General features: G+C 57.8%; 49 protein-coding genes and 1 pseudogene (1 of these 50 running past the window's edge). 12 read left to right on the top strand and 38 right to left on the bottom strand.

The genetic code is table 11. The annotated features are described in order from the left end of the window. The 7 genes from HNQ72_RS27445 to HNQ72_RS27415 form a co-directional block, all read right to left on the bottom strand. On the bottom strand, nt 1-1282 hold the 5' end (the start) of the coding sequence (locus HNQ72_RS27445) for an autotransporter domain-containing protein (protein ID WP_244654604.1). It extends 2006 nt beyond the left edge of the window; only the first 1282 of its 3288 coding nucleotides appear in the window; its start codon is at nt 1280-1282; its stop codon lies off the left edge, out of view. A 541-nt stretch (nt 1283-1823) separates the two neighbouring features. Further along, a complete protein-coding gene (locus HNQ72_RS27440) occupies nt 1824-3347 on the bottom strand; it encodes a metallophosphoesterase family protein (RefSeq protein WP_183997349.1) in 1524 nt (507 codons plus the stop codon). Further along, nucleotides 3347-4069 (bottom strand): glycerophosphodiester phosphodiesterase, encoded by a 723-nt coding sequence (ugpQ, locus tag HNQ72_RS27435; RefSeq protein ID WP_183997347.1) that lies wholly within the window; start codon nt 4067-4069, stop codon nt 3347-3349. The genes HNQ72_RS27440 and ugpQ overlap by 1 nt, the downstream gene beginning before the upstream one ends. A 12-nt stretch (nt 4070-4081) precedes the next feature. Further along, a complete protein-coding gene (locus HNQ72_RS27430) occupies nt 4082-5194 on the bottom strand; it encodes an ABC transporter ATP-binding protein (RefSeq protein WP_183997345.1) in 1113 nt (370 codons plus the stop codon). Nucleotides 5195-5199: 5 nt separating this feature from the next. Further along, complete coding sequence (locus HNQ72_RS27425) at nt 5200-6285, bottom strand: carbohydrate ABC transporter permease (protein ID WP_183997343.1); 1086 nt, start codon at nt 6283-6285, stop codon at nt 5200-5202. Beyond that, nucleotides 6285-7196, bottom strand: coding sequence for a carbohydrate ABC transporter permease (locus HNQ72_RS27420; RefSeq protein WP_183997341.1), 912 nt, complete (start codon nt 7194-7196; stop codon nt 6285-6287). The genes HNQ72_RS27425 and HNQ72_RS27420 overlap by 1 nt, the downstream gene beginning before the upstream one ends. Before the next feature lie 67 nt (nt 7197-7263). Continuing rightward, complete coding sequence (locus tag HNQ72_RS27415; RefSeq protein ID WP_183997339.1) at nt 7264-8637, bottom strand: ABC transporter substrate-binding protein; 1374 nt, start codon at nt 8635-8637, stop codon at nt 7264-7266. A gap of 93 nt (nt 8638-8730) precedes the next feature. Here HNQ72_RS27415 and HNQ72_RS27410 point away from each other — a divergent pair, with 93 nt between their 5' ends. Together HNQ72_RS27410 and HNQ72_RS27405 are read left to right on the top strand one after the other, a co-directional pair. Continuing rightward, a complete protein-coding gene (locus HNQ72_RS27410) occupies nt 8731-9870 on the top strand; it encodes an ROK family transcriptional regulator (RefSeq protein WP_183997328.1) in 1140 nt (379 codons plus the stop codon). A gap of 597 nt (nt 9871-10467) precedes the next feature. Continuing rightward, nucleotides 10468-12447, top strand: coding sequence for a phospholipase D-like domain-containing protein (locus HNQ72_RS27405; RefSeq protein ID WP_183997326.1), 1980 nt, complete (start codon nt 10468-10470; stop codon nt 12445-12447). Nucleotides 12448-13589: 1142 nt separating this feature from the next. Here HNQ72_RS27405 and HNQ72_RS27400 read toward each other — a convergent pair. Beyond that, on the bottom strand, nt 13590-14333 hold the full coding sequence (locus HNQ72_RS27400; protein ID WP_244654603.1) for a helix-turn-helix transcriptional regulator: 744 nt from the start codon (nt 14331-14333) through the stop codon (nt 13590-13592). Nucleotides 14334-14650: 317 nt separating this feature from the next. Continuing rightward, nucleotides 14651-15082, bottom strand: a complete 432-nt coding sequence (locus tag HNQ72_RS27395) for a hypothetical protein (protein ID WP_183997322.1) — start codon at nt 15080-15082, stop codon at nt 14651-14653. Nucleotides 15083-15381: 299 nt separating this feature from the next. Here HNQ72_RS27395 and HNQ72_RS27390 point away from each other — a divergent pair, with 299 nt between their 5' ends. Continuing rightward, nucleotides 15382-15816, top strand: a complete 435-nt coding sequence (locus HNQ72_RS27390) for a response regulator transcription factor (RefSeq protein WP_183997320.1) — start codon at nt 15382-15384, stop codon at nt 15814-15816. A 98-nt stretch (nt 15817-15914) separates the two neighbouring features. Here the strand turns inward: HNQ72_RS27390 and HNQ72_RS27385 are convergent, their stop codons facing one another. The 5 genes from HNQ72_RS27385 to HNQ72_RS31185 all read right to left on the bottom strand — a co-directional run bounded on the left by HNQ72_RS27385 (nt 15915) and on the right by HNQ72_RS31185 (nt 24635). Beyond that, entirely contained in the window at nt 15915-17264 is a 1350-nt protein-coding gene (locus tag HNQ72_RS27385; protein ID WP_183997318.1) for an HlyD family type I secretion periplasmic adaptor subunit, read from the bottom strand. Nucleotides 17265-17307: 43 nt separating this feature from the next. Further along, on the bottom strand, nt 17308-19101 hold the full coding sequence (locus tag HNQ72_RS27380) for a type I secretion system permease/ATPase (RefSeq protein WP_183997316.1): 1794 nt from the start codon (nt 19099-19101) through the stop codon (nt 17308-17310). Nucleotides 19102-19113: 12 nt separating this feature from the next. Then, nucleotides 19114-22446, bottom strand: a complete 3333-nt coding sequence (locus HNQ72_RS27375; protein WP_183997314.1) for a beta strand repeat-containing protein — start codon at nt 22444-22446, stop codon at nt 19114-19116. Nucleotides 22447-22635: 189 nt separating this feature from the next. After that, nucleotides 22636-22917 carry a hypothetical protein gene (locus HNQ72_RS27370; protein WP_183997312.1) on the bottom strand — a complete coding sequence of 94 codons (282 nt, stop codon included), beginning with the start codon at nt 22915-22917 and terminating at the stop codon, nt 22636-22638. Nucleotides 22918-23309: 392 nt separating this feature from the next. Then, a complete protein-coding gene (locus HNQ72_RS31185; RefSeq protein WP_183997310.1) occupies nt 23310-24635 on the bottom strand; it encodes a calcium-binding protein in 1326 nt (441 codons plus the stop codon). Between the two features lie 399 nt (nt 24636-25034). Here HNQ72_RS31185 and HNQ72_RS27360 point away from each other — a divergent pair, with 399 nt between their 5' ends. Beyond that, nucleotides 25035-25520, top strand: a complete 486-nt coding sequence (locus tag HNQ72_RS27360) for a hypothetical protein (RefSeq protein ID WP_183997308.1) — start codon at nt 25035-25037, stop codon at nt 25518-25520. Between the two features lie 105 nt (nt 25521-25625). Here the strand turns inward: HNQ72_RS27360 and gfa are convergent, their stop codons facing one another. The 5 genes from gfa to HNQ72_RS27335 form a co-directional block, all read right to left on the bottom strand. Next, nucleotides 25626-26207 carry an S-(hydroxymethyl)glutathione synthase gene (gfa, locus tag HNQ72_RS27355; RefSeq protein WP_183997306.1) on the bottom strand — a complete coding sequence of 194 codons (582 nt, stop codon included), beginning with the start codon at nt 26205-26207 and terminating at the stop codon, nt 25626-25628. Nucleotides 26208-26290: 83 nt separating this feature from the next. Continuing rightward, nucleotides 26291-27418 carry an S-(hydroxymethyl)glutathione dehydrogenase/class III alcohol dehydrogenase gene (locus tag HNQ72_RS27350; RefSeq protein WP_183997304.1) on the bottom strand — a complete coding sequence of 376 codons (1128 nt, stop codon included), beginning with the start codon at nt 27416-27418 and terminating at the stop codon, nt 26291-26293. Between the two features lie 71 nt (nt 27419-27489). Then, nucleotides 27490-28320 (bottom strand): substrate-binding domain-containing protein, encoded by an 831-nt coding sequence (locus HNQ72_RS27345; protein WP_183997470.1) that lies wholly within the window; start codon nt 28318-28320, stop codon nt 27490-27492. 67 nt (nt 28321-28387) lie between these two features. Beyond that, on the bottom strand, nt 28388-28915 hold the full coding sequence (locus HNQ72_RS27340; protein ID WP_183997302.1) for a c-type cytochrome, methanol metabolism-related: 528 nt from the start codon (nt 28913-28915) through the stop codon (nt 28388-28390). 169 nt (nt 28916-29084) lie between these two features. After that, on the bottom strand, nt 29085-31007 hold the full coding sequence (locus tag HNQ72_RS27335; RefSeq protein ID WP_183997300.1) for a methanol/ethanol family PQQ-dependent dehydrogenase: 1923 nt from the start codon (nt 31005-31007) through the stop codon (nt 29085-29087). Nucleotides 31008-31423: 416 nt separating this feature from the next. On the opposite strand from HNQ72_RS27335, the gene HNQ72_RS27330 reads away from it, so the two are divergent. Next, nucleotides 31424-31768, top strand: a complete 345-nt coding sequence (locus HNQ72_RS27330) for a hypothetical protein (protein ID WP_244654602.1) — start codon at nt 31424-31426, stop codon at nt 31766-31768. Between the two features lie 31 nt (nt 31769-31799). Here the strand turns inward: HNQ72_RS27330 and HNQ72_RS27325 are convergent, their stop codons facing one another. Then, on the bottom strand, nt 31800-32009 hold the full coding sequence (locus tag HNQ72_RS27325) for a hypothetical protein (RefSeq protein ID WP_183997298.1): 210 nt from the start codon (nt 32007-32009) through the stop codon (nt 31800-31802). Between the two features lie 258 nt (nt 32010-32267). Here HNQ72_RS27325 and HNQ72_RS27320 point away from each other — a divergent pair, with 258 nt between their 5' ends. Further along, the gene (locus tag HNQ72_RS27320) at nt 32268-32648 is read left to right on the top strand and encodes a c-type cytochrome (RefSeq protein ID WP_183997296.1); all 381 of its coding nucleotides are present in this window, start codon (nt 32268-32270) and stop codon (nt 32646-32648) included. A 27-nt stretch (nt 32649-32675) separates the two neighbouring features. Here the strand turns inward: HNQ72_RS27320 and HNQ72_RS27315 are convergent, their stop codons facing one another. From HNQ72_RS27315 to HNQ72_RS27290, 6 genes are read right to left on the bottom strand one after another with little or no spacing between them, the layout of a single operon-like run. Further along, the gene (locus HNQ72_RS27315; protein ID WP_183997294.1) at nt 32676-33305 is read right to left on the bottom strand and encodes a hypothetical protein; all 630 of its coding nucleotides are present in this window, start codon (nt 33303-33305) and stop codon (nt 32676-32678) included. After that, complete coding sequence (locus tag HNQ72_RS27310) at nt 33305-34171, bottom strand: ABC transporter permease (RefSeq protein WP_183997292.1); 867 nt, start codon at nt 34169-34171, stop codon at nt 33305-33307. Before HNQ72_RS27310 ends, HNQ72_RS27315 begins: the two co-directional genes overlap by 1 nt. After that, nucleotides 34168-35037, bottom strand: a complete 870-nt coding sequence (locus HNQ72_RS27305) for an ABC transporter ATP-binding protein (protein ID WP_244654601.1) — start codon at nt 35035-35037, stop codon at nt 34168-34170. Before HNQ72_RS27305 ends, HNQ72_RS27310 begins: the two co-directional genes overlap by 4 nt. 58 nt (nt 35038-35095) lie before the next feature. Next, on the bottom strand, nt 35096-35584 hold the full coding sequence (locus HNQ72_RS27300; RefSeq protein ID WP_183997290.1) for a cupredoxin domain-containing protein: 489 nt from the start codon (nt 35582-35584) through the stop codon (nt 35096-35098). Between the two features lie 34 nt (nt 35585-35618). Continuing rightward, nucleotides 35619-36608 carry a YVTN family beta-propeller repeat protein gene (locus tag HNQ72_RS27295; protein WP_183997288.1) on the bottom strand — a complete coding sequence of 330 codons (990 nt, stop codon included), beginning with the start codon at nt 36606-36608 and terminating at the stop codon, nt 35619-35621. A 34-nt stretch (nt 36609-36642) separates the two neighbouring features. Then, a complete protein-coding gene (locus HNQ72_RS27290; protein ID WP_373289511.1) occupies nt 36643-37881 on the bottom strand; it encodes an ABC transporter substrate-binding protein in 1239 nt (412 codons plus the stop codon). A 397-nt stretch (nt 37882-38278) separates the two neighbouring features. Between HNQ72_RS27290 and pqqB the strand changes: the two genes are divergently transcribed. The 4 genes from pqqB to pqqE are packed head-to-tail and all read left to right on the top strand — an operon-like array spanning nt 38279 to nt 41407. Further along, nucleotides 38279-39226 carry a pyrroloquinoline quinone biosynthesis protein PqqB gene (pqqB, locus tag HNQ72_RS27285; RefSeq protein WP_308422377.1) on the top strand — a complete coding sequence of 316 codons (948 nt, stop codon included), beginning with the start codon at nt 38279-38281 and terminating at the stop codon, nt 39224-39226. Next, complete coding sequence (gene pqqC, locus HNQ72_RS27280) at nt 39223-39978, top strand: pyrroloquinoline-quinone synthase PqqC (protein WP_183997284.1); 756 nt, start codon at nt 39223-39225, stop codon at nt 39976-39978. Before pqqB ends, pqqC begins: the two co-directional genes overlap by 4 nt. After that, entirely contained in the window at nt 39975-40274 is a 300-nt protein-coding gene (gene pqqD / locus HNQ72_RS27275; RefSeq protein WP_244654600.1) for a pyrroloquinoline quinone biosynthesis peptide chaperone PqqD, read from the top strand. The genes pqqC and pqqD overlap by 4 nt, the downstream gene beginning before the upstream one ends. After that, entirely contained in the window at nt 40271-41407 is a 1137-nt protein-coding gene (gene pqqE / locus HNQ72_RS27270) for a pyrroloquinoline quinone biosynthesis protein PqqE (RefSeq protein WP_183997282.1), read from the top strand. The genes pqqD and pqqE overlap by 4 nt, the downstream gene beginning before the upstream one ends. A gap of 306 nt (nt 41408-41713) precedes the next feature. Here pqqE and HNQ72_RS27265 read toward each other — a convergent pair whose 3' ends face one another. The 12 genes from HNQ72_RS27265 to HNQ72_RS27210 form a co-directional block, all read right to left on the bottom strand. Beyond that, nucleotides 41714-42205: an RrF2 family transcriptional regulator gene (locus HNQ72_RS27265; RefSeq protein ID WP_183997280.1), complete on the bottom strand. Its 492-nt coding sequence runs from the start codon at nt 42203-42205 to the stop codon at nt 41714-41716. 74 nt (nt 42206-42279) lie between these two features. Continuing rightward, complete coding sequence (locus HNQ72_RS27260) at nt 42280-44016, bottom strand: ABC transporter ATP-binding protein (RefSeq protein ID WP_183997278.1); 1737 nt, start codon at nt 44014-44016, stop codon at nt 42280-42282. Then, complete coding sequence (locus tag HNQ72_RS27255) at nt 44009-44884, bottom strand: ABC transporter ATP-binding protein (RefSeq protein ID WP_183997276.1); 876 nt, start codon at nt 44882-44884, stop codon at nt 44009-44011. Before HNQ72_RS27255 ends, HNQ72_RS27260 begins: the two co-directional genes overlap by 8 nt. After that, nucleotides 44881-45942: a FecCD family ABC transporter permease gene (locus HNQ72_RS27250; RefSeq protein ID WP_183997274.1), complete on the bottom strand. Its 1062-nt coding sequence runs from the start codon at nt 45940-45942 to the stop codon at nt 44881-44883. Before HNQ72_RS27250 ends, HNQ72_RS27255 begins: the two co-directional genes overlap by 4 nt. Continuing rightward, complete coding sequence (locus HNQ72_RS27245; RefSeq protein WP_183997272.1) at nt 45939-46988, bottom strand: FecCD family ABC transporter permease; 1050 nt, start codon at nt 46986-46988, stop codon at nt 45939-45941. The genes HNQ72_RS27250 and HNQ72_RS27245 overlap by 4 nt, the downstream gene beginning before the upstream one ends. Next, nucleotides 46985-47731: a siderophore-interacting protein gene (locus HNQ72_RS27240; protein WP_183997270.1), complete on the bottom strand. Its 747-nt coding sequence runs from the start codon at nt 47729-47731 to the stop codon at nt 46985-46987. Before HNQ72_RS27240 ends, HNQ72_RS27245 begins: the two co-directional genes overlap by 4 nt. A gap of 2 nt (nt 47732-47733) precedes the next feature. Next, complete coding sequence (locus HNQ72_RS27235; protein ID WP_183997268.1) at nt 47734-48708, bottom strand: iron-siderophore ABC transporter substrate-binding protein; 975 nt, start codon at nt 48706-48708, stop codon at nt 47734-47736. Between the two features lie 64 nt (nt 48709-48772). After that, nucleotides 48773-51295, bottom strand: a complete 2523-nt coding sequence (locus tag HNQ72_RS27230; RefSeq protein WP_183997266.1) for a TonB-dependent siderophore receptor — start codon at nt 51293-51295, stop codon at nt 48773-48775. 139 nt (nt 51296-51434) lie between these two features. Continuing rightward, a complete protein-coding gene (locus tag HNQ72_RS27225) occupies nt 51435-52469 on the bottom strand; it encodes a FecR family protein (RefSeq protein WP_183997264.1) in 1035 nt (344 codons plus the stop codon). An 85-nt stretch (nt 52470-52554) separates the two neighbouring features. After that, the gene (locus HNQ72_RS27220) at nt 52555-53061 is read right to left on the bottom strand and encodes an RNA polymerase sigma factor (RefSeq protein ID WP_183997262.1); all 507 of its coding nucleotides are present in this window, start codon (nt 53059-53061) and stop codon (nt 52555-52557) included. A 503-nt stretch (nt 53062-53564) separates the two neighbouring features. Beyond that, on the bottom strand, nt 53565-55175 hold the full coding sequence (locus HNQ72_RS27215) for an ABC transporter substrate-binding protein (RefSeq protein ID WP_244654599.1): 1611 nt from the start codon (nt 55173-55175) through the stop codon (nt 53565-53567). 55 nt (nt 55176-55230) lie between these two features. Then, complete coding sequence (locus tag HNQ72_RS27210) at nt 55231-56379, bottom strand: enolase C-terminal domain-like protein (protein ID WP_183997258.1); 1149 nt, start codon at nt 56377-56379, stop codon at nt 55231-55233. 312 nt (nt 56380-56691) lie between these two features. On the opposite strand from HNQ72_RS27210, the gene HNQ72_RS27205 reads away from it, so the two are divergent. Continuing rightward, entirely contained in the window at nt 56692-57438 is a 747-nt protein-coding gene (locus tag HNQ72_RS27205; RefSeq protein WP_183997256.1) for a FadR/GntR family transcriptional regulator, read from the top strand. Nucleotides 57439-57513: 75 nt separating this feature from the next. Beyond that, a pseudogene (locus HNQ72_RS30785) lies at nt 57514-57671 on the top strand (ABC transporter permease); the annotation flags it as partial.

The raw sequence follows: 57671 nt of genomic DNA, 5'->3' as shown, positions 1-57671 counted from the left end.
AGATCTGCCCGAGATAGACATCCCTGCGCATGTTGTTGCGCGTCAGGTAAAACTCCTTGTCGTCGGCGAAGGTCGTGGCGTCTTTGCCCCAGACCAGACGCGTCTTGTCGACTTGAGCACCATCGACGGTCTGCTTGTAGGTCTCGAGGCTTGGACCTATCCATTTGAATTCATGGGCAACCGGCTCATGATCCGACAAGGGCGTCTTGCTGCCGTCTGGGCGGGTAACGTAGGCATCCTTGATGACGCCGAGATATGGGTCGTTCGGATCATCGGCGATCGTGTACCACTTGCCGAATGGTCGAGAGACAAGGAAATGGTCGATCTTGGCGCGATGCCAGCTTCCCCAGGTGTTCGTAGCGTCTTCGCCAGCGGAGGGCCAGGTCGTGCTGCCATCGTTAAGTTCATGCGGTTTGAACTGCTCTCGCTCGCCATCAGTCTGCAGCAGCATGAACTGCTTTTTGAGGACATTCATCGTCTGCGGCTCGTTGCCCGCGACGGGGTAAGTCTCATCCTCGAACAGGCCTGAGGGAATGGCCGCTTTATCGATATCGGCGCCGGGCTTGCCTTTCCAGTCGGCGATGAACTTGTCTAGCGCAACCTGGTCCTTCGTATATTGCTTGAGCAGATCGTAATAGAAGGAATTGGCGCTCTTGGTATGTATGCGCAACAGCAGTTCCTGTTGGCTTTTTGAGTGCAGGCCACGTTCGGAAACGTCGCCGGCATTGAAGTCGCCGGCCACGATGACGGGATTGGCCGCAGCCTTGGCCCAGGCGTTCAGAGCTTTCGCCTCTACGACGCGCTTGGTCGCTTCGTCGCTATAATCGAAATGGATCGTGCCGACCGTAGTCTTTGGCCTGCCTGCTTCACCATCAATGTCCTGGTAGGTGACGAAACGGCCTTGGGTGTTCATGCCCGGTGCCTCACGAGAGTCAATGGCGCCAGGAAGACGCGATATGATGCCCACGTCGCCCGTCAGTTTGCCGTTGTAGGTGCCAAGACCCGCATCTTGGAGCATGGCCGGAATATCGCTGACATATCTACTTCCGTTGGCTTCCTGGAACATCAGGACATCCCAGTTACCGTTGACCATGAAGTCGCGGGTGACTGCAGGGTTCTGCTTGAATTTATTCCAGATGTTAAGCGACATCAGGCGCAGCGTGCCGTCGTCCGCGTGGGACGAACCAGCAATAGCAAAGGATAACGCCACACCCGATAGAAGGCTGGCGACGAAACCGCGTTTAGTAGGTTTTAATTTTGAAATTCGACCGTCGATAAGCACGCAACACTCCATTGAAACGTAACTCCAAACAGGCGCGGCGATAGGCAAAAGACCATCTTCAAGGACGCGCCAGCAGACGGAATGTCACTTTGCATACTTAAATGTCACTTTTGCTACATTTTGAGTGGGGACGCTCGTTTTCTGCGTTTTGAGCTATCAGTTTGCTACTCTGAGGCGTAGCAACAGCTTGAGCTTTAAAAGAAGCATTGAAGTTTCCCTTTGAGCCTCGTGATTGACGACGACTGCAAACTTGGGAGCGATTGAAAGCGCGCTAGAGAACGCGGAGGTAGAATTTATTCCGGAATAAGGGATGGTGTGGGCGTGCGCTTCCCAAGAGCGGACGGACAGACAATCAACAACACTCAAGGCCAGTTCGACCGAAACCAAGTGCTGACTTGAGCCACCGACCTTCGGAATTCTCAACCCAACGAGGGTCAGCGTGCGCCAACTGAGGGAGGGCATCGCATTCGAACGACGCTCAAGGTCTAGGTTATGCTCTTGATGGGACTAGAAACGCCGGCGCCCTAAAACCACATGGACATTACAACAAAGCAGTTAGCAACACGGCGAGGTTTTCAATCGGCAAATCCATCCGACCGCTGGTCTGAACTGCATTCCCCAAATGGCGATAGAATGAGATGCGGTCTTCAGGTAGTGCGCGCATCGTTTCCTCGCCGCCCGACCGGATGAAGTAGTAGTCTTCCAGCATCTGAACTAGCTGAAACTCTCCAATGTCGGGCCAGTGCTTCAACTGACCGGCGAGGTAAGGAACAGCATCAATCAATTGCCTTACGGGCATGTCGAGGCTTTCCACGATACCCGGTGGCCAATCCTTCCGAAGGTGTCTCGAGGTTATGACACCTTTCTGATGAGCGTGCAGGAAGTCGCTATAGTCATCGGCGGCAAGCGCTTCATGAAAGGCTGGCCCCATGTCTGCCCGCCGGACTTGCGTCTTGTAGGCAGCAAATGCGGTGTCGAAACCGGGCACAGATTTCAACCGGACAAATTCGCACTCGACGTTCTCATTGTCGCACGTCACGACCGCATAACCGCCCGGGTAAGCAACGGGCGATGGTACCGCTATGTTGACCAGCCCTTCGTGTTCGATCTGCCCTGTCACATGCATGTGGCCGCTGAAATGCCAGCAAAGTCCGGCTTCTGCCAACAGACGGCCACTTTCGAGCGACGGCATGCGTTCCGACCAATCCGGCGTGCAGGCCGCCTTGCGCTTACTTCCCTTACCCGTCATCGCCAACGGTATTGCGGGATAGTGAGAGAATGCCAGAAGCGTTTTGCCCATCCGACGCGCACGTTCAGCAACGTCCGCGATCCAATCCAGCATGTACGGCCGCTGCGCCAGAACGTGATCCCAGGCGGCATTCGACCTCACCTGCCAGGCACCATTATCGCGATGAAAAACATTGGCATCCAGGATCAGCAGCCACAGACCGTCTTGTGGCTCGACGAGATAGGAGAAATCAAAGCCGGCAAGATCACCGCCTGGAGCATGCCGTTTGGCCAATTGGTTGCTGCCGCCGAACGGTGTTTCCCAATGAAACACATCATCAAGACCGTTGATGCCGTAGGTTGCCATGGCCTCGACAGCATCCTCGGTCGACATGCCGAGCATTCCGATCTCGAAAACGGCAGGCGCCGGTGCATCATCATTGCTCGTGACGAGAAGGGGATCAAGGCCATCGCCCTTTGTCAGCCATTTAGCCTGATGACGCGTCGCCGGGCCGAAACAATCATGGTTTCCGAATGTCGCGAAAAATCGCAGGCCGTGTCTTTCCTCGTAAGACGAAAGAATACGCTTCAAGGCCGCAACGGCGCCTGGCTGGCCGTCGTCCGAATAATCGCCCAACAGCACCACATCCCGGATGCCGCGTCTGACTATATCATCCAGCACAGCAAAAAATGCCGCATGGCTTTCGTTAAACACCCGCGTGGATGCCATCGTGTCTTCAAAGGTGCGAAGGGCAATGTCACCACTGCCCTCCTCTATCCATCCATAGCCGCCGTAGAGATCATGGAGATGAACATCGGCGACGACTGCGATCTGCATCAGGCGGAAACTCCGCTCAGCTCACGGCGGGCCGCGTCGAAAAGATCGGGGCGGTCGAGATTGATGTAATCGACGCCTGCGGCCGCGATTTCGCGGTGAAAAACCACGTCATCCCCACCGTAGTAGACCATGATTTCTAGACCGGCCTTGCGGCTCGCCTCGATGATGCCCGGGCGACGCATCTGGTCGACCGTGATCTCGATGATAGAGGCGTGATGAACTGCACCGACCAGAGAGGGAGACTTGGCGATGTTGAGCGTCATCATCTTTCTGAATTCCGGCGCGATCATTTGCAGGTCGCGTCGCATTTCCTCGGAGAAGGAAAAATAGAACGTGTCGCGCACCATGCCGAGATCGCGCACAAGTGCCACGACCTTGGCCGGGTCGCAATATTTCAACTCGATATAAACACCGGCGCGACCACGCAGATGTTCGAGATAGGCGTCCAGCCGCGGCACGACGGCGCCCTTGATTTTTTCGCCGAACCAGCTTCCGGCATCGAGCGTGTCGATTTCACTCGACAGCATGTGCCCGACAGGACCAGTGGCATCGGTCGTTCGGTCCAGCGTCTCGTCATGGATGACGTAAAGCACGCCGTCAGCGCTTTCACGCACGTCGAGTTCGATATAGTCAGCCCCCTGCGCAAGAGCGAGATCAGCGGCAGCAAAGGTGTTTTCCGGCGCAAACTTATTTGCACCTCGATGCGATACGATTTTGGTCATTGAAAATTCCTGTCAGTTTGCCGGTTCGAGCACGCGGGCGCTAACTTCGGCATGATTTGAAAAATCGGCATGGAGATCGGCGATGCGATTGCCGCACGCATCGAAAACGAGCGTCAGGTCGGACTTGCAGGAAATACCGACCTTGGCGCCCGGCGCATGCCGGACCGCTTCGCCATATTCCAGCGCGTGGATAAGGCCAGCCGGCGTGTCGATCGTGTAGAAGACTTCGCGGCCCATCGGCTCGACGGTGACGACTTCTCCCTGAAGCTGCGCCGCCTCAGGGGAAACGAGTGCAATATCTTCCGGGCGAAGACCGAAGGTTACGGCACCGGCGCATTCGGCATCGAGATCGAACGAAGCATTGGCGATCTGAAGGCACCGGCCATCGGCCTCACCCTTCAGAAGGTTCATCGGCGGCGTGCCGATAAAGCCTGCGACGAACAGATTGTTGGGACAGCGATACAGATCATCGGGTGTGCCGATCTGCGCAATCTCGCCATTGTTCATGCAGATGATCCGGTCTGCCATGGTGATCGCCTCGATCTGGTCGTGGGTCACGATCAGCGTCGTGAAACCGAGACGTCTCTGAATACTTTTCAGCTCCGCCCGCATGGTGATGCGCAAGGTGGCATCGAGATTGGAAAGCGGTTCATCGAGCAGGAGAATGTTCGGCTCCTTCACCAGCGCACGGGCGAGCGCCACACGCTGCTGCTGGCCGCCGGAAAGCTGCGACGGACGGCGGTCGAGCAGAGCACTGATCTGAACGAGGTTCGCAGCCTCTTCCACGCGCCGAACCACTTCTTCCTTGCCCATGGTCTTGAAACGCAGGGGGAAGGCGATGTTTTCGCGCACCGTCAGATTGGGGTAGAGCGCATAGGATTGAAAGACGATGCCGACATTGCGGTCACGCGCATCGATACGATTGACGTTATGGCCATCGAAGGCGATCTCGCCGGCACTCGGCGCATAGAGGCCGGCAAGCAGGAAAAGCGTCGTCGATTTGCCGCAGCCGGAAGGGCCGAGAATGGCGACAAATTCGCCATTTTCGATCGCAAGGTTCATCGGTTTCAGAACCTGGGTTTCGCCCCAGTTCTTGGTGACGTTGTCGAGGGTGATTTTTGCCATGATTGTTAGCCCTTGATCCCGCCAAAACTCATCTGGGTGATGTATTTCTGCGTGAAGGTGTAGAGGATCAGCACAGGCAGGAGATAGACGATGCCGACGGCGGCGATCATGCCGTAATCCGCGCCCATATTGTCCTGTGCGACGAAGAAGAGGTAGAGGCTCATCGTCATCTGGCTCTTGTCGATCAGGAGCGTCTGGACGAAGACATATTCCTCCCAACCTCTGAGGAAGGTGAAGGTGGCGACAGCGATCAGACCACCACGCACCTGCGGCAGCACGACCATGCGGAAAGCCTGCGAGCGGGTGGCGCCGTCGGTCACGGCACTCATCTCGATGTCCCAGGGCACGTTGTCGAAAAAGCCCTTGAGCACGAAGATCGCGAAAGGCAGTTCCAGTGCGCTCATGACCAGCACGACACCGGTGAGACTGTTGAGCAGGCCCATGTAATGTAGCTGGATGAAGATGGCGACGGTGAGCGCCAGTGCCGGAAAGGCGTGCAACAGCAGCAGCCCGCGCAGAAAGTTTTCGCGGCCGGCGAAGGCGAAACGCGACAGCGCATAGGCCGCAGGTGTCGCGACAATCGTGACGATCAGCGTCTGGGCGATGGCAAAGGCAAGAGAACTGCCGAGCGCCGCCCAGATCGATGGCATCAGGTCCATACGCGTTGTGCCTGTGCCTTCGATATCGCGGTTCCAGAGGAAACGGTAATTGTCGAATGTCAGGTATGGTGCGAGGAAAATGGCCACCAGAATAACGACCACAACACCAAGCGCTGCCCATGACAGCGCCGGCTTGCGCAACCGGTCCGCCAGGAATGCCAGCGCGATGGCGCCGAGATAGGCCACGGCTGCGATTGCGGTGCTGCGCCACAGGACCAACCGGCTGACCTCACTGTCCGAAGAGGTCAGCGACTTCACCAGCAGCCACAGATAAGGCAATAGCACGGGAACAGACACGATCGTCAGGAAGATGATGATCGCCGAGAGGAAACCGGCGCGATTGAGTGCGCCGCGCCGTTCGAGCCGTGCCCAATCATCGGGCGTGACGGATGCGGACAGGGGCATGGACGTGTTGGTTTGAGCAAGAGCCATCACAGCACCTCGATTTTTGGAGCGGCGAAGGTGGAGCGCATGTTGGTGATGCGCCATTGCAGGAGGGTGAAGGCGATGCCGATCACCATCAGACCGAGCGCCAGCGCCGCGCCATAGGCGTAAGCGCCGTTTTCGAAAGCGCGGCGATAGATATAGAGCGCGTAAGGCGTGGAATCGTAGACCGGGCCACCGCCGGTAATCAGCAGGATATATTCGTAGGTCGTCATCAGCGAGAGTGCCTGATAGATCGTGATGAAGCGGATCGGCTGCGACAGCGCCGGTGCCACGACATGGCGCAACACACCCCATTCGCTGGCGCCATCGACCCGCGCGGCATTGGCCAGATGCGAGGGGATGGAACGAACCGACGAGGTGAGAATGACCATCGCGAAAGACGCGCCAACGACACCGTTTGCCAGAATGACCAGAAACAGCGGAAAATCATTGCGCAGGTTGATCGGCGGCAGACCCAGCGTACCGGTAACCTGATTGAGCAGACCTGACGGGGACGGATCGGCGATCCAGATCCATAAGATACCGTAGAGCACGGCCGGCGACATGCGCGGCAAAAGCCAGAGGCCACGGAAGAAGTTGCCGAGCCTTTCGGGAATTGCCGTCGAGGTCATCGCCAGAAGCGCGCCGAGGCCGACATTGAAGATGAACAGCGTGGCCGTGACGTAGATCAGCGTTGTCAGCAGCACCATGGGCAGGCGCGCATCACGCTGCACGATCCGCTCGAAATTCTTGAACGTGAATTCGCCGACGCGAAGATTTGCGCCCATGTCGGTAAAGGCGATCACCGTGTTGACGACGATCGGGGCCAGGAAAAACACGGCAAGTAGCGCGATGGCCGGCGCGAGATAAAGCAGCGGCCGGGCGGGCCGGTGGGGCCTGATCTGGAAATTCGACATTACAAGGTACCGTTGGGGGAAGCGATACCGCCCGACAGACGCCGGGCGGCACGGATTGCAATCAGGCTCAGTTGCTGGCGGTGTCGCGGATTTCGATATCGCCGCCGAATTGCAGTTCGAGTTCGTCCGCGATGAATTCGACAGCCTGTTCTGCCGTCATCTTGCCGGTTTCGACAGCCTGAAGGCCGCTGAACAGAACCTTGTTATAGCTACCGAATTTGGTGTGGTTCGGCACGAACTGGGCGTGTTCCATCATCGGCGAGGCGGCCGACAGGACCCAGTTGTCCTTGTATTTCGGCATTGCCGTCTGCGCGTTGCTGATGGCCGTGTGGTAAGACGTGACTGCGTGTTCGTTGTTGAAGTATGGCAGGGTTGCCAGCGCGACGAGATCAGCAGCAATCTCGGCATTCTTGCTCTTGGCATTGACCGTGTAGAGCAGCGGATGCGAGAGGTTGGCAGGCTTGCCGCCCTTTTCGGCGGCCGGTGCCGGGATCCAGCCAATCTTGTTGAAGTAGCCGTCCTTATCGGTCGGCCAGGTGGCGCCGTTCTTTTCACCGACCTGCCAGGCAACGGCCCAGACGCCCTGATGGAAGACGAAAGCCTTTTCCTGCTTGAAGGCGCCCTGAATGGCGTCCCAGCTCATGGCGGTGTTGTCGACCGGGGTTACGCCCTGCTTGGCGTTACGCTCGTACCAGCCAAGCGCCTTGGTCATTTCAGCCTTCGGGAAGACCAGCTTGCCGGTCTTTTCGTCCATGAATTTTACGCCATAGGACTGGAAGACCATCAGGTAGTCGATGCCGACATTCGGACGGTGCAGCATGCCGTAATCTGCGGCCTTTCCGTCAACCACTTCCTTGGAAAGGGCGGTCAGGTCGTCGAGCGTGAATTCGCCCGCCTCGACCTTGGCCGGCAGGCCTTCGATAAAGGCTTCGTCCTTGCCGATCTTGCGCAGCATGTCCTTGTTGTAGAAGAACATGCGGATTTCGGCATCCTGCGGCACACCGTAGATCTTGCCGTCGGTCGCCTTGGCGGACTGCCAGAGAACTGGCAGGATATCACCGTACACCCAGGGAGCGGAAGCGATGCGATCATCCATCTGCAGGGCATAACCATCCTGCGCGAACTGGCCGATCCATTCATGCGGCAGAACGTAGATATCCGGCCCCTGACCGACGGACAGCGCCTTCAGCGTTTCCAGCGCCAGATCGTCCCAGCCCTTTACGGTGCTGTTATTGGCTTCGATGACGATGCGCTTGTCGACGCCGGCAGCCTTGAACTGCTTGTTCATGATCTCGGCCGCACCTTCGATATTGGTGACGCGGCCAGGCGCACTGCGCTCGGCAAGCGTGGAAATCTTGATCTTGATGTCTTCTGCATGCGCGAGGCCGGCGGAAAGGGCGGAGATCGCCACAGTGGCGAGGAAGGCGAGAGATTTGTTCATAAGAGGGTCGGTCCGGTTGATGATTTTTATTTAATTAAGTTGCTTAAGTAACAAAATCATGACATCGCCGATATGTGATGTGGAGAACGGATCGTGGCAGCCAGCAGACGCACGCCTTTTGAGCGGATAGGGAATACGCAGGCAGCCGTGCTGCGTTACCTCCGCCGCAAGCAATCCGCGTCACGCGCCGAAATCGCCGAATTATGCGGCGTGACGCCGGCTGCCGTCAGCATGATGACACGTGACCTCATCGAACGCGGCATCGTGCTGGAGGGCGCGAAACGTCAAGTCGGTCGGGGCGCCCCGCAGATCGATCTGTCGCTGGATCCTTCGATCGGTTTTGCTCTGGGGGTTCACGCCAACCGCTTTTCGATAACACTCAGCCTGCTGGATTTTGGTGGCAAAATGGTGGGGGAACTTCACCTCCCCGGCCGCTATGATACATTCACCGAGGTTCAGGCTGAAATCCTCAACGGCAAGGACCGATTGCTGGCCCAGGACGGGATAGATGGCAACCTGCTGATCGGCGCTGGTATTGCCATGCCGACACGTTTTCGACATGGCGCGGCCTTTCTCGATCTGGCGCAGGAGGTGATTTCCTGGGCCGGCCCCGACCTGACCGTATCACTACAAGAGAGTCTCGGCTGCGCCGTGGTGATCGAAAACGACGCTAACGCCGCTGCCATGGGCGAACTGACGCTCGGCAACGCCGCGGCCTATGAAAATTTTGTCTATCTCTATCTGTCCGAAGGGATCGGCAGCGGCATCATCATCGGCAGGCAGCTTTATCGCGGCAATCTCGGCAATGCCGGCGAGATCGGCGCTTTGCGGGCACGCGGCCTTACCCGCCCTTCGTTCGAAGATCTGGCGGATTGGTGCGCAAGCCGCTCGGGCAATGTGCCGACAGACAGGTCACCGGATGCATGGAGAAACTATCTCGACACCAACAGGGATACTCTTGGTGACTGGCTGACACGGGCCGGACCGGAAATCGCCCGCCTAGCATTTCCCGTCAGCGCGGTTTTGGCCCCGCAGGCAATCTATATCGGCGGGACTTTACCGCTCATGGTACGCGAGCAGTTACTGCCTTGGCTGAACTTTTCGAGTTCTGATCCATTCGAAGGAGCACGCGTATTGCAACCGGAGATTTTGCTTCCGGAAGTATCGGCAACAGATACGGTTGCCTTCGGTGCTGCTGCGATGATCCTTCATGACGTGCCTGTGGCAGTCTAGTTTATCGGTAGGAAGCCGAACGCGAATACAGGCAGGTAGTTCTCCCGGTCACCGCATATTAGAGTGTAAGAGACGTGTGGGAGGCAATCATCGATCACCCGAACTTTAGCGGCGTTAAATCCCTGACTGTCAAAAACGCGAGGGCGTAAATCTTGAAAGGATCTGAACCAGCAACCCGGGCCACAAGGTTAGGGTAACTTCTCGAAAAATTGAGAGTTTGGTCTGACTAGCCGAAGCTCGACGCGAGCTAAGTTGTTTAAGCGTCAAATAATTCCGAGTTATGTGAATTTAAATTCTCTAAATAGCTGAAAAGAATGGCGTCACAATGCAACGAAAGAGAGTTGCAACACCGACATGCCGACGCGCTTTCCGGCTAGAAAAGATCTCTTGCAACAGGCAGGCTACCAGACGTTCGAATAGGCTTCGTGCCATGATCGGATTTTGCGCCTCATGCCTTGCTTGCCATGGCTGCAGTTTGAATTATCCCTAAAGGATATGGATCACCCACCTTACGTCACACCTATTTTTGCGCATGATTTCATCCTTGTCTATGACACGGAAAGGTAGCAATGTCTTCTCAGGCCGGGGGACCAGAGTATGGGCAAGATTACGTCTGCGCATGCCTATGTAAACAACGAAGTTGCCTTCATTGCCTGGGACATCGACAAGAAGATTCCGGGCTGTCTCGGCTTCGAGGTAGTTCGTGTCTATCTTGATGTAGATGGGGCTGTTGCGAGAAAGGCTGACGGCACTGAAGATCGTGTGACCTGCGCGGCCTGGGTCGCGTTCAAGGGACAACGGAATCCTCACTGGCTTCCACAAACCACATCGATATGGCCAGTCCAAAAGCTGTCCTGGCGGGATCTCACCCTTCGTAAGCGCCGGGATGCAATGGTGCGAAGGCCCGACGAGGTTCGGGTCCGCTACGAGATTCGTCCTCTTGGCGATCTGGTGCCCGGTCTGGATCCGGCGCCCGACCCTACCCCCAAGAGGGTCACTGTGACCAAGCGCGATACCAAGGGTAAACCTGTCAAAAACGCAACAGGCGCAGTCGAGAAGATTTCCGCCAAAGCTTACGAAGGCAAGCCGCGCCCTCTTGGCTACCTCGGTCCGGCAGTTGCAACCAACCCGGTGCATGTCACAAGAAAGCGCGGCAAGTTCGAGTCGACGTTCACAAACGGTATTCTCGCCGCGCAATGGCTGCGCAATATCCTGTTCGAAGACGGCGTCAAGAAGCCGAATGAGCTGATCGAAATGATTTCCGATCCGAACAACGGTATACGGAAATATCTGGCGGGCGACGTACTGCCCATGCTGCGGGAATTCCTGGCTCAAGATGGCAAGTTCCTGATCGGCCTGTACGAACTTGAGGATAAGGAGCTTGTCGATCTGCTCCTCGCCAACAAAGCGAAGATCCGCATCATTTTGGCAAACACAGCTCAGGCCGATGGCGTCTGGGACATCCGAAATAGCGCGGCGAGGAAAGAGCTTGTGGATGCCGGCGTAGATATTCAACACCGGATGTTCAACAACCAGACTCAGATCGGCCACAACAAATTCGTCGTGCATGTCCCGAGTGACGGATCCGAGCGCAGCGTCTTTACCGGGAGCACCAACTGGACCGCCACGGGTTTGGCAGGCCAGTCGAACAACGCCCTGATCGTCCACGACGACAAGGTCGCTGGTGTGTATGCCGATTATTGGCAGCGCATGTTCGACGACAAGATCGAAGTGCCGACTCCGTTCGGAAAGCCGATGTCGAAGAACCAGCAGAGCAAGAAGTTCCGCAGGGACAACGAGACGTCGCACTCTGTGCCGATGGGGCCAGGAGTAGATGTCGAGGTGTGGTTTTCCCCCAATATGCAAAGTCGCTCCAAGGGAAAAGCGACACCGCCGGATCTTCAGGCGGTATATCGACGAATGCGGAAAGCGGAAGACGCGATCCTTTTCCTCGCATTCTACCCCGGACAATCAGCGCACGATTGCATCGTCGGCGAGGCAATCGACATCGGGATCAACAAGGACCGGAAACTGATTGTGACGGGGGCGGTCTCCAGCCCACAAGCCATGCCGAACTACGTGCCTGCGGACAAGAAAGGCACCAAGGACAAGAGCGACGATGACCCGGCGGTCTCTCCTCACACCTTTGAGGATGGAAATGTTACAATTGTGCGAGCGTCTCGCATAGATGATCGAAGCTTGCTCGGTGACTTCGGGGCAGAAGAACTGACAGCGAAGAAGGTCGGGGCGATTATTCATGACAAGGTTCTCGTAATCGACCCACTCTCGGACGATTGCGTCGTCGTCCTTGGCAGCCACAACCTTGGCTTCAAAGCATCCTATGCCAACGATGAAAACATGCTGATCATAACAGGCGACAAGGCCTTGGCGCAGGCTTACGCCGTCCACATTCTCGATGTCTATGACCACTACCGATTTCGAGCGGTCGAGGCTGAGCTGGAACGTCAGGGCAAGAAGGGGTGGTCAGGATTCCTGGCAACGGATGATCGGTGGCTTGATAGATATATTGATCAATCGAAGGGCGCCTTGATGAAGTATTTTGCTAGAGGCTCCTGACGGTTGGTTCATGCCACGCTTAAAAATACGCTAAAATGCCAGACGGCCTTCTTCAATGGAGGTGATTGAAAATGAGAATGAGGTTCGCCCTGTTTGCCGCTGCTGCCTTTCTTTGCTCGACAACCGGTTCTTTGGCCGCTGACCTGAAGGTGGGCAACTGAAATAGCCAGACGCTGGTCTACGCTAGAGATCCTCACACGGTCTTCTCCGACGATTACGTGCGCAACGCCACCGACTTCGCAGATTTGAAGCGCTGGCGCGACCTCGCAAGCGCTGATGTCTCTTTCCTGCAGGAGGTCACGAGCCGACGACCATCAATGAAGTATTCCCGACCTCCGACAGGTGGGAATATTGCATCAACGGCCAGTCCGCCAAGGATGAAGCTATCGGGGGCGGAGCGGTTTGCTTCTTCGGCATGGGTCTATTCGACGAAGTCGCCGGACAGGCGCGCCAGAACCTGGCAGCGTCCATCAAGAACGAATCCGACGAGCGCCAACGCATTTCCCCCACGCATCTAATGCTTGTCCGATTCCACTTATCCGACCCTAGGCTATGGGAGAGATCTTCTGCTTCTGCAACGTCGCAGTAGTGCGAAGTCTAATCCGGCTCTCCATCACGTCGAGGCAAATTCACCACTTTGAACCGACAAGCGAGAGCATAATCGAATAGAGTGGATAGGGCGTCCAAGTTGCTCCGGGGATCGCTAAGGCTCGTATCCATTGAAGAGCTGCAGGAGCGGTTACATTTCAGCATGCCGCTCAGTGGATAGTCTGGCCGGTGTGTCCTGTTTAGCGGATTGGCCGTCGTTCGGCGTCGCGGCGGAATCTCCCGATCAGATCCAGATCGCACGTAGTAAGCCTTGCATACCAACAGATTTGCGTGAGAGCCGAATTTACCAGCGCAAGCGAAGAGTTTGATTTGGAACGGGCGGCAGGTACTCCGCTCCTGTAAGTCAGGCGGACCTCTCCGGTCCTATCGGAAGTCTCTGACGCATCGCCCCCTATGACGCTTGGAATGCGTATTCTCGGCGCCGACATGCCTAAGTCTTCATGCGAGTGTCACACGGTCATCAAAAGGCGAACTGTATCGCTCCGGCTTCGCGGCTCCCCTGAACTGCATCACCGTCTTCGGGACTACAATCATCAGACTGCCCCATATGCACGGGCTCCGTTTTGGGGGACGAGTCCCAGGGCATCGGTCGAGGCCTGGGGGCGCAATAGTTCAGAATCGTCAGTTTGCGGAGACTTCGATTGCGCCAGTAATGCCGCCTGCGTTCTGTTCTCGGCTCCCAGTTTTCGCATGATCTGGCGAACATGCACCTTCACCGTCGCTTCCTGCATGTTCAGTTCCCGGGCGATGTGTTTATTGGAACGCCCGAAGCGCAATCTCTCAAGCACTTCCGCCTGACGCTGGGTCAACGATCCGCCATTGTCGGACACATGATACCGCTCCGTCGTGTGCGTGTGTATGGTAACGGTCGCCAATAGCGCTTCACGCGGGAAATAGGTTCCGCCGTTCATGATGAAGCTGAGCGCCTGCTTGACGATATCTAGCGGTAACATGGCCGGCAGAAATGCCTGGAGACCGAGCCCGGCTGCGGCCACGGCGTCATTCGCATCCAGTCGATCAGAGATCACGGCACAGGGCCCGGACGAAAGGGCCTTGGCTGCCTGCAGGATTTCCTGCTGCTCGGGCTCCGCCAGAGACGAACCGCCTGTATTCAGGAGAACGAGCCGGACATCCTTCTCTTCCCTCAAGGTAGCAACGTCCGTCGGCGCGCAGCAGACGAGACGCAAGTGCTGAAGCGTTGCCCAAGGCTCCAGGGCGGACACAATACATGCCCTGCGCATTGCCAATTCGTCGATGATAACGACGACCCCGGTCATTCCCTCTTGCATCCCATGCATTTTCAGCTCTCCCAGGCTGCAAAGCCTTTTTTTTCTGAAATGATAACAACGGATAGTGGTTCGCGATCCATGAGATCACGGCGATCATTGTCAGTCGGCGGAAGCGGACGCGCCAAAACGGTTCAGCGCCCTCAGCCCCGCGCAAGAAACCATGTATTCACCGGACGAAATCCCCACCGTCTGCGGCAAACTAAATCTACTGCATATCTGATTTATAGTCCATATTTGCTTGTATTTTACTTTTATGAAACTCAATAAATACCAATTACTATCTTCGTAACCCTATGAATTACCAGCTATTCGGCAGCTGATTTATGAGGACTTTCCAATCCCAACGCCTGGTCTTCGATGACTGCCGCATTCAACGCGTATTCGCGTTCCCGGGTTCGTCTCTCCAGGCCATCAAGGAACGTATTCATCAAAACCGACATAGCCTGCACATCGCTTTCAATGCTCTGCAGTCTGGATTGATGAGCCTGTCGTTCAAAACCGCCAAACGCATGGAGAGCGGCGAAACCGCAAATCAACAATACGCCCTGATCCTCGAAATGAGACGACATGATCGCAGCCATGATTACTGCGAAAGCCGCTCCAATGATCGTGGGCCTGTGCCGGCTCACAATCGCGATCAATACGGCCAGCACCGATAACGCTACTTCAAGTTGCAGCATAGTCGGCGGAAGAGCGATACCCAGCAACGCCAAAGCGTTAGATGAAATGTCATTCATGACTAACACCTTTTCCTTGCTCTTTGTGAGCAGAGGCTACGCCCGCAACCCGGGTCAGTCCAGATGGACTAACGAAGTACTATACTGCAACAAAGTATTACATTTATCAAATGTTTGCCTAAAATTGGACTCTGCCAAAATAATGATATCTTTAGTTCGATGGCTCGATCTAAACAGTATACGCATCCTATTGAATTCCCATAATTCCCAGGGCGGTTGATATCATCGGTACGTGGCGCGAGTCGGCTGGAATCCGGCACAGGCTAGCGCCAGAAACGGCCACCGAGAGGATCTCAAAATTGGAAACGCTCCCAGAAGCGACGGCCGGCCTCGCCCTGGTGCTCGACGAGATGCCCCTGCGAAGAGAGGCATATCTGCGCCTGTTCACTCCATGGGCCGCAGACCAGAACCTTTCCATTCAGGGAGGAGACCTGTGCCATGACACCGTTGAGATCGAACATGCTAAAATCGTCATACTTTGTGCAGGCGCACGTTCGATCCGCGAGCTGTGGCTGGACGGCAAGCTTTGTGACATGGCGAATGACGGTCCGCCTACCGTGATCATTTCCGATATGAGAGATCCGGTTGAAATCGCCTCGGCGCTGAGTTGGGGGGTGCGCGGCTTCGTGCCGACCGAGCTCGCGCCGGAGCAGGCACTGAACACGCTGACATTCATCCTGTCGGGTGGAGATTTCTTCCCGAGCTCCGCATTGATCCGAAAGGAGCGGTATTGAAGCCGCTTCCCTCCTTTTCACGAATTGCTCTTGAGGTCAGGAAAACATGACGCCTGCATAGCAACTCTACCCAATCGTGACAGGAACGGTGTCCGCTCTCAGACTTCTCGCATGCCGCGGCGGAATGCTGTCAGGAAGGGCTCCAGCAGATATTCCATCACCGTGCGCTCGTCGGTCACGATTGTCACCTCGGCCGGCATTCCGGAGAGAAGGGTGACATGCTGGTCGAGTTTGTCGAGATCCTGTTTCGACACCTCCACCCGCGCCATGAAATGCGACTGGCCCGTCTTCTCATCGACGATCCTGTCGGCAGAAACACTTTTCACCACGCCGCTGATGCGCGGCATGCCGCGGCTGGAATAGGCCGACAGATGAACAATCGCCTGCAGATCGGCATGTACGACGTCGATATCGTTGGGAGATATCTGCGCATCGATGAGAAGCCGCTCATCACTCGGCACGATGTCCAGAATAGGCTCTCCGGGCCGGATGACGCCTGCCGCCGTCTTGAAGCGGGAATTGACGATCTTGCCGGAGACAGGTGCTACGATAATCGTGCGGTCCAGAATATCGCGGCTGGCCTGCAGTTTCTCGGTGACCTCCGCATATTGCGAGCGTGTCTTCTCCAGCTCGGTGGAAATCTCTGTCGCGCGATCGGCTTCAAGCGACACTTTCTGCGTGGCCAGCTCATCGATTTTCTGCTGGGTTTCGAGGATGGAACCGGTCGCCCGGCCGCGCTCTCCGATAAGCGCGGCCTTGGTCCGTTCCAGACGCAACACGTCGGATTTGGTGGTGAGACCCTGGCCGAAAAGTGATTTTTTCCCCACAAGCTCTTCGTCGATCAGCTGGATCTGTGCGGCCGCGCTTTCGACCTGGGACTGAAAGGCTTTGATCTGCTCGTGATACTGGCCTTCACGATCTATGATGATTTCCAGCTGCGTGAGGAAGGATTTGCGCCGCTGCTGGAAAAGCGTCTCCTGACTGGTGATGATGACCCGCACCTCGGCATTTTCCGGATCCAGGATTTCGGATCTATAATCGACCTGCGCGCTGCCGGTTTGTTCGGCGATCAGACGTGCACGCATCGCCGTCAAGGTCTGGGCCTGCTCCATGAGCATGCCGTAGGTGGAGGCGACCTGCGTCGTCTGCAGCTCGACAAGAACCTGGCCTGCCTGCACGTCATCACCGTCGCGCGCCAGGATCCTTTCGATAATACCACCCTCGAGATGCTGTACGGTTCGCCGACTGCCATCCGGGCTGATGACGCCGGGGGCGACTGCACCTGCGGCGATAGGGGCCGTCGTTGCCCATCCCAGCGAACCGGCGACGAAGATCATCACGATCGACAGACCCGCGACCGCCGGACGTCGAACCTGACTTGCCAGCGAAAGTACTTTCGTGTCGGCCACGCCTGAATTCAGCGAGTAAACTATGCTTTTGCCTGCCATGGTTTTTCCCTCTGACCTCTGCCCCAGCGAACGCCGGATGCCCCTATTGCCCATTGGTAAGCGTCAGTTTCTCCGGTTGGTCGTCGATTTCGTCTTCCTCGTCCGCCTCTGGCGGTACGGCAAGCGCGCGCGGCGTCTCGGGCGATGCCAGCCGCAAGCGTCCGATGACGTCCTCCCGCGTGCCATACAGTTCGACGCGACCGTCTTTCAGCAGCAGCAGCCTATCCGCTTGTGCCAGCGTGGACGGCCGGTGACCCACGATCAGCAAAGCCGCCCCGGCTTCCTTGAGATCGCGAACTGTCGCCGAAAGGGCATTTTCGCCAGCCTGGTCGAGATTGGCATTGGGTTCATCGAGAATGATCAGTTGCGGGCTTCCAAACACAGCACGTGCCAGACCGACGCGCTGGCGCTGTCCGCCCGATAGCCGGCTGCCCGAATCGCCGATCGGCGTTTCATATCCTTGCGGCAGGCGCTGTATGAGCTCGTGCGCATGGGCGAGCATGGCGGCCCGCACGATTTCGCCGTCTTCGGCTTCCTGCATACGGGCAACATTATCGCGAACACTGCCGGCAAATAGTTCCACGTCCTGCGGGAGATAGCCGATCGCCGCCCCCAGTTGTTCGTTGCGCCAGTGCTGCAGGTCGGTCCCGTCAAGCCGGATAACGCCTTCCGTCGGGGTTAGCACACCTGCCAGAAGCCGGCACAAGGTGCTCTTGCCTCCCGCCGAGGGCCCTATCACCGCAAGCGCCTCGCCGGGGATCAACTTGAAGCTGACATTTTGCAAGACCGGCTTTTTCGACCCCGGCGCAGTGTAGCTAAGCTTTTCGACACTCACATGGCCATAAGGACGGGGCAATCGCGTACGCTCCGCTTCCGGCGGCACATCCTGCAGGCGTGACTTGAGCCGGGCATAGGCAAGGCGTGTAGCGCCGATTGTGCGCCAACTGCCCATGATCTGCTCGACCGGCGCCAGCATGCGCCCGAGCAAGATGGACGAGGCGATCATCGAGCCGCCAGTCGTCGTGCCGGTGATGACAAGATAGGCGCCGATCCCCAGCATGGCGGATTGCACAAGATACCTGGCGAATTTTGCAAGGCCGAGCACCATCGCGCCCCGCTCGCTCGCCGTCAGCGAACTGAGCATGTAGCTGTCGTTGATCTGGCCCCAGCGCTTCATCAAGCTTGGCATCATGCCCATGGCGCGCACCGCCTCCGCATTGCGGATCATCATCTCGGCATTTTGCATGGCGACGATCTGCGCGTTTCCGGCATCGCGGGTGGCGTTGCGGGTGACGATCTCGTTGAGAATACCGACGAGGACGATGAACAGGGCGCCTCCCGTTGCAAACAGTCCAAGCGTCGGATGCAGTAACCAGATCATAGCCAGATAGGCTACCGTCCAAGGCGCATCGAAGAGCGCGGAAAAGATCGGCGACGCCAGGAACGACTGACACTGGAAAAGATCTCGCAGCGGCTGCGCCCCGGCGCCGTCGCCGACAAGCCTTGCCCGCACGCCGCCGGCAAGAAGCGGTGGGGAAAGCTCCGCCCCAAGCCAGATCGCCGTGCGGGCGCCGATGATGCCCCTCAATGCGTCGAGCAGGCCGAACACGATCAGCGCACCAGCCATCAATATCGTCAGCAGGACCAGGGTCTCGATGCGGCCCGTCGTGAGCACGCGGTCATAGACCTGGAGCATGTAGAGTGGTGAGGCCAAAAGCATGATGTTGATGGCGCAGCTGAACAGTCCGGTCAGAGTGAACACCGACTTCATCTGCGTTAGCGCGTGATCCAGTTCGCTTTTTCTCGCCCTGCGGGGGCTTCTTGCAGCAACAGACATGCAACTTCCCCTTCAGGCGATCAGGTTCACATCGACGAACAGATCGTTCTGCACGAACGTCGTCATGCTGGCGACCGCCTGCGCCGAGGTCAGAGCTGAAGTCGCACCGAAGATGACATAGGTCTGGTGCGTCGTGCCGGTGAGCGATGCCGCATAATAGCTCACACCGCTCAACCCAATTGCGACCAGGCTGGGGTTGGAGGTCAGGCTGCTGTTGAGGATGACGTCCTCTCCCGTCTGGTAATCGCGGATGAAATTTGTACCGCCGAAAATGCGGAACTGATCGACGCCCGCGGTGCCGCCGTCGTTCACCCCGTCACCGAAGAGCTGCTTCTGGCCGGATGCGGCACTGGTGCCGGTAGCTGACAGAATGTCGTTGCCGCTGCCGCCAAGCAATGTGTCGTTGCCTGTGCCACTGATCAGCTTGTTAGCGCCGGTGCTCCCGACCAGGAGATCGTTGAAGGCTGATCCCGTCACGCTTTCGATGCCGTTGAGCAGGTCACCTTCCGCATGGCCGCCAACCGCTTGCGTGGTTGCGGTCGCGTGGAGCTGGACGTTGACCGCTGCAGTTGACGCCGTGTAATCCGCCATATCGACGCCACCGCCGCCGATCAGCGTGTCGGCGCCGGCAAAACCGATGAGCAGATCATCTCCCAGTCCGCCGCTGAGACTATTGGCGAATTCCGTGCCTTCGAGACGATCATTGAAGTTCGAACCGATGGCGTTCTCCATCTGCGCCAGCACATCGCCGTCGGCATGACCACCCTGGCTGAAGCCAACGCCTGTCGTGCTACTGAAGAGGCGCGCATACACCGCCCCCGTCGATGCCGAGTAGTCGATCGTATCGACCCCATCGCCACCGATGACGACTTCCTGGACGCTGCTGGCCACCGAGCCGCCGAGACCTGTGCGGAACGTGTCGTTGCCCGCTCCGCCCTCCAGCCTGTTGGTTGCGGAATTGCCGATAAGAATGTCGTCGAATGTCGAACCTATCAGGTTTTCGATCGTGCTCAGAAGATCCCCCTGAGCATCGCCGCCGACCCCCGTGCCATTGCCGCTGTCGGCCAGTGTTACCGTCACGCCGGCAGTCGAGAGCGAATAGCTGGCCGTATCGATACCGGCACCGCCTATCAGCGTGTCGGCGCCGCCAAGTCCTTGCAGGTTATCGTTGCCGTCTAGGCCACTGAGAAGATTGGCGACCTCGCTGCCACGCAGTTGATCGCCGAACATGCTGCCGATGATGTTTTCGACTAGAAGAAGAATGTCGCCATCGGCCTCTCCACCCTGACTGACCGGAAGAGTGCCGGATTGAGCATTAAAAACGATCGCCGCCACCGCCGAAGTCGAGGTGGAATAATCGATCGTGTCCACACCATCGCCGCCGATGACGTATTCGTACACGCCGCTGGCTGCAATGCCACCCGTGCCGGTACGGAACGTATCGTTGCCGGTGCCGCCTTCCAGCCGGTTGACCAGCGAATTTCCGTAAAGAATGTCGGCTGAACCGGAGCCGATGAGGTTTTCGATCGACGCGAGCAGATCGCCTTCGGCATCGCCGCCGGAGACGGTGGCTCCGCCAGCATCGTTCAGGACGATCGAAACACCCGTCGCCGACGAGGAATATTCCGCCGTATCGTTGCCGCCGCCCCCGGTAATCGTATCTGCGCCAACTCCGCCCATAAATGTATCTGCCAGATCGCCGCCGGTCAGTGTATCGGCAAAGGCCGAGCCGATGATCCGTTCGATGAGGATCAGCTCGTCACCCTGCGCATCGCCGCCCAAACCTGTGCCGACGGCGGTTGGGTTGGCGGGTGACGATGTCTGGGTGATCGTTACCGCCGCCGCAGATCTGGAATAATCGGCCGTATCAAAGCCCCCCTGACCGACGAGCCGGTCTGCGCCACCGCCGCCGGTCAGGATGTTGGCAAGGGAATCGCCGACGATGATGTCGTTTTGCGATGAACCCGTCACGTTCTCGATATTGCTGAAGCTCGTCCCCGTGGCGGCGCCGCTGACCGTGTGATTGCCGAGATCGATGCCGATGGCTGCGCCCGTCGAAAAATCGATCGTATCGATGCCGTCACCGCCATCGACGATGTTGGTGCCACTGCCAGGTTTGAGGATATCGGCGCCGGCGCCACCCAGAAGCGTATCGTTGCCGTCGCCGCCTTCGATCTCGTCATCACCGTCTCCGCCGTCGATATTGTCGTCGCCGGAACTTGCGAAAATGCGATCGTTGCCATCATCACCCCAGATTTCATCATTGCCGGCGCCGCCATGGATCTCGTCATCGCCCAAACCACCATGAATGTCGTCATCACCGATCGAGGCATCGATAAAGTCGTTGCCGCCGCCGCCATAAACGATGTCATTGCCGAGGTTTGCTATCAGTGTGTCATCCCCGTCGCCGCCGTCGAGAAGATCGTCGCCGTCGCCGCCGTTGAGCAGATCGCCGCCCAGTCCACCATAAAGGACATCATTGCCAAACCCGCCGATCAGCGTGTCGTTTCCGCCACCGCCGAAGAGACGGTCGTTACCGAAACCGCCATCGAGCGTGTCGTCACCCCCCGCAGCTGTGGTGTTGACCCCATCGGGTATTCCATCTGCGTCTTCGTCGTCCGGCGTGCCGTCCATGTCCACATCCAGCATGTCGTCGCCGATCAGAACGTCGTCACCGTCCATGCCGCGCAGAATGTCCGAACCAAGACCGCCGACAAGGAGATTGGACAGGAGATTGCCGGTCAGGCGGTCGTCATGGGCCGAGCCGAAAACGTTCTCGATACCGCCTACCGTGTCTCCGTTGGCATGACCGCCGACACCGCGAGATGTTTTCGTCGGATCGACGGCAAGCGTCAGGGTGACACCCGCATCCGAATTACGGTAATCGGCGGCATCGATGCCTGCGCCGCCGTTCAACGTATCTGCACCGGCGCCGCCGCGCAGGATATCGTCACCGCCATTACCGTTCAAAACATCGTTTCCGGAACCACCATCCAGGAAGTCGCTGCTGTTTGCGGCATTGAGCGTGTCGATGCCATCACCACCGTCCAGATAATCGCCGCCGGTGCTGTTGGCCGCCACGGTAATCGTGTCATTTCCCGCCAGGCCCTGGATTTTATACCGCCCGTCGGCACTCTGGTTGCTATTATCGTTGCCGGTTGTCAGCAGAACCTGCGTATAGGTTGGAGCCACAAGCGCCGCGGCCTCAACGAGAGTGCTCGCCATTGCCTGCGAGGGTGCGCTTTCGATGGCATCAGGCCGGGTGGACGCGACGGCCGCAATCTTTGCCGGATCCGACGAAGTGACGGATGATTTCACGGACGTCTTGACGATCTTGCTGGCCATTTTTTCCTCCCCCGGGGCGCCTGTTCTCTATGGCGCTAGGTTACGTGCAGCATCCGGCCGGTCCTACTACGCATCAGTGCCTGCAACTTTAGGTGTAGGCTGCACCAGAGGTGTGACGACAAAAAAGGGTCCCGGAATTCCGGGACCCGACAACATGTATCCACCCTTGCGGGACGGATGAAACCGATATCAACCCGCAGCGGCGTATCCGGTTGCGGTAACACTCGACCATTCGCCTTCCATGACGACGGCAACGACGTTCAGGTCCACCGAGGTGTCATGACCAAAGGCCTGGACGTCGATGGCGAAGGAAGCCTCGTTACCGTCGATGTCGACGTTGACGCAGATGTCCTTGGTGACATCGAGGTTGAACGAAATGTCCGAATCCAGGCTGAAGTCGATATCGATACACGAATCGAATTCGTAGGATGAATCCAGGTCGATGTTGTCGTTGTAATGCGGGAAGCCCATGTCTCTCTCCTCTGAGTTTTGGGTTTGAAGATCAGCCCCTGCTGACGGGTGAGAAGCTAGCCCCGCATATTCACAACCTCAAATGTCTATCGGGGTTATACGCCACCCGCGCGAGTTTCAGCGAGAGACCCCAAAGAAGTATGTTTCTCTCGCCCGCGAGCGCATTCCCTTTGGTCGGCATGCGCAGGGAAATATTCATTCGATGCGTCAACTGCGCGAAGGAGTTTTCGGGGTAATACTTGCGCCGCAAGCTGCGAATTATCGTCATCCGCAACGGGGCAGATAAGCTGACTCGCCCGAAAACGAAAACAACCGGCACAACCGCACGTTTATACGAGCGGTAATGCCGGCTGCGTTGTAAAACTGGAGGCTATGTCGTCTGGACCGGGCGGCTATCCCAGTTCGGACAACAAGTTGCCGAAGACAAAGACCTGCAGGCCGCTTATGTCGTCGAGGCCATCGGCGAAAATATGATCCAGCAACTGGTCGGACTGCTGCTTGCTCAACGGCCGCGACCCGGCAACCTTGAATTCCGGGTTGATGCGGAAAAAGTCGTCGAGAACGAGGCTCGAGCTGCCCGCGCCCTGACCGGAAAGGGTGATCTCCAGATCGTTTCGGTCACCGGAAGAGATACGGATGGAGATCGACCAGTGATCAACATCGTCGTCCATCACGATCCGGTCGCCCTGAGCGATGCTGAAATCGCTGATCACGTCGTCGTCAATCTTGTCCGTTATAAGATAGGTATCCCGGCCTGCGCCGCCGGTATAGGTGTCGTCGTCGTCACCACCGTCGGCGCCAAGTCGAAAAAGATCGTTTCCGGCATCACCGAACAGTTGATCCTTACCCTTACCGCCGTCGAGAAAATCGTCGCCGACGCCAGCGCGCAGCGTATCGGTCCCACTGCCTCCATGGAGCAGGTCCTGTCCGATGCCGCCATCTAGTTCGTCGTTGTCATCTCCGCCGAACAGCCAATCGTCGCCGTTGCCGCCCTGCAGCGTATCCTTGCCTTTGCCGCCGAACAGCGTATCGTCGCCCTCGCCGCCTTCAAGGCGATCGTTCCCCAATTCACCGAATATCCAGTCATTGCCGTTCAGGCCACGCAGAACATCGTTGCCCTTGTCGCCCAGCATGAGATCGTGGCCGGATGTTCCATTCAACTGATCGTCACGTGTGGTTCCTCTGACGATCATGTAGGTCACCGAAGCGGTCAGCGCCGTCGTTGCTGCGACCGTCGTCGAGGACATGGCATCCTCGATGGCGAGCGCGTCGGCGACCACATCGACATAGCTGTTGGGACCTTCGACGCTCGCCTCGACATCGAAGCTGGCGACATTGCCGGTGACAGTTACCTGCGGATTGGCGCTGCCTGACCGTTCACTGAACTGCGTGCCACCACCACCGAGATTGTTGAGGTCGAACTTGAGGTCGATTGCCGCAAAGGTCGTTGTCGTGGACATGAACGACCCGTCATCTGAGGCGACTTGCCTCGTCTCAATCTGGCCGAGATCCGCGCCGATGACATCGGCCTGCGCATAGGTGGCGGCATAAGCTCCCTGTCCGTTGGCGGCGGCAGTCGATGTGGCGCTGCCGGCGGCAAACGAGGCCAGGCCTCGGTCGAACATCCTCATGTTTGCTTCTATGTGGGAGGAGGTGTTCTCGCCGAACGCATCGGCCCCGGCGATCACCGAGACTGCCATGCCGCTGGTAATGGTCACCTGCTGGGGTGTCGGCGCCTGATTTGGCGGAGCACAACATGATCCATTGCTCTGGTTGTTGCCAGATCCGCGACTTTGTGAGGATCCGTTACCCAAAGAACTGAATAGCGTCTTAAGAATAGGCATGGCGTACCTCCGACCTGCCCAAATGATAGACAGGCCCCGCCACGAAATCATCAACGCGAAACGTGATCAGCCAAAGGGACAGCGTGCCGCAATTGGGTGTACGCCTGTGGGTACTTGCTAAGCAAAACTGGCTAGGCGCAGTTTTCAAAGACGGGAAAGCGCCGATGATGTGCCATTATCCGCAATATCGGGAGATCGGTGATTGTTCGAAACGTCGACGTTTGGTTGCGTTCGGGCTTGCCGAGCGAATGGGTCGTCACGGAGGTTCCGCCCATGCGCATCGTCAGCGATGAACTCTGGGAACGCGTGAAGGAGCGGCAACTGACGACGCTTGATAACTTCTCGCGGACAACCACCCATCGGCTGAGCGGGGCGGACCCGCCGCGCTACCTGTTGAACGGCATGCTGGAATGCGCGCCCTACGCCATCATAGCCAGGGATCGCTACGGCTGCACCAACCATAAGAAGCATATGCCGATCGATGGCCTCAACGGCGCCTGCTGCTCCAACCAGAAGACCATCCCGTGCAAGAACCTCGAGGATTGGGGCCTGTCCTGCCTCCCCGCCGCCTTCTTTGGCAAGGGTCTATTCAGCGACGTCGCCGGACAGGCGCGCCAGAACCTCGCAGCGTCCGTCAGGAACGACCCGACGAGCGCCAGCGCATTTCCGAAGATGGAAGGCTGCCGAACAGGAACAGCGTCAAATCATCCAGCAGATCAGCGATCGCACGATCGAGGGCCGGGCTCGAGGCACGGCTGAATCAAGCGCCAACGGAGGATCGCGCCCGCATTGCAACCCCTTGAGCCATACGGCAAACCCGTGCCGTATGGCATTCCGTCGACGGACACATCCTGCAGGCAGGTGTCAGGCCGGGAGCGCTCCGGATTTTTTCGCAACCCATGTCGCGACATAATCCATCAGGCCGGGCGAAAGGCAGTCGTAGGGTTCTAGTCCCAGCTCCTTGAGGCGGGCCCTGACACCGTCCATACGCTCCGGATTGACTCCGGATTCGATGATCGACGATACGAACGCAGCAAACCCCGGAGGCGCCCAACCGCTCTCCTGAAAACGCTCGGGGTGGATGAAATCCAGTCCCTTGAAGGCGTGATCTCGTTCCACTGGTCCATATAAATGCACACCGCATTGTTTGCAGGCATGCCTTTGGATGAGCGCGCTCGGATCGACCACGGCGAGCTTGTCGCCGTTTTCAAGCACCGTCACCTTGTCGTGAGGGACAACGGCGACGATCGAAAAGTCGGCACCCTTCGGCTTCCAGCATTTGGTGCAACCGCAGGCGTGGTTATGTGCCACCTGCCCTTCGATTTTTACCTTCACCGGGCGGTCGACACATTCGCACACCAATGTGCCGCCGGAAAAGCCGGCGCTGGCGGGCTTTACGCCACCATCCACCGCAGGGTGGATGCGAACTTGAACTGCACTGTCCATTGCAAGTCTCCTCCTCTGTTTCAACATTCCTATCGATTGCAAGCTTCTGCCCCATGCCGGCCTGCCCCTCCGACCGAAGGCCGCTAATAAATCACCACGCCGCGGATCGATTCACCCTTGTGCATCAGCTCGAAGCCCTTGTTGATGTCTTCGAGCGGCATGGTGTGGGTGATCATCGGGTCGATCTGGATCTTGCCCTCCATGTACCAGTCGACGATCTTCGGCACGTCGGTGCGACCACGCGCGCCGCCGAATGCCGTGCCCATCCAGTTGCGGCCGGTGACCAACTGGAACGGACGGGTCGAGATTTCCTGACCTGCTCCTGCAACGCCGATGATGACCGACTTGCCCCAGCCGCGATGCGAGCTTTCCAGCGCCTGACGCATGACCTTGGTATTGCCGGTGCAGTCGAACGTGTAGTCGGCACCGCCGATCAGGTCGCCATGACGCTTGGTCATGTTGACGAGGTAGGGCACGATATCCTCGCCGACTTCCTTCGGGTTGACGAAGTGAGTCATGCCGAACTTTTCGCCCCAGGCCTTGCGGTCCGGGTTGATGTCGACGCCGATGATCATGTCGGCACCGGCAAGGCGCAGGCCCTGCAGCACGTTGAGACCGATGCCGCCGAGGCCGAAGACGATCGCCGTCGAGCCGATCTCGACCTTGGCCGTGTTGATGACGGCGCCGATGCCGGTCGTCACACCGCAGCCTATATAGCAGACCTTGTCGAAGGGTGCGTCGGGATTGATCTTGGCAAGCGCGATTTCCGGCAGAACGGTGAAGTTGGCGAAGGTCGAGCAGCCCATATAGTGATGGATCTTGTCCTTGCCGATCGAGAAGCGGCTCGTGCCGTCCGGCATCACGCCTTGTCCCTGGGTGGAGCGGATCGAGGTGCAGAGATTGGTCTTGCGCGAGGTGCAGGAATAGCATTCGCGGCATTCCGGCGTGTAGAGCGGAATGACGTGGTCACCCTTTTTCAGCGAGGTGACGCCGGGGCCGACATCGACGACGATGCCGGCGCCTTCATGGCCGAGGATGGCCGGAAACAGGCCTTCCGGATCGGCGCCCGAAAGAGTGAAATCGTCGGTGTGGCAGATGCCAGTGGCCTTGATCTCGACCAGCACTTCGCCAGCCTTCGGGCCGTCGAGCTGAACCGTCATCACTTCCAGCGGTTTACCTGCCTGAACGGCAACAGCGGCGCGGACATCCATCTTTCCCTCACTCCCCTTTGACTACCCCTGGAACAGGCCGTCTTTTCCCGGCCTGAAGCCTGCTCATGCCTTCACTGGCTAATCCTCTGATCCCGTTCGTCGAGCAGCGGCACCCCGTAGTCCAGCAGCAGCTTGTCGATTTTCACCTGGTTTTCCTTGATGAACGTATTGAGTGTGCGCTTCCAGCTCTGGTCGGAGGGGCGAACGCCCATGGTGATCCGGTAGATCATGCGCTGGCCGCCCTTTTCATGAATGAGCGGAACGAGCGTCACCTCGGTACCGGATCGGGAGGCATAATAGCCGGCCATCGGTCCCCAAAGGACCGCAGCGTCGATTGCCCCCGATTGCATGTCACGCATGGCCAGTTCCGCCATGGATGGCATCGCCCGCGTATCGACCATCAGCGGATAGACCTTCGCCTTCCCCATCAGCTTTGCCTTGGCCATGTTGGCCGTCGGCGGCGTGCCTTCCACGACCCCGATGCGCTTATCCGTCAGCTTCGGGTCGGCGAGAGTTTCGACACCGGAAAGATCGCCACCTTTCGGATAGACCAGCACATAGGACGAGCGGTAATAGGCATTGGTGTTCTGAACCAGCTCATCACCCTGCGCATAGCCCATGATGATGTCGCAACGGTTGGCGCCGAGCGTGTTGCGTACGAAGCCGTTGATCGATGGGAACCAAGTATAGGCGACCGACTTGCGTCCCGTCGCTTCAGCAACGATTTGTGCCAGCTTGTCTTCGAAACCTTCGCCGCTTTGATCGGAGAACGGCATGTTGGATGGATCGGCACAGACACGCAGGACATCCGGATCGACCAGTTCTCCCGCCGCACCAAGACCAGCCCCCTGGGCATAGGCTTGATGCGCCATAAGACTCATCACGGCTGCCGCAAACGCCATGACCCAGCCGCCGCGACCGGATTTTCGCGCGATCGGAAAGATGTCGGGCAGGACATCACGCTTCATGTCAGCCTCCCATACAGGAGGTTTCGTAGTCTTTTGCCCCTTGCGGTTTGTCCGCCTTTTTCGGCGGGCGACCGCGGGGAGCCGCACCAACCGCACGAGCCCGAAGATAAACGTAGATGTCATCGAGATAACAGTAGACATTCTTGTTATCGCCAAAAGCCGGCATGACGTTTTCCTTGCCGCCACCGACATTCTTGCGCCCTTCCGCCACGATCGACAGGAAACTCGCATAATCCAGCCGCTTTAAGCTGTCTGCCAAGGCCGGAGCATAACTGGACCCGACGCCGTCTGGCCCATGACAGACATGACAGTCGGAATGATATCGGCGGTAGCCGCTGAACGTATACCAATCGACCGTACCGTCCGCCTGAATCTTGAAGGTCGGATTTCCGTCCTTGTCGAGAAACTTGCCATCTTCCTCAGTCACCGCCGCCGCCTTTTCCTTGTCATCATCGGCGAGGGCCATTCCGGGTGTCAGAAATGATAATGTCACGATGCCAAATGCCAGAGCTGCATTGCGAAAAGCCATTGATGAACCTCACATGTCAAACATTTCGGGAGCGATGAAAAAGCCCCAACTCAAAGCTTCGACCCAAATGACGAAGCCTGCCCACACAGTCGTTTTGAATGGATCCACATTGATGCCTTGTGGGCCGCGCCACGCGAGCGCGACCCATTGACGGAGGATTCGTCGATGGTCAGTTGTCCGGTAGGCCGAATACTGTCAACTGTCCGCCAAGCGTGGTGTAGTCGGCAAGCGCCGCATAACCGCCGACAGCGCCGAGACCCGCCGTTCCGACGACGGCAGCCTCATCCTGTCCGCCGCGCCCCTGATCCACTGCACCATGCCATGCCGCAGCGTTTTCAGGAGATAGAAGACCACCGGCAAGACCGATGCCAGCCCAGCCACCAACACCCGAAAGCACGGCGATATATTGTTTTCCGCCATGTTCGAACGTGTTGATATTGCCGATGATGCCGGAAGGGGTCTTGAACCTGTAAAGTTCCTTGCCCTTCAGGTCGACAGCCTTGATGTAGCCTTCCAATGTTCCGTAGAAGACCACGTCACCAGCCGTGGCAAGTGCTCCTGACCAGACGGAAAACTGTTCCGGTATCGACCAGACGATCTCCCCTTTGGCGGCATCCCAGGCAATGAAATTACCCATGCCACCATGGCTGTCCGGCGTCGGATACATGGAAACGGTTGCACCGACATAAGGCTGACCGGCCGTGTAGCTCACCTTGTAGGGTTCGTAATCCATGCAAACGTGGTTGGTCGGCACGTAGAAAAGCCCGGTTTTCGGTGAGTAGGCTGCTGGCTGCTGATCCTTCGAGCCAAGTGCGGCGGGGCAGATGCCGGTGGAGTTGACGTCCTCGCCATTCTGCTGCGTCGAATATTTCGCGACCACCTGCGGCCGGCCATATTCCTTGCTCTTCGGGTCCATCACCACTTCGGTTGCCCAGTTCACCTTCGGATCGTATTTCTTGGCAACCAGCAATTCGCCGCTTACCCGATCCAGCGTGTAACCGAAGCCGTTCCGGTCCATATGCACCAGAACGTCGTGTTTCTTGCCGTTGACCTCCATGCCGTCGACGAGAATGTTTTCGTTCACGCCGTCATAATCCCACTCGTCATGCGGGGTCATCTGGTAAAGCCATTTGGCTTGCCCCGTATCGGCATCGCGCGCCATCAAGGTCATCGACCAGCGATTGTCGCCAGGCCGTTGAACCGGGTTCCAGGTCGAGGGATTGCCGGTGCCGTAATAGATGAGGTTGGACTTCGCATCGTAGGAGAACCAGCCCCAGGTCGTGCCGCCGCCGGTCTTCCACTGCTCGCCTTCCCAGGTATTGATGCCGGAATCCTTGCCGACCGGCTTGCCCAGATGGGTCGTCTTTTCCGGGTCGATCAGGGTTTCGGCGTCAGGCCCGGTCGAATAGGCCTTCCACGCGAGCGAACCGTCCTTGAGGTTATAGGCAGCAGTCCAGCCACGAACGCCGAACTCGGCGCCTGAAATGCCGATCAGGACCTTATCCTTGACCACAAGCGGTGCAGCCGTGCCGGATTCGCCCTTGCCGCCATCGATCTGGTCACCGTTCTTCACCGACCACACGACCTTGCCGGTCTTGGCATCGAGCGCCACCACCGTTGTATCGGCCTGATTCAGGATGATCTTGCCGTCACCATAAGCGACCCCGCGGTTGACGGTGTCACAACACATGATGCCGATGACATTCGGATCCTGCTTGGGTTCGTATTTCCAGAGGATCTTGCCGTCGTTCTTCAGGTCGAGCGCGTAGACGATGTTGGGGAACGGCGTATGGATATACATCACGTCGCCGATGACCAGCGGTCCGCCCTCATGGCCTCTAAGGACGCCAGTGGAAAAAGTCCACTTCACCTGCAGGTTCTTGACGTTACTTGCGGTGATTTCCTTCAGTTCGGAATAGCGATGGTTGGCGTAGTTGCCGGTCGGCATTGCCCAGTTCTTCGGGTCTTTGGCAAGCTTGGTCAGGTCGTCGTTGGCGAACGTAACCCCGGCAAACCCCGAGGCCAGAAAGCCCGCAATGGCCAGAGGTAGAAATAGATTTCGTCGAATGATGGAATTGACAGGTATCCGCATGTGAAATCCTCCCGATGCTTATTATTCACGCAGGGTTCGTCATTGCGACCCTTCGCGTGCTCCAGCGCAGCCAAGTGATTTTCTCAATGTGCGGGAAATATTTCCGTCAGCGTGTCACGACAAAAGGATGGGCCGAGGGCACCGTTACTGCCCACCCTATAGGCCTACGAATCTCGCCTCTCCCAAAAACAAGATTTTGAAGCCGGAAACTCGATCAACGATAGGGTATTACATTAATCGCGGCAAGTGTATTATTCGCTGTGACTTGAGTGTAAATTGAAATTGCTGCTTCGCGTCATATTTTATTGCAACCGCTCACAATTAATACTCAAAACAATCAAGTAATAAAATGAGAGCGTTTGGATGATTGATTTCGCACCCGGAGAGTAGATCGCTATCAACAAGGAAGGTTTTTGATGTTTATCAGAATTTTTCAGCTGGCATTCTTCTTCGCTTCACTCGGATTCACTACGTTTGCGGCAGCGCGTGATGACTATCCGACGGTTGCAATCGTTGACTACGTTCACGGTTGCATGAAAGCGAATGGCGAAACACGAGACGCACTCCAGAGCTGTTCCTGTTCTATCGATGTTATTGCGTCGATCGTGCCCTATGACCGATACGAGGCAGCCGAGACGTTTATGAGCTTAGGGCTGCAGACGGGCGAGCGGGGTGTGCTTTTCCGCCAGGGAGCCGTGGCAAAAACCGCTGTTTCGGAGCTGCGGCGGGCTCAGGCCGAAGCGGATGTTCGCTGCTTCTGACAGAAGCGCCCACGCGCTTCAGGCGGAAAATTCAGACCTTGCGCCCCTTGTCGGGAAACGCACATTTCCAGCGAACAATCTTTACAGCCGGGTGCTGACCAGACCATTTCGCGATTTCCGTCGGCGCCAGAATCATGCATTGAAAAAGCGAACCGCGGCTTTCGAAAAGCAGATGTTCGTTGCGGCAATCGCTGGGATTGGCCAGCAGACATACCGTCAGGACGAGATCGACCATGTTCATCGGAAGCCCCTCTCCTGCATCATGCGGACGATGATTTCGTCGGCCGGCAGGCGTCGTCAGCGGGTTCCAGATTACGCGCAGCTGAAAAAACCGTCAATCAGACAGACAAAACATGCACAAAGACTAATGCAACTTTATTTTGCAAAGGACGCAGATTCGGGATGTTGACTTAACATCACCACGAACTACCCTTGCGTGTGCAGGCCCGATGCCGGATCGAATTGCTCCGCCATCGCTCATGCTTTTGGGAGGAACTCTATGCGTGCCATCTGTTATGTTGGCGCCATCGGCCTTGTGTTGCCGATGGCGGGCTATGCCTTTGGCCAGGATGCGGCTGCGGGTGAAAAGGTATTTGCGAAATGCAAGGCCTGTCATGTCTCCGATACCGATCAGAACAAGATCGGTCCTTCACTGAAAGGACTGCTCGGAAGAACAGCCGGATCCCATGAGGGCTTCAAATATTCAGCGGCCATGGCTGATGCCGGCAAGGGCGGCATGGTGTGGGACGAAACCACACTCGCCACCTATCTCCATGACCCGAAAGGCGTCGTGAAAGGCACCAAAATGGCGTTTGTCGGGCTGAAGGCAGACAAGGACGTGGCCGATGTCATCGCCTATCTGAAGCAGTTTTCGCCGTAATAGCCAGCCGCAAGAGGCCGCCCCGCTTCACTGCGCGGGCGGTGTCTCGGCGAGCGTCCTCACCAGCGCATACAGGCGCTGCTCGATCAGTGTCGGCACCTCACAGACATAGGTGAGCGACTGGACGCGTTCCTGGAAAATGCGCGTCTGGAACATCAGTTGCTCGCTGCGCAACGCCACCTGGTTCTGGTCTGCATCCGGGCTGATCCGCATGGCGTCGAGCGCGGAGCCTTCCCGGCGCAGGCTGGCTGCCAGATCGCGCTGGCGATGCGCATACCGGGCGATACCGGAGATAACATGGCTGCGCTCGCCATTCATCTTGTCGAACAGGCCCTGGATCAGCATGGCGATATGTTGCGGCCGCTGGTCGTCTGGCAGTGCGTCGCGATAAGCCTTGATCTTCTCCTGCGCTTCCGGCAGCGGAAGGCGTCGTGCGGCCAGATCGTCCACCAGTTCCGACAACACCTCGTCCTTCGACCAGTCTGCAGCCTGCGGAGGCAGTTCGGGGCCGGTCCAGATCTGGCCGATTGACAGTTCGGGCACCTTGCGCTGGATGCAGGGCCAGTCCGGGTCGTCTCCCTGAGCGGAGAAGCCCGGCGATGGCGCTGCGACAACCCCCAGGGTCGCAGCGATCAGAACACGCATGATCGATCCCATCAGCCGTTTCCTCCCGTATCGCGTTTGCGGCTCAAGAGCCCTTTGGCAGGGTCATAGGCAAGGATGGCGCCGCCGAGGAAAAGCACGGTGAAACCGCAGACAACCGCAAGCGACGCCCAGTCTATTCGGCCGTACAGCGCAAAACGGATCAGTTCGACCGCATAGGTGAAAGGGTTCGCCTGGCAGATATGAAAAAGAAGCGGACTGGATTCCTGAATTCGCCAGAGCGGGTAGAGCGCCGAAGATGCAAAATACATCGGAAAGATCACGAAGTTCATGATGCCGGCAAAATTCTCCAACTGCCGGATCATCGAGGACAGAAGCATGCCGAGCGAACACAGCATCATGCCGGCCAGAACCAAGGCCGGCAGGACCAGCAGGTAACCGATAACCGGCGGCTTGACGCTCCAGAACCAGGCGATGGCGAGAAACACATAGACCTGCACCACCGAGACGGCGACACCCGCCAGAAGTTTCGAGACCAGTAGAAACCAGCGCGGAAACGGACTGACGAGCAGCGTGCGCATATTCCCCATCTCCCGGTCATAGACCATGGATAGCGACGACTGCATGCCGGAAAATAACAGGATCATGCCAGCCAGACCCGGCGTGATATAGACCTCATAGAGAACATAGGTCTTGTAGGGCGGAATGATCGACACGCCGAGAACCTGGCGAAAACCGGCTGCGAAGACGAACAACCACAGGAGCGGCCGCACCAGCGAAGAGATGAAACGTTCGCGCTGATTGAGGAAACGCAGGCCTTCGCGAAGCATGATGCCAGTAAGGCATGCGCCGTATTGTGCGAGGCCGAAGCCGCGTGGCAGGTGGCTGGCAAAGGCATCTGTCTGGGCGGGAATGCTCATCGCGATGCTACGACCAAAGGTGCAGATTCATCAATATCGCTGCTCGCGGCAAGGCCACTCTTTTCTTCCATCATCGAAGTGGCAACCACGCTCAATCCGGAACGAGAAGCTCCTGTCGTCAAACCGGCGAAAGCCCCGCCGATATCTCGCGCTCCCGTCTGGCCAACCACATCCGCCACCGTTCCCGTCACCAGCACCTGTCCCTTGTCGAGGATCACCACATCGTCGGTCCCTTGCACTTCATCGATCAGATGTGTTGCCCAGAGCACGCTCAAACCGGTCTCAGCAACCAGAGCCCGGATCGTCGCCAGGATGTCGGAGCGCGAGCGGATATCCAGCCCCACCGTCGCCTCGTCGAGCAAGAGCAGTGACGGCCGATGCAACAGCGCCCGGACGATCTCCACACGCCGCATCTGCCCGCCGGAAAGATTACGCGCCTTGTCGTGCAGCCGGTCAGCCATGTCGACCTGCGCCAGAAGCTCCCTGATCCGAACCATTGCCTCCCGCCTGCCGATGCCATGCAAAGACGCGTGATAGGCGAGATTTTGGCTGACGGTGAGATCGAGATCGAGCGTACGCGCCTGAAAGACAATGCCGAGCCGGCGCAAGGCCTCGCCCGGCGCGCGCCTGATATCCTGACCGAACACGCGGATGGCCCCTAGGCGAGTGTCGTAAAGATGGCTGATCAGCGAAAACAGCGTCGTCTTGCCGGCGCCGTTCAAACCCAGCAACACGGTAAAACGACCGGCGGGAATGGAGAAGGAGACGTCATCGAGCGCTTTCTTTTGCCCATAGGAATGACTGACCATGGAGACCTCCAGCGCCATAGTCCTTACGGGGCCATCCTCGTCATCGATACCGTTCATCCTGTCTCCTCCCACGCTCAACTCAACGTCCGAACCCGACGCCACCCAAACTCCATTGCTATTTAATGGTAATCGTTCCCTTCATTCCCTTGTCGGCAAGATCCGGCACAGACCATGTGTAGCTGCCGGGTCGAACTGCGGTGAACTGCACCTGCATCGTGCCTTCACTGTCGAATTCCAGCCAGGCCGGCGCACCGTTCATATGGACTTCGAGATCGTTGATGACGATCTGGTTCATCCAGACGTTTCGGAACAGGTCGGTGACGAACTTGTATTCCAGCCCGGCCGCCGAGGTGATCTTCCAGCGATAGCCCTGCCCCGCCACCAGCTCGAAATCCTTGCGGTTGACGGCAAAATTGTCCTTTGCCGAGCCGAGGATCAGTTCCGGCACATCCTTGCTCGCCCGCGTTACCTTCTCGGTCGAAACAGCCTTGGTGGCCGGCTTGTCATCGTCGTCATCGTCATCCTTGTCCTGGCCAAAGCCCAAGCCCGCGGACAGAAACACCGCTGCCAATGCAACAAACCCCAATTTCCGATAGTCCAGCATCCTCTCCTCCTCCTCTTGTTATCTTCAAATCCAGCTATTTCGGCGAAACAACCACACCCCAGGGCATAGCTCCCACCGTCACCGACTGCACCGGTTCGTCACTCGCGACGTCGATGAAGGTGATGTCGTTGGAAACGCCGTTGGTGCTGATGATCGTCTTCTGGTCCGGCGTGAAAGCGAGCTGCCACACCCGCTGGCCGACCAGCACATATTTCTCAACCTTGTAGGTGGCAGTATCGACCACCGCGACGCGGTTGGCCGGCCCCAGTGCCACATAGGCCTTTTTGCCGTCAGCAGTGATGCGCACGCCAACCGGCTGGATCGCCTCGGAACGCAGCCCGGCGATCTCGAAGGTGATCTTGTGCTTCACCTCGCGGCTGGCATTGTCGATGACCGAGACCGTGCCGCCGATTTCCGCACTCACCCACACTTCCGATCCGTCCGGCTTGAACTCGGCAAAACGCGGTCGCGAGTCGACCAGCACGTTATGGGTAATTTCGTGGCTGTCGGTATCGATGAAATGCGCCATGTTCGTCGTCTCCGACGTATTGACCATGGTCTTGCCGTCGGGGCTGATACCCATGCCCTCCGGCTCGACGCCGACCGGAATTTCCGCCAGCACATCACGGCTTTCGATATCGATGACCGTAACCAGATTGTCGTCCTCGTTGGCGACATAAAGCGTCTTGCCATCCGGCGAGAGAACGAAGAGTTCCGGATCAGGCCCGGAAGGAAGTGTGTCGACGATCTGCAGCGTCTCCGTATCGATCACCTCGATCGTGTCGTCGTCGCTGGCGCAGAGATAGATGAACTTGCCGTCATGCGAGATGGTGATGCCGCGCGGCCTCTGCCCAACGGGAAGCGTCTTCACAACAGTGCCGGACGCCGTATCTACAACAGTGACCGTATTGTCTTTCTCGTTTGAGACATAGGCCATGAAGGCCTCGGCCGGCCGTGTGCCCAAAAGCCCGCCACAAAACACCGTGGCAAGCATGATGGCGACAGAAGTCGGTCTTTTCTGCATGTCGGCCCCTCCCAAGGCTCTTTCGTTCCTCACCCTATTTCAGCACGCACTTCGTCTCCGGCCTGTCGATGCCCAATGTATCGAGCTCGGAAAACTGATGCAGAAACCCCTCCTGCGGTGATGTCGAAACCACCGATCGCCCGTCACCGATGAATACCGGCTGCCTTAACTGCCAATTCCACTGCCGAAAGGTCAGCTTCTGCCCCTTGAAGGCCGCAATGGAAAAATCTTCGGAACGGATAAAACCGGCGATTTCCTTAGGATCGGCACTCCGCGTACGCGTCGCCGCCTCGCCGATGATGCGTGCAGCCGTCCAGGCCGCCATATCCTTCGACAGCATCCGTCGTCCTGTCGCCTTGAGGAACCGGTTCTGGATCTGGGTGCCGCCCCATTGTTCGCTGGCCGGATGCCAGGCGGAAGGCATCAGCCCCGCCGTGCCGGCTACAGGTCGTGGCTGCCAGGTACGAAACGGAACATAGGTGCCGAAAACCTCGCTTTCATCCGCCACGAGCAGGACGTCATGTTCAGCCAGGCCTTGCGTGAAGACCGGCATTTGCCGCTGGATCTGAACCACGCCGCTATCTGTTCGCCGCGCCGTACCGGTATCGGCAAATTCCTTTTCCGCAACGATCTCTCCGCCGAACCGCTCCGCAGCCCGGCGCAAGGCGTCGGCGAACAACCGGTCGCGTTCATGCGAGCCATAGATCAGAGCCCAGCGCCGCCACTGTTTCCAGATCAGATATTGCGCCAGCCCATCTGCCAGCATGCTGCGCGTGGGCGCGGTGTGAAAGACATTTGCCCGGCAATCCTCTTCCCGCAACCGGTCGTCGGTCGCGCCGACATTGAAGACGATGATCCCTTTGGCCTGGGCTGCATCCGCAAGTGTCAGAAGCTGCCCGGCAGAAAGGTCAGCAAGGATTGTCGAAATCCCCCTGCCCGCCATCGCATCGAACACGGAAAGCACATCCGAATCCGGCTTTACCTCAACCACATCGAGCGAAAATTTCTGCCCCAGAAAACGCCCGGTCGTGTTGTTGTCTGATATGGCCACATTGGCCCCCGCCACGCCCTCATCACGCGGCGGCACATCAAGAACCGACAGCGCCAGTTGCGGCGCATAGGCGCGAATATAGCCAAGCCTGACATCGGATGCTTCAGGCTCGGATCTCTCCTGGCCTGGTGTTCCGGGTTCGGATGAAGTTTGTGCGTTGACCTCCGCGAGAGGCAAAACCGCAAGAAGAACTGAAACAGATAAAAAGACGAAAACAGACACCACACATCCCATATGCTCGCAAAAGAACACACATCTCCGACGCTGCTCGGATCTGCCATGGATTATCGGTGCCTCAATCAGCTTAGCGCAGATGCATCGGATTACAACCTGTAAATGTGAAGGCACTTTCAAACTTTGCATTCATCTACAGTTGTACATCGCAGGATTGCGCGTATGATGATCCCGGTTGAAAAGGCCCTTTATGAGGAGGAGAAACTTATGAAGAAGACCTGGAAGAAACCGGCGATGTGCACCGTCGCCGTCGGAATGGAAATGTCACGTTACTTTCCCGCACAACTTCCGTCGAAAAAATAAGCAGTTAAAACAGCCTCATCCGGATCCCGGATGGGGCGTCTTTCAGATATGATATTGAGCCGTGACGAGATCTCGTCAGGGGATGGTTTTCATGTACCTGAAGGTTGTGGGGTCCGCCGCTGGAGGTGGCTTCCCTCAATGGAACTGTAATTTCCATTTAAGTCGCGATGCCCGAAAAGGTGCGGAACATATCCGCCCCAGAACACAGTCGAGCCTTGCTGCGAGCGCAGACGAAACCCAATGGGTGCTGTTTAACGCATCGCCGGATATCCGGCAGCAGATTGCCGCCACGCCGGAGTTACAGCCTTCCGAAACGGCTGCACCACGCTCCACCCCGATCTCGGCCGTGGTGCTGACCAATGCCGATGTCGATCACATCGCCGGCCTGCTCAGCCTGCGAGAGCGGGAACGGTTCGTCATCTATGCCACGGCCCGCGTTCTTGCGGTGCTGGAACAGAACGCGATCTTTAACGTCGTCGATCCGGCCTTGGTAGAACGCCGCGAACTACCGTTGCATCAGGTCTCACCCATTCTGAACTGGCAGAACGTGCCGACCGGCATTTCGGTGGAAGTCTTCGCGGTGCCGGGCAAGATTGCCCTTTTCCTGGAAGATCAAGCCAAGGCCGAACAGGGTTTTGGCACCGAAGAGGGCGATACGATTGGGTTGAAGATCATGTCTGATGATGCCGCATCAGCCGTGTTTTACATTCCGGGCTGCGCCCGCATCGATGGCGACCTAAAGCAACGCCTGGATCGGGCCGCATGCCTGCTCTTCGATGGCACCGTCTATACCGATGGCGAGATGCTGACCTCCGGCGTCGGCGCAAAGACGGGGAAGCGCATGGGCCACCTGCATATTTCCGGCCCTGAAGGTTCGATGCACGCTCTGTCGGATCTTGCGATCGGACGACGGATCTATGTGCATATCAATAATACCAATCCCATCCTCGACGATCGTTCCCCCCAGGCGGCGACAGTACGGGAGAGTGGCTGGGAGATTGGATATGACGGAATGGAGATCCGCCTGTGAACGAGTTTGCTGCTGCCGCACGCGATGGACTGACACCGGATGCACTGGAAAGCGTCCTGCGCGAAATAGGCCTGTCCCGTTATCACAACCGCCACCCGTTGCATCACAAGATGACGTCCGGCCAGCTTTCGAAGGGACAATTGCAGGCCTGGGCGCTCAACCGTTATTGTTATCAGGCCGTCATCCCCCGCAAGGACGCGATGATCCTGTCGCATGCGGAAGACCCCGCCTTTCGTGCGGAGTGGCGAAAACGGATCGAGGATCATGACGGCGATGACGGCTGGAATGGCGGCATTGCCCGCTGGCTGAAGCTTGCGACTGGCCTCGGGCTCGATCGGGATTTTGTCGCCAGTCAGCGCGGAGCCCTGCCGGCCACGCGCTTCGCCGTCGGCGCATATCTTTCCTTCTGTACCGACAGAAGCCTTCTGGAAGCAGTGGCCTCCTCACTCACCGAGCTGTTTTCGCCGGTCATCATCAGCGAGCGAGTGCCCGCCATGCTCGCGCGGTATGATTACGTCACCGAGGATATCCTGGAATATTTCAAACCGAGGCCCGTGCAGGCGTCGCGTGATGCCGATTATGCGCTGGCCTATGTCCGGCAGCATGCGGATACGCCGGAGAAACAGCAGGCAGTGATCGATGCCCTCGTTTTCAAATGCGACCTGCTCTGGGCCATGCTGGATGCATTGGAGCAGGCTTACGGCGATCACGGCCACATTCCGCCGGGCGCCTTTGATCCGAAACAGCCATGATGACACCGCAAAGGCAGCGCATCCTTCTTTCTCACCGATCGACGCCGGCACTGAAACCACATGTCCGGCTGCAATATGATAAAGTCCGTCAGGCTTGGGCCTTGTTGTCACCGGAAAAGGTGTTCTGGCCGGACGACGTAAGCCTCGACATTCTCAGACTATGTGACGGCACGCATTCGGTGACCCAGATCCTGGAGGAACTGTCGATGCAATACGACGCACCCATCGAAGAGATAACCGCAGACGTCGAGACCTTTCTGCAGGACTGGTCCGACCGGTCGCTGGTGGCGTTATGAGCGAAACGGTCCTTCCACCGATCGGCATGCTGGCCGAGTTGACGCATCGATGTCCGCTTCAATGCGCCTATTGTTCGAACCCGCTCGAACTTCTGAAGGCAAACCGTGAAATGGCAACTGAAGGCTGGCTGTCCCTGTTCGATCAGGCAGCCGATCTCGGCGTGCTGCAGATTCACCTGTCTGGAGGCGAGCCGACGCTACGGCCGGATCTCGAAACACTGGTCCGCCGGCTGAGTGATCGCGGCGTCTATACGAACCTGATCACCGCCGGCGTCGGCATTCGCGAAGGACGGATCGACGATCTGGTGCAGGCAGGGCTGGATCACGTCCAGATCAGTTTTCAAGGAGCATTGGCGACCACCACAGAAAAGATCGGGAACTATCGCGACGCACATTTCAAAAAGATCGAGACGGCCGGAAAAGTGCGTGCAGCCGGCCTGCCTCTAACGATCAACGCCCCGATCCATCGCCATAATATCGATGAGATACCGGCTTTTATCGAGCTGGCACTGAAGCTTGATGCCGAGCGACTGGAAATCGCCAATGTGCAATATGCCGGCTGGGCGCTTCTCAATCGCAATTCCCTGATGCCGGACCGCGCTTCCGTCGAACGGCAGGTGAATGTCGTGCAGGAAGCACAGGAGCGGCTCCACGGCATTCTCGCCATCGATTTCGTCACGCCCGATTATTTTGCGATCTACCCCAAACCCTGCATGGGCGGCTGGGCACGCGACGCCTTCATGGTGGCGCCGGACGGCACTGTCCTCCCCTGCCATGCGGCCGGCACGATACCGGGTCTTGTTTTCGAACGTTTCGGTGAGAAAAGCCTTGCCGATATCTGGCACGCTTCCCCGGCATTCAACGCCTTTCGCGGCACGGATTGGATGGCGGAGCCTTGCCGCACCTGCGACCGCAAGGAAATAGACTGGGGCGGTTGCCGCTGTCAGGCTATGGCGATTGCAGGCAATGCCGCTGCAACAGATCCCGCCTGCATCAAGTCTCCCTTTCACGCGCGTATGGCAGGATTGATCGAGGAGGCAACGATATCCGGGCAGGATGCCTTTCACTATCGCCGAATAGGAAGCGGCGTGACGAACCACGCACACAATGCCGCCGAGACAGTAGAGAGCTGACAGAAAACCTATTCAAGCACATCATCACGATTCGTTTGGCGTATTCTGCCTTTTGAAGGAAGATTTGGTTTCTGGGTCAGGCTTTTTCCCGTTCGGGAGGCTGACCCTTGAGCTTATGGTCCTTGAGAACGATGAGCTACATCGCCAGGGAAGAAGAGGTCTTCTCGCCAGCGATATCTTTTGGGTTCGAATGGGGATTTTTGGTTGCGGGGGCCTGAACGCAGGGAGACTTGTAAATTTCCTGGGTCTTGAGCGGAATCGAACCGCCGCCCCATCGGAATCAAGATCCCAAGTGTATGAATCTCGCTAGAAATTGCTGCTCACAGCAAGATCGCGCTTTGCAGGCCGCCTCTCGCGTATTTTTCCCGAGCCCTCGCGGAATTCACCTGCCTCAGATCGTCCCTCGATTTTAGCCAGATCCGCAATGGAAAAGAGATCGAGATAGGTTTGGATCGCGTTGTTCGCGCCGAGGATGATCTGGCTGAGAGGGCGGTACTTCACCTGCTCGTCTTTCGCTTTTATCCGGCCCGAAGCTGCGGGACGCTGGTCGTCCACCCGACAGATGACATCGCACAACGAGATCGCATTTGCCGATCCCGAGAGCTCCAGTCCGCCGTTTCGGCCACGTTTGGTTTTCAGAAAGCCAGCGTTCACAAGCTTCAAGACGACATGTGCCGCGAAGTCGGTCGTGGTTTCGGCGACCTTTGCGGCATCCGCGGTCTTCAGGCGGCAGTCATTCGATCTGGCACAGGCGACTAAAATTGCAATCGCCACTTCGGTCTCTCGTCTCAGCTTCATGATTTTATCTTCCGTGATTTTGATCCGCGAGTTCAGTCTGCCGTCTCGACCGTAAACATGCGGGCTCCCGGTTCTCAGGCTGCATTGCTTCTGCTTTGCGCGGCATGAAGTGCGTGGTATCGCCCGTCTGCATTCTCCAATAGGCGGTCGTGGCTTCCCTCCTCCACGATGTGTCCATCTTCGACGACGACAATCCTGTCGGCGCTGGTGATGGTTGCCAGTCGGTGAGCAATGACCAATGTTGTGCGCCCCTGCGAAAGTTCGGCAAGTGACTGCTGGATGGCTCGTTCCGTCTCGCTGTCTAGCGCAGAGGTTGCCTCATCGAGGATCAAGATCGGAGGGTTCTTCAAGAAGATGCGGGCGATCGCCAGCCTCTGCTTCTGCCCGCCGGAAAGCTTGACGCCGCGCTCGCCGATGACAGTATCGAGACCGTTAGGCAAGGCTGCGATGACATCGTCAAGACGGGCTCGGCGTGCCGCTTCGATGATCTCGCTCTCACTGGCACCGAGACGGCCATAGGCGATGTTTTCCCGAATGGTCCCGGCGAACAGGAAGACGTCCTGCTGCACGATCCCGATATTGGAGCGAAGGCTATTGAGAGTGATATCCCTGATGTCCACTCCGTCGATATTGATGGCGCCGCCAGTCACCTCGTAAAAGCGTGGCAGGAGTGCGCAGATCGTCGTCTTGCCGGCACCAGAGGAGCCGACGAACGCGATGGTTTCCCCAGCCTCGATCGACAGGTTCAGGCCAGCGAATATCGGCATGCCGGCGCGGTAGCCAAAATGGACATCGCGATAGGTAATGCGTCCGTCCAACCTTTGAATGGTATTGGCACCAGGCCGATCCTTGATATCGGGCTGCCGATCAAGGAATTCCGTATAGCGCTGGAACCCGGCAATCCCTTTTGGATAGGTCTCGATGATCGAATTGATCTTGTCGATCGGCCGGAAGAAAACACCGACCAAAAGCAGGAAGCCGACAAAACCACCAGCGGTCAGTTCACCGCGCGTGACATACCAGGCGCCTGCCAGCATCACCACGACCTGGACGAAGCGCATCGACAGGTATGAGAGCGACATGGACGCGGCCATGACCCGATAGGCCTCGAGCTTGGTAACGAGGTAGTCGCGGTTATTGCTGGCAAACAGCGTCCGCTCGTGTTCCTCGTTGGCAAAAGCCTGCACCACCCGGATACCACCGATGTTTTCCTCAATACGGGCGTTGAATTCCCCCACCCTACGATAGAGGGCATGCCAGTTCGCCGTCATGCGCTTGCCGTAGATCGTCGTCACCACAGCCGTCAGCGGAACGATAAGGCCCGTCAGGACAGCAAGGGGTACATGGACCGAGAGCATCAGCAGGAAAGCGCCGATGAGTGTCATCACCGCGATGAACAAATCCTCCGGTCCGTGATGCGCGACCTCCCCGATCTCCTCGAGATCCTTGGTCAATCGCGCCACCAGATGTCCGGTCTTGTGCTCGTCGAAAAAGCCAAATGAGAGCTTCTGTAGATGATCGAAAGCCTTCCTGCGCATCTCGGTCTCGATCTTCAACCCCAGCATATGGCCCCAATAAGTCACCACAACCTGGAGGCCTGCGTTTATCAGATAGATCAGGAACAGCCCGGCGACGGCGAGCGCGATCAATCCGAGCTGATTGCTCGGCAGAAGTCTGTCAATGAACAGTGTGACGGCAACCGGAAACGCAAGCTCAAGCATGCCGGCGATAACCGCACTGCCGAAGTCGAGTGCAAACAGACCGCGATGCGGGCGATAATAGGTCACGAAGCGCCTAAGCAGATCAGTCACGATGCTGCTCCATTCCCGGACGGCGGGATGTATCCAGCGGCGTCACCTGCGGTGCCGCTGCATCGAGCGTCTGTCGCCCCCTCGGCACAATCAGCGGTGTATTGGAAACAGGATCCTGGATGATGACGGACGGAAGACCAAACACATCTTCGACCAGTCGTTCGGTGACGATAGCAGACGGCTTGCCTTCGGCGATGATTGCGCCGCCTTTCATGGCGATCAGGTTTGAGGCATAGCGGCAGGCATGGTTGAGGTCGTGCAGCACAGCGACAATCGTGCGCCCCTGGCCGTTCAGATCCGCCAGCAGGTCCATGAGCTCGATCTGGTGGGCTATGTCGAGGAAGGTGGTCGGTTCGTCCAGCAGCAGAATCGGCGTTTCCTGCGCCAGCACCATTGAGATCCAGACACGCTGGCGCTGACCACCAGAAAGCTCGTCCACCAGACGACCGGACAGATCCGTGACGCGGGTTGCCCCCATCGCGTCAATGATGGCTTCCTCATCAGCCGTCGACCATTGCCGGAAGAATGATTGGTGCGGATAGCGGCCACGCGCGATCAGATCGGCAACGGTAATGCCCTCAGGGGCGACCGCGCTTTGCGGAAGCAGGCCGAGGCAACGGGCGACGTCCTTGGACGCAAGATCGGAAATGCTCCTGCCGTCTAGGATGACTTGTCCGGCAGACGGAGACAGCAGGCGCGACAGGGCGCGCAAAAGCGTAGATTTTCCGCAGGCGTTCGGCCCGACGATCACAGTGAAGGAGCCGTCAGGAATGGCAATGGACAGGTTTTCGGAAATCGTGCGCTCGTCATAGCGCAGCGTCACGTTCTCAGCGCGAAGCCGGCCGGATTCAAATTCAAAATTGGTCATTTGCGGCCCTCCCGTATCAATAACCATATGAAATAGACGCCGCCGATGCTCACCGTCATGACACCGACGGGAAGCTGGGCACCGAAAGCGTGCTGCGCGGCCCAATCGGCGGCGAGCAGCAGAAGCCCGCCCGTCAGCGCGGACGAGATGAGCGCAACACCCGCCGAGCGGGTAAGTCGCTTTGCGATCTGTGGTGCGGCGAGCGCGATGAAAGAGATCGGTCCTGCCGCGGCTGTAACGATGGCGGTCAAGGCAACGCCAAGAACCATCAGCAAAAGCCGCGTGCGGGCGGCGGTGACACCGGAGGCACGTGCAGCATCGTCCCCCATTTCGAGCTGGCGCATAGGACGGGACAGAAGCAAAGTAAGCGGCCCCGCGATGCATAGCACGATGGCAACCGGCACAAGCTGCTCGAAGCCGAGACCGTTGAGCGACCCTGCCCCCCATATGGCAGCACTAATCGCGATCTGAAGGTCAGCTTCGCGGATCATCCATGCGTTGAAGGCCGATAGCATCGCTGCAACGCCGATCCCGACAACGATCAGGCGAAAACCCTGCACGCCGCGCCGGTAAGCCAAAAGATAAACGGCCATCGCTGTGAGAATGCCGCCAATTAGCGCGCCGGTCGCTGTCTCGTAGTAGCCACCGGACAGAAGCAGAATGACCACCAGCGCGCCGGTGTGAGAACCGGCCGAGAAACCGATAATGTCAGGCGATCCGAGAGGGTTGCGGGTGAGGCTCTGGAAAATCGCTCCGCTCATGGCGAGCACGCCGCCAAGCAGGAACGCCAGTGCGACACGCGGCAGACGCCATTCCACAACGATCATCCGCACCTGCTCGTCACCAAGACCGGCGAAAGCGGCCAACACGTCCACCAAAGCGATCGGATATTTGCCGCTTGCCAGAGAGAGCGCCGCAACTCCGATCGAAAGAGCGGCAAGCACAAGGCAGATGAATATCGAGAGCCTGTCCAACCGACCCGACAGACGGCCACCAAAACGCCGCACGACCTGCACAGAGCGGCCGAAATCGATACGAGATGATGCCGTGGCGCTCATAGCCCGCTCACTTGTCTGCGCCGTGCCAACAGGATCAGCACCGGAGCACCGAGGAGAGCCGTGACGATGCCGGCCTCCAGTTCGCCCGGAAACAGCACCAGTCGGCCGGTAATGTCGGCGGCAATCAGCAACACCGGCGCGTAAATCATTGTCAGTGGAACGATCCAGCGTTGATCCGGGCCGGTGAACCAGCGCAACAAATGCGGCACCATGAGACCAACGAAGCCTATAGGACCAGCGGCAGCAGTTCCCGCGCCAGCAAGAAGCGTGACGGCGATCAGCGCCAGTATACGGGCGCGAAAAATGCTGGCGCCGAGCGAACGGGCCAGATCCTCGCCAAGCGCCACCGCATTCAACGGACGCGCGGCGATCAAGGCGACAAGCAGCCCGATCCCGATGAAGGGACGGACCGCTTCCACGACTTTCATATCACGCCCGGCAATCGAACCGATCGACCAGAAGCGCATGGCGTCAAAGGCATGCGGGTCGATGAGCGTAATGGCAGATCCGATGCCACCAAGAACGGCAGAGAGTGCCACACCGGACAGCACGAGGCGGACGGGCGTTGCACCGTCACGACCCATCGCTCCGAGCGCGTAAACGGCAACGGTAACAACGATCGCCCCCAAAAAGGCAAACCAGAGATAGGCCTCGATCGATTGGAAGCCGAACAGGCCGACCGCCAGCGTCACGAAAAACGCTGCGCCAGCATTGACGCCAAGGATGCCGGGATCTGCCAGCGGGTTCCTCGTCGCTGCCTGTATCAGTGCTCCCGACACGCCGAAGGCAGCACCACAGAGGATACCGAGCAGGGTGCGCGGCAGACGATAATCGTGCACGATGATGTGCTCCGCCGAACTCGCTTCATAAGACAGCAAGGCATCAACCACTGTGGCAGGTGACACAAAACGTGCGCCGACAAGAAGGCTGGTGACAAAAACTGCGAATAGCAAGAAGAGACCGCACAGCAAAACAGTGAGCCGGCCCACATTACCCGCAACCTTGGCTCGTTTATCATCGACAGATGAAAGATTAGTGCCGCTCATCCGCGCGCTTGGCCTTCGATCCAGTAACCGACCGATGTCAGGCGGTCCTTGTCGAAGCCAAGATCGTCGCGGAAGTGCTTGCGCGCCTCCGAGGCCGCCGTGACCTCGCCGGCGATCCAGATGTAGCCCGGTCCATCCGGCAGTTTGACGGAGCGCGCAATGTCTAAAAGGCTGGTCGGGCGGTCGCCATGGCCGTAGCTCTCGTGCCAATGCAGGCTGAGATCCGTGGCGCCATGCAGGGTCTGCCGATCGCTGTAATGAGGAACCTCGACATGGGCCGTGACCCGGTATCCGGCGGGTAGTTCCTCCAGAATACGGCCGACAGCCGGAAGGCCGGTGAAATCGGCAATGAGAAGGATCCACAATGTGTCTTCCGGCAGATGGAAACGTCCCTCGGCATTGGTGAGGCCGAGCCTGTCGCCAATACTTGCAGCGAGCGCCCATTCCGCCGCAACGCCGCCTTCATGCGCCACGAAATCTACGATCAGGCGCGACGAGCAATCATGCCATTTCCGTACGGTATAGGGGCGCGTGGGGCCGGCCGGCTTCTGCCACTTGCCGTCGGTGCAGGTGGGCAACGCCACCGTCCCTCCCCGGCTTTCCGGAAACAGCAGCCGGATCCATTCGTCCGGCTTGCCGCTGGAGTGGAAACGATGGAGGTCGTCACCACCGAACTCGACACGGACCATCGAGGGACTGAGCCGGCTGGTGGCGACGACGTCTGCGAGAAAGTAGTCGGGCATGGCTATTCACTCCTGTGCCGGGCCACGCGTTCGGCGGCTTCGGCGAGCCTCGGCATGAAGCGGGGAAACCCGTATGGGATGGAAAGAACGCTGAGCGCGGATGTCGACCAGACCGAGGCTGGATCGTCCAGGGCCACATAGCCGCCCTGCCGGACAGGAGCGATGGTGTGGAAGAGAGGTTGGGCTTCCGCCGCCTCGCGTGTGCCTTCGCCATACCACATGACAAGAAGGTCGGCATCGATCCGGTCGGATTGTTCAAAGCTCAGCGATGCGGAGAATTTGCCGGGATTGGCGGCTGCGAGTTCTTCCACAACGACCGGATTCTTCATGCCAAGCGCATTCAGTGCCGCGACACGCGGATCGGCCGGTAGATAGACGACGATGCCGCTCGCGCCGTTGAAATAGGTTCCGAAGACGAAGGTCCGGTCTTTCAGGACGGGATACCGGCCGCCGAGATCCTTCAGGAAATCTCCCGTCTTTTCGACAAGGGCTTTGGCTTGGTCCGCAACGCCTAGCGCTGCGCCCGCAACAAGCGTCTGCTCCTGCCAGCCTGCGAGCCAGGGTCCGGACTGATAGACCACAGTGCTGGCAATGCGCGAAAGTCGTTGAAAGCTGACCGCATCGACGCCCGACCGCACCGCTAGGATGAGATCGGGACGAAGCGCGGCGATTTCCTCGAAGTCGATCAGGCCGGGTTCCAGCAACGTGATATTCCGGTCGGTGACGAATGGCGCGTCCCAAGGAAGGATGCCGTCATCGGTCATATCGTGTTTCGGCATCGCGACCGGGGCGAAACCGAGCGCGAAGACCGCATCCTGCACACTCCACCCGATCGTGACGATACGTTTCGGCGGAGACGAGACAGTAGTCGTGCCTAGCGCGTGCTGGACGGTCACGGGAAAGCCAGCCGGTTCTGCATAGACGGGGCCGGCGGCCGCCCAGATCAGGAGATGTGCAAGTATCAGCAAGCGCCGCATGTCGTATTCCCGGCAGGCATTTTGGAAGATCCGGCGTGCCTTTGCGCGCCGGGACCGATAATGTTCAGAAGGAATGCTTCAGCGTCAGCTTGAGGTTGCGGGGCGCCCCCATGAAGAAGCCATACCCGACGCCGTTATTGAGAGCCGAATAGTATTCCTTGTCGAACACGTTGTTGACGTTGAGTTGGAGAGAGGTGTTCTCGGTGAAGTCGTATTTCGCCATCACATCGAAGACAGCATAGGCGGGCTGCTCAATATCGATCGTAGAGGTTTGGTAGGTGAGCTTGCTCTGTGCCCGCAAGCCACCGCCGATGGTGAACTGTTCATTCGGGAAGGTGTAGGTGGTGAACAGTTTGAAGACGTGTTCCGGATACTGATGAGTGTTGAACTTGTCCCCGGAGGACGGACCCTCGGTGTATTTTGATACCGCATAGGTATAGCCGCCCGTCAACAGCCAGCGATCCGTGATAAAGCCGCTCAACTCCACTTCAAAGCCGCGCGTTCGTACGCCGTCAACTCCCTCCCAGCAGGCAAGGATAGTAGGATTGCAGTAGGATACGTCGGAGAGGCGGGAGGCGACGTTATCGCGGTTCACCTGAAAGACCGCCAAAGTACCGTTGAGGCGCTCATCGAAGAATTCGCCCTTCAGGCCGGCCTCTATATTGGTGCCCGTGATAGGATCGAGCAGGCTTCCATCGCGGCCGAAATTGTATTGCGGCTGGAAGATGCTGGTATAGCTCGCATAGGCGGAGATTGTGTCGTTGATGTCGTAAACGATGCCCGCGTACGGCGTGAAGACGCCATTTTCGTTAATCTGGTTCTGCGTTACCTTGCCAGTTGAAAGAATGGTCGTTGTGGCGTCGTAGTCGTACCAGGAAAACCTTGCGCCGGTGATAAGCTTAAGGGAGTCCGTGATTGAAAATCTTCCGGCTGCGTATGCGCCAATTTGCTCGGTTTGGTACTGTAGTCGGCTGAAGGGCGTGAACGCCGCGTAGTCGAAATCGGATGACGAACTCCAATTCAACGGGTCGCTGATGAGCGTCGTAGCACCGAGAGAATTGAGAATCTTCAGGTTCGTGCGATTGGCGTTGACACCGAAAACCAGGTCATGATCGCGGCCGAATGCCTCAAACGAACCATTCAGATTGGCATCGAACGAATAGACGTCATTGTCATAGTTAAACAGGCGGTCGTAAAGGTAGAGATCTGAGCCGGTGTAGCTTGAGAAAGACGCGGCCATTTCGGACTTCGACCAGGATGCCCGACCAGTGACGTTAAGCTTCCAGTCGCTCTCGAAGCGATGCTCGAGGTCGAAGAAGGCCGTATGTTGTTGGCGATCGACATACTGCCAGTCGTTTCCGACAAAGTCTGATGGCGAGAAATCATAGAACGAGCCGTCGGTCTTGACCGGCAGTCCTCCCCAATCGTACCCGTCGATCTTCTGTTTCTGATAGCTATACCCAATGTTGACGGTCGTATCCTCCGCCACGTCCGCTTCAAGAGTCCCGTAGAAGAGACCATCCTTGTTGAATGAATCATCCTTATAGGTCTGACCGGCACCATAAGAGCTTACGACACGGCCCCTGACTGTGCCTTCATCATTGAAAGGGGTGGAGTGGTCTACTACGGCCTCCGCGTTCCCCCAGGACGAAGCCCTTGTGGTGATCGTCGTCTTTTTCTCATCCAGAGGCTTCTTGCGCATCAGGTTAATGGCGCCCGATGGGTTACCCGCGCCCGTGACAAGGCCCGAAGCGCCGCGGAGAACCTCGACTCGGTCGTACATGTCCAGGTCGTCGGCGCCGTCGCTGTCGCGGGCGTAATACTGCACGGGATTGGCGACCCCGTCATACTGCATGTTGTCGATGATCAGGCCGCGCGACCAGTATTGATACCGGGCATCCCCGAAATTCTGGTTGGCGATCAGGCCGGGCGTGTCCGCAACCGCTTGGTCGAGGGTCTCATAGGACTTGTCTTCGATCTTCTGGCGGGTGACGACGGTGACCGTCTGCGGCGTCTCCTTGACCGACAATGGCAGCTTCACGCCCGTTGACATTGCGCCCGTCGTGTAGGAGCCGGTGCCTTCGGTCGTACTGCCAAGGCTACTGATGACGATGGGTCTGAGCGCGGTGGAATCGTCGGCGTTTTCCGCGCCGTTGGTCATCGATGCCGTGACGAGGGAAACAGTGGTCGCACCGGTAAAGCGATAAGAGACACCGGTACCCTGCAATAGCTGCCCGATGGCCTGCTCCCGCGAATAGGTGCCCTGAACGCCGGAACTGCGAAGCCCCTTCAGCCGCCCGGCATCAAAGAACACCTGCAGGCCTGCGCGGTCGGCAAAAGCGAGAACGGCCGTGTTGAGGCTCTGCGCGGGAATGTTGAAGGCAAGCGTCGACATGTCCGCTGTTGCCGCGGCCGCCGCCTTCTGCTGCGCCAGTACCGGTGATGCAGACATCGCGAGGCTTGCCGTAATCGTCAGCGCGCTCGCCGAAGCAGCGAGCCAGACTGACCCCGCGCGCTTGTTTCTCGAACGAGTGCCCCCTGATTGCATCCCCATTGCGAAACCCTTTCCGTCCTGCTCGATTTGCATCGGCGAAATACCCCTTTCGCCGGTTCGCAAATAAGACGAATCCAGTCATGTTTTCCGGTAAGGATTTTTCGCCTTTTTTTTTACGGTTTCAGCAAACCACTGAAATCGCTTGATGACTGGCGAAGACTGAGCAGGTCGTTCAATAGATGACGGTCACAAGAGGCGGAGCAGAGGCCGAACGCAGGCCGAGTTCACTGGCGATAGTCTGGAGCGCATTGTCGAGGTCGTCGATCCGGAACACACCGCTGACTTTGCGGCTGGCAAGCGTCGAGCCGGCAATGACTATGCGACCGCGGCGATAGCGGTTGAGTTCCGACACCACCTCCGCCAGCGGCACTTGATCGAAGATCAGACGCCCGCGGCGCCATGCGGTCGCCTGCTCGACATCCTGGCTACTGATCCTGCCGAGACCCGCAGCCAGAGAGTAACGGACGGACTGTCCGGGGGACAGCACGACCTGTCTTGCGCCGCCCGCATTATCCGAAAGAGCGACCCGGACATCGTGTTCGGCAACCGAGACTTGGACGGCATCCGCCAAGCGCTCCACGGCGAACTGCGTGCCGAGCGCCGTCGCGGTCCCGTTGCCGCCTTCCACCACGAAAGGACGCTTTTCCGTCGGCCCCATAGACGCCACGGTGAAATACGCCGTCCCCTCAATCAGGGTGACGCGCCGTTCGGTGTCATTGAAATGCAGTGCTATGGCGCTGCCGGTGGAGAGCTCGACGACGCTGCCATCGGGCAGGTCGACTCTACGTTGCTCGCCGGGTGTCGTGTGATAGTCGGATGCGATGAGTGTTGCGGGATTTCCGAACCAGAAGCTTCCGGCGCTGACGACTGCGGTCAGACAGATCGCCGCCACCGCGCCATATCGCCAGAAGCTGGAGCGCAGTTTTGTGATCGCTGCGGGTGCCGGCTGGTAAGGTCGCTGTGGGAGACTAGCGCTTGCGATGTCTGCTGCCAGCGGACCGGGCGCATGACGCAGCGCGGCCAGATCGCTCCAGGTCTGTCGGGCGAACTCGAGAGCCCGTACATGGGCCGCGCTCTGGCCGCACCAGCCTTCGAACGACTGGCGTTCCTCAGGCAACAGCGGTTCGCCGCCCAGCCGGATCACCCATTCGGCGGCTTCAGCCTCAATGCGCTCTTTGTCGTATCTTTGTCCCACACTACGGTCCATGTCACTTGTGCCGTCGGTCCAGACCTATTTCCGAATAGGACGTTCGAGCGTCCCAACTCCAGTAAAGGCCGGGCGATTTTTCCTGTTATTGTGGCCGAAGCCGTTGCGTAACGTGTAGCAGCGCCTTGGCAAGATGTTTCTGCACAGAGCTTTCGGAGATGCCGAGACGCTCGGCCGTTTCGGTATAGCTCAGGCCCTCGATCCGGTTCAGCACGAAAATCTGCCGGGTTCGTTCCGGCAGTTCGACGACCGCGGCTTGCAGAAGCTCAAGCTTCTGCCGGGCGTCCGTCTGCTCTTCCTGCGTCGGCTTGTCATCAGCGATCGCGGCCATTTCGTCATGGGCGGACGCGTCGGTCTTCTGCCTCGCCTTTTGCCGCACATGGTCGATCGCGAGATTATGCGCTGTGCGATAGAGATAGGAACGGCCATGGGCAACGTTTACACCGCTCGCAGAGTTTTGCTCGGCAAAGCGGAGGAATGCCTCTTGCGTCAGGTCCGCGGCAATTTCTGCGTCTTTCAGCTTGTGTGTGAGATAGGCCTGCAGTTCCCGCCGGTGCGCAAGGAACAACCCCTTTAGCGTCTTGCCTGTCACTTTTGCCGGTCAGCACTTTCGGTTCTTGATTTCATGAGTGCTGTTATCCGGTTTTATTCGGCTACGCAATCAGCCGTCTCTGGAACGAGCGTATGCGCCGCTGGACGTTACGCTCTTGAAAGGAGACGAACTGGCGACCCGGTCTTATCCGTGACGCATACAGCAATTACGTGACTAATCGGACAGCGCGTTGCGGCGAGGAAGAACAGTCGAGCGTGGGAGTAAACCAACTCGCGTAGCCTCACCAACTCGAAAGCTTCTACACGAAAAGGCTGCAAGTTCCCAACATTGGGAACCACGTACATATGACTTATTATGCAATCCTTTCGGGGGCCAATACACCTGCCCCCGAAACATAGTATCGATAAACGGTTCTTAAGGTTGCATGTGCCGCGCACCGGCCTGATCCACTTGCACGTCCACCGTCGAGACGTACCCTTGCTGGCGACATTATCGATAACATACATCAATCGATCCGCGTCGCGCCTATTAGGCACAGATCGCTAGCGCGCTTTTCCGACGGTGGAGAGCCGAGTTTGCCAGACTGGGCTGATCACTAATCCGCTAATGTCTGCGCGCGCCGCAACCGAATCGGTGACCTGAGAAATCGCCTGAATCGCCGGAACCTTATCTCGGTACAGCTTCTGAATTTTAGCGTACTCCGCCTTCTGCTGATCAGGCGCTAAGAATAGAGCTTCATCGATCGCCCGATTAAGTTCGTCATCCTTATAGGACACGCGCCAACTCAATAGGCCCGACAGCTGCGCCTCATCCCTGTTGTCAGGGTTGTGGACGATGCTGCGCAAATCACCATCGGGATGAGAAACCTGCCCTCCGCTTCGTCCGACGACGAGTTGAAAGTCGCGCTTGCGCATCGGACCATAGACTGTCTCGCCACCACCGCTGATAATGTTGACGTCGATACCGCCTGTTGTGAGGGCGCCCTGTATAGCTACCGAGAGGTTGTCAAAAGGCGGTTCCGATAGTGCGTGCAGCGAAAGCTTCAATCCGTTGGCGTAACCCGCCTCTGCCAACAGGGATTTCGCTTCCTCAACGTCTGGTGCTGGCGGCTTGACGCCTTTCTCACCGCCCAAGCCGATCTGGATCGGATCGACGTGAGCGACGCCGTAATATTTCATGACCGAATTGTTGATCCCTTCAAAATCGATGAGCTTGATGATCGCCTGCCTAACCCTAGGATCCGATAGCGCCTTGTCTTTCATCGACATTGCCAGATAGTAGAGGCCGTTCCCGACCTCGTTGATGATCTTGATATCCTCGTCTTTTTCCATCGTGCTAAGGTCCGCCGCGCTCAGCGAGTAGGCGATATCAAGATCCCCTTTTGCGAGGAGCAACCGCTGAGACTGTGATTCTGGCAGGTGGCGCATGATAACCCGGTCCATCGTCGCCGGCGCTCCCCAGTAATTTTCGTTTCGCTTCAGGACCACGATCTCGTTCGGCGTCATGATTTGCAAGCCGAATGCGCCCGAACCTGCTGCATGCGTGGCAAGCCAACCGCTTCCGAAATCTCCATTCTTTTCATTCTGGAGCACCGTCTTCTTGTCCAGAATAGATCCTGGGCCGGTCATTGCCAGCGTCAGCAGAATGATGTTCGGATCGGTTTTCTGCGGAATGCGGATCTCGACAGTTTGTGCGTCAACCGCCACGAAATTTTCGTCGGCGTTCTGGGCCGTATAACCTCTGATCTTAAAGTTCGTGGCCTGCGCCAAGTTGAGTGCCAGCACACGTTTAAAGGACCAGACGACATCCTCGCTGGTGACCGGATTTCCAGAGGCAAAAACGGCCCCGGTACGCAAGGTGAGGCGGATGGAGTTTCCATCTTCAGAAATGACCCACCGTTCGGCGAGCTCGGGCATAAGCGACGTACGGTCGGACGGATCTATGCCAACGAGGTTATCATAGAGGTTAGTGATAATTTGGACGCGCTCCTTACCGCCAGCTCCAGCAGGATCGAGCGTGAGCACGTTTGCCATCGAAAAGCCGACGACCAGCTGGTTCTCGGGTGTTTTTGCTGCTGCAGCCAAAGGCAGTAGAGCCAGCAGTCCCATCGCCGCCGTAACCGCGATTAATTTTCGACGCTTTATATTTGCCACTGATATTCCTCCCATAACATTTCTTCCTCCCGCCAGCACTAGCGGTAGGCCGTCCTCACACGACCAAATTGCTGTTGATGTAGTCGAGATTGATATCGACCCCGATGCCAGGTTGTTGGGACAACGAGACATAACCTTCAGAATCCATCGGATCATCGATGGCATTGAGATAATCGGGGCACGCGTCGTAATCCAGCATAGGATGCAGAAGGCCGCGCTCGTACCAGCGGCAATTTTTGCTGACCGCAGATATGAGAAGGTTCTCTGCGCCATGACCGTGAACTTCACAGTTCATGCCAAAGCTTTCCGCTAAATGCATCGTCTTGAGCGCCGGCGTGATGCCGCCAACATCCTCGACACCCGTACGCAAAATATCGCACGCACCCGCCTTAACCCACTCAGCGCGGTGCTTGTACTTGCCGCCCATGGATTCCGGGCCAATCACCGGAATCTTCAGTTCTGCAGCAAGCCACGCGTAAGAAGACATTGACTGTTCGTCCATGACTTCCTCTATCCAAGTGAAATTCAGCGCTTCTAGTCCCTTACCAAGAGCATAGGCCTCCTCGCGCGAGTACCAATGGTAAGCATCCAGCATCAGCGGCACAGATGGGCCGACAGCTTCACGCACAGCAGCGCAAGCCTTAAGATCCATTTCGATGTTGGGCGACCAACTCACGGGAGGCATCCATGTGTGCAGCTTGATTGCCTGATAGCCGCGCTTGACAAGCCACTCCGCAAAACGTCCGTAATCATCGGGTTTGGCGAGACCACCTTCTATCTCGTCACCGCACATGATCGAGCCATAGGTCGGAACCTTATCACGGTAAGATCCCGCTAGCTTGTAGCTGGGTAAGCCAGCCAACTTGCCGCAAAGATCCCACAACGCGACATCTACGACACCAAGGGTGCGGTCACTCAGCTGGCCACCGCTGCCGCGCTGCCAATGCGCCAAGTCTTGCCACAAGCGTTCACGCGCGAAAGCATCTTGTTTGAACAGAACGGGTCGAACGTAACTATCGACTAGATGTGGCCGGACCTGCTCCGGGCTGGCGAATGCGTGCCCTTCTACCCCGTTCTCCGCAACCAGCGTCAGCAGGGATTTCCTCACCTGCCGAGCCGGCCCTGGATGATCGTGACCATCCGTGTCTTTTTCCAGATGAGTTGTATGCCAAAACGTCCGAACCTGCACATCCACGATCTTCATTCTGTAGCTCTCTCCCATATGCAATCTGATCGAAGCTTCAGCTGAAGCTCCCTCCGCAACATGTTACAGAGAATTTCATGGCGCAGTAGGACATGTAAATACCCTACTCAGCATTTTCTGATCGGTTGCCGAGACAAAATCCGTACGCCGATCAAACAATAACTCCTTAAATACCGATTTTTCTGCGCTATTTTGTGCGCGCATTGATTGCCAAGGGCGCTTATTCCTGTCCTACCACATAACACTAGATCCGAACTCTTGTCATACATCGTTCGCTGCGATATGAACGAATCCTCTATCGGGAGAATTGAAATGAGCAAATTGACATCGCTCCGAGGCGTCGCTGTATCCACTGTCGACGCACGTCCGCTTGTTGCACGCATCACAGCGTCCTTACGTGAAGGCATTGAGCTTGGGGAACTTGGCGCAGGGGCGAGACTGTCGAGTGAGACCGAGCTTGCTCGCCAGCATTCTGTGAGCCGCGCCGTCGTCAGAGAAGCGATTGCAGTTCTGCGGTCCGATGGGCTCGTCGAGGTGCGAAGAGGCGTTGGCGCTTTCGTCGTTGAACGCGTGCAGGAGCCGGTCCCTTTCGCAGACCTCTCTTTGGAGAGGATTTCGTCAGTTATCGAATTGATAGAACTACGGCTTGGATTCGAAACCGAGGCGGCATCGCTGGCTGCTGCTCGTCGCTCTGCAACTCAGTTGGAGGCTATTTTAGAGGCACACCGACATGTTGGAGAAAGCATCGAAGAAGAGCAGCCAACACGTTACACTGACTTCAACCTGCATCTCCGAATTGCCGAGGCGACCCAGAATAGTCGATTTCCTGAATTGATGATGCTGGTCAAAGCCGGAATGGTGGCCGCCGGACCAAAAGCGACATCAGAGGATGCTGCCTCGCTGCTTCCCAAGAACCCTCATCTCCAGGAAGAGCACGGCAAGATCGTGAATGCGATCGTGCGCGGATCGGCCGATGACGCGCGCTCGGCTATGAGGGCCCATCTGGAAGGCAGTCTTGAGCGATACAAAAACCTGCTGTTGGCCCGCGTCGCTATGTAGTTTCGCCCATCACAAAGCTCGATAGGCCATCGGAGGCCTTAACTTGAACCTGCTCGGGAGGCAGGGGGAGGAAATATGTCAACTCGCTGGCTGCGGTCTACCCGTGTCGCCGAACAACTCGGCACGATTGCCATCACCTTGCTCGGGCTGCTCGTACTTACCTTCATCATTGGCCGGATGATGCCTGCGGATCCCGTGCGCGCCATGGTTGGCGAGGACGCGACCCGCGAGAC

Source organism: Aliirhizobium wenxiniae, assembly GCF_014201355.1.
Lineage (GTDB): Bacteria > Pseudomonadota > Alphaproteobacteria > Rhizobiales > Rhizobiaceae > Neorhizobium > Neorhizobium wenxiniae.
The sequence above is the reverse complement of the archived record's forward strand: the minus strand, read 5'-3'. Positions and strand labels throughout refer to the sequence as shown.

Excerpts from the sequence above, each read along its gene's own strand:
- HNQ72_RS27425 (WP_183997343.1), bottom strand. The coding sequence starts at position 6,285 with ATGGCTCTTGCTCAAACCAACACGTCCATGCCCCTGTCCGCATCCGTC.
- HNQ72_RS27235 (WP_183997268.1), bottom strand. The coding sequence starts at position 48,708 with ATGCGGCGCTTGCTGATACTTGCACATCTCCTGATCTGGGCGGCCGCC.
- HNQ72_RS27380 (WP_183997316.1), bottom strand. The coding sequence starts at position 19,101 with ATGTCTGTTGCTGCAAGAAGCCCCCGCAGGGCGAGAAAAAGCGAACTG.
- HNQ72_RS27320 (WP_183997296.1), top strand. The coding sequence starts at position 32,268 with ATGCGTGCCATCTGTTATGTTGGCGCCATCGGCCTTGTGTTGCCGATG.
- HNQ72_RS27415 (WP_183997339.1), bottom strand. The coding sequence starts at position 8,637 with ATGAACAAATCTCTCGCCTTCCTCGCCACTGTGGCGATCTCCGCCCTT.
- HNQ72_RS27395 (WP_183997322.1), bottom strand. The coding sequence starts at position 15,082 with ATGAATGACATTTCATCTAACGCTTTGGCGTTGCTGGGTATCGCTCTT.
- HNQ72_RS27385 (WP_183997318.1), bottom strand. The coding sequence starts at position 17,264 with ATGGCAGGCAAAAGCATAGTTTACTCGCTGAATTCAGGCGTGGCCGAC.
- HNQ72_RS27335 (WP_183997300.1), bottom strand. The coding sequence starts at position 31,007 with ATGCGGATACCTGTCAATTCCATCATTCGACGAAATCTATTTCTACCT.
- HNQ72_RS27210 (WP_183997258.1), bottom strand. The coding sequence starts at position 56,379 with ATGAAGATCGTGGATGTGCAGGTTCGGACGTTTTGGCATACAACTCAT.
- HNQ72_RS27295 (WP_183997288.1), bottom strand. The coding sequence starts at position 36,608 with ATGCAGAAAAGACCGACTTCTGTCGCCATCATGCTTGCCACGGTGTTT.
- HNQ72_RS27240 (WP_183997270.1), bottom strand. The coding sequence starts at position 47,731 with ATGCCCGACTACTTTCTCGCAGACGTCGTCGCCACCAGCCGGCTCAGT.
- HNQ72_RS27225 (WP_183997264.1), bottom strand. The coding sequence starts at position 52,469 with ATGGACCGTAGTGTGGGACAAAGATACGACAAAGAGCGCATTGAGGCT.
- HNQ72_RS27250 (WP_183997274.1), bottom strand. The coding sequence starts at position 45,942 with ATGAGCGCCACGGCATCATCTCGTATCGATTTCGGCCGCTCTGTGCAG.
- HNQ72_RS27255 (WP_183997276.1), bottom strand. The coding sequence starts at position 44,884 with ATGACCAATTTTGAATTTGAATCCGGCCGGCTTCGCGCTGAGAACGTG.
- HNQ72_RS27230 (WP_183997266.1), bottom strand. The coding sequence starts at position 51,295 with ATGCAAATCGAGCAGGACGGAAAGGGTTTCGCAATGGGGATGCAATCA.
- pqqD (WP_244654600.1), top strand. The coding sequence starts at position 39,975 with ATGATGACACCGCAAAGGCAGCGCATCCTTCTTTCTCACCGATCGACG.
- HNQ72_RS27350 (WP_183997304.1), bottom strand. The coding sequence starts at position 27,418 with ATGGATGTCCGCGCCGCTGTTGCCGTTCAGGCAGGTAAACCGCTGGAA.
- HNQ72_RS27305 (WP_244654601.1), bottom strand. The coding sequence starts at position 35,037 with ATGAACGGTATCGATGACGAGGATGGCCCCGTAAGGACTATGGCGCTG.
- HNQ72_RS27430 (WP_183997345.1), bottom strand. The coding sequence starts at position 5,194 with ATGGCAAAAATCACCCTCGACAACGTCACCAAGAACTGGGGCGAAACC.
- HNQ72_RS27205 (WP_183997256.1), top strand. The coding sequence starts at position 56,692 with ATGAGCAAATTGACATCGCTCCGAGGCGTCGCTGTATCCACTGTCGAC.
- HNQ72_RS27265 (WP_183997280.1), bottom strand. The coding sequence starts at position 42,205 with ATGAAGCTGAGACGAGAGACCGAAGTGGCGATTGCAATTTTAGTCGCC.
- HNQ72_RS27310 (WP_183997292.1), bottom strand. The coding sequence starts at position 34,171 with ATGAGCATTCCCGCCCAGACAGATGCCTTTGCCAGCCACCTGCCACGC.
- HNQ72_RS27370 (WP_183997312.1), bottom strand. The coding sequence starts at position 22,917 with ATGGGCTTCCCGCATTACAACGACAACATCGACCTGGATTCATCCTAC.
- HNQ72_RS27345 (WP_183997470.1), bottom strand. The coding sequence starts at position 28,320 with ATGGCGTTTGCGGCAGCCGTGATGAGTCTTATGGCGCATCAAGCCTAT.
- gfa (WP_183997306.1), bottom strand. The coding sequence starts at position 26,207 with ATGGACAGTGCAGTTCAAGTTCGCATCCACCCTGCGGTGGATGGTGGC.
- HNQ72_RS27360 (WP_183997308.1), top strand. The coding sequence starts at position 25,035 with ATGCGCATCGTCAGCGATGAACTCTGGGAACGCGTGAAGGAGCGGCAA.
- HNQ72_RS27405 (WP_183997326.1), top strand. The coding sequence starts at position 10,468 with ATGGGCAAGATTACGTCTGCGCATGCCTATGTAAACAACGAAGTTGCC.
- HNQ72_RS27315 (WP_183997294.1), bottom strand. The coding sequence starts at position 33,305 with ATGGGATCGATCATGCGTGTTCTGATCGCTGCGACCCTGGGGGTTGTC.
- HNQ72_RS27300 (WP_183997290.1), bottom strand. The coding sequence starts at position 35,584 with ATGCTGGACTATCGGAAATTGGGGTTTGTTGCATTGGCAGCGGTGTTT.
- HNQ72_RS27325 (WP_183997298.1), bottom strand. The coding sequence starts at position 32,009 with ATGAACATGGTCGATCTCGTCCTGACGGTATGTCTGCTGGCCAATCCC.
- HNQ72_RS27375 (WP_183997314.1), bottom strand. The coding sequence starts at position 22,446 with ATGGCCAGCAAGATCGTCAAGACGTCCGTGAAATCATCCGTCACTTCG.
- HNQ72_RS27400 (WP_244654603.1), bottom strand. The coding sequence starts at position 14,333 with ATGACCGGGGTCGTCGTTATCATCGACGAATTGGCAATGCGCAGGGCA.
- HNQ72_RS27420 (WP_183997341.1), bottom strand. The coding sequence starts at position 7,196 with ATGTCGAATTTCCAGATCAGGCCCCACCGGCCCGCCCGGCCGCTGCTT.
- ugpQ (WP_183997347.1), bottom strand. The coding sequence starts at position 4,069 with ATGACCAAAATCGTATCGCATCGAGGTGCAAATAAGTTTGCGCCGGAA.
- HNQ72_RS27340 (WP_183997302.1), bottom strand. The coding sequence starts at position 28,915 with ATGGCTTTTCGCAATGCAGCTCTGGCATTTGGCATCGTGACATTATCA.
- HNQ72_RS27245 (WP_183997272.1), bottom strand. The coding sequence starts at position 46,988 with ATGAGCGGCACTAATCTTTCATCTGTCGATGATAAACGAGCCAAGGTT.
- HNQ72_RS27330 (WP_244654602.1), top strand. The coding sequence starts at position 31,424 with ATGTTTATCAGAATTTTTCAGCTGGCATTCTTCTTCGCTTCACTCGGA.
- HNQ72_RS27440 (WP_183997349.1), bottom strand. The coding sequence starts at position 3,347 with ATGCAGATCGCAGTCGTCGCCGATGTTCATCTCCATGATCTCTACGGC.
- pqqE (WP_183997282.1), top strand. The coding sequence starts at position 40,271 with ATGAGCGAAACGGTCCTTCCACCGATCGGCATGCTGGCCGAGTTGACG.
- pqqB (WP_308422377.1), top strand. The coding sequence starts at position 38,279 with ATGGTTTTCATGTACCTGAAGGTTGTGGGGTCCGCCGCTGGAGGTGGC.